The sequence below is a fragment of the Streptomyces sp. NPDC025806 genome (assembly GCF_055558275.1).
Window position 1 is genome coordinate 55,752 of record NZ_JBVHMU010000018.1, and the last position, 55,023, is coordinate 110,774.

The 55,023-nt window shown below is 72.7% G+C and carries 49 protein-coding genes (2 of these 49 running past the window's edge); 18 read left to right on the forward strand and 31 right to left on the reverse strand.

Annotated elements, in window-relative coordinates; genetic code table 11:
- A protein-coding gene (locus ACZ4E1_RS32235; RefSeq protein WP_467546178.1) for a right-handed parallel beta-helix repeat-containing protein crosses the window boundary here: on the reverse strand, positions 1 to 108 show its 5' portion. 1,932 nt of this gene lie to the left of the window's left edge; only the first 108 of its 2,040 coding nucleotides appear in the window; it begins with the start codon at positions 106 to 108; its stop codon lies off the left edge, out of view.
- A gap of 148 nt (positions 109 to 256) precedes the next feature.
- On the opposite strand from ACZ4E1_RS32235, the gene hmgA reads away from it, so the two are divergent.
- From hmgA to ACZ4E1_RS32250, 3 genes are all read left to right on the forward strand, one after another.
- On the forward strand, positions 257 to 1,576 hold the full coding sequence (hmgA, locus tag ACZ4E1_RS32240; RefSeq protein WP_467546180.1) for a homogentisate 1,2-dioxygenase: 1,320 nt from the start codon (positions 257 to 259) through the stop codon (positions 1,574 to 1,576).
- 163 nt (positions 1,577 to 1,739) lie between these two features.
- Positions 1,740 to 2,492: a GntR family transcriptional regulator gene (locus ACZ4E1_RS32245; protein ID WP_188339794.1), complete on the forward strand. Its 753-nt coding sequence runs from the start codon at positions 1,740 to 1,742 to the stop codon at positions 2,490 to 2,492.
- A 22-nt stretch (positions 2,493 to 2,514) separates the two neighbouring features.
- Positions 2,515 to 3,729: a type ISP restriction/modification enzyme gene (locus ACZ4E1_RS32250; RefSeq protein WP_467546182.1), complete on the forward strand. Its 1,215-nt coding sequence runs from the start codon at positions 2,515 to 2,517 to the stop codon at positions 3,727 to 3,729.
- A gap of 7 nt (positions 3,730 to 3,736) precedes the next feature.
- Here ACZ4E1_RS32250 and ACZ4E1_RS32255 read toward each other — a convergent pair whose 3' ends face one another.
- The gene (locus tag ACZ4E1_RS32255; protein WP_467546184.1) at positions 3,737 to 4,453 is read right to left on the reverse strand and encodes a TetR/AcrR family transcriptional regulator; all 717 of its coding nucleotides are present in this window, start codon (positions 4,451 to 4,453) and stop codon (positions 3,737 to 3,739) included.
- A gap of 73 nt (positions 4,454 to 4,526) precedes the next feature.
- Here ACZ4E1_RS32255 and ACZ4E1_RS32260 point away from each other — a divergent pair, with 73 nt between their 5' ends.
- Both ACZ4E1_RS32260 and ACZ4E1_RS32265 read left to right on the forward strand, forming a co-directional pair.
- Positions 4,527 to 5,498 carry an ATP-binding cassette domain-containing protein gene (locus ACZ4E1_RS32260; protein WP_467546186.1) on the forward strand — a complete coding sequence of 324 codons (972 nt, stop codon included), beginning with the start codon at positions 4,527 to 4,529 and terminating at the stop codon, positions 5,496 to 5,498.
- Positions 5,495 to 6,271 carry an ABC transporter permease gene (locus tag ACZ4E1_RS32265; protein WP_467546188.1) on the forward strand — a complete coding sequence of 259 codons (777 nt, stop codon included), beginning with the start codon at positions 5,495 to 5,497 and terminating at the stop codon, positions 6,269 to 6,271. The genes ACZ4E1_RS32260 and ACZ4E1_RS32265 overlap by 4 nt, the downstream gene beginning before the upstream one ends.
- A 190-nt stretch (positions 6,272 to 6,461) precedes the next feature.
- Here ACZ4E1_RS32265 and ACZ4E1_RS32270 read toward each other — a convergent pair whose 3' ends face one another.
- Entirely contained in the window at positions 6,462 to 6,731 is a 270-nt protein-coding gene (locus tag ACZ4E1_RS32270) for a hypothetical protein (protein WP_467546190.1), read from the reverse strand.
- A gap of 405 nt (positions 6,732 to 7,136) precedes the next feature.
- Here ACZ4E1_RS32270 and ACZ4E1_RS32275 point away from each other — a divergent pair, with 405 nt between their 5' ends.
- The gene (locus ACZ4E1_RS32275) at positions 7,137 to 8,807 is read left to right on the forward strand and encodes a serine/threonine-protein kinase (protein ID WP_467546192.1); all 1,671 of its coding nucleotides are present in this window, start codon (positions 7,137 to 7,139) and stop codon (positions 8,805 to 8,807) included.
- Between the two features lie 39 nt (positions 8,808 to 8,846).
- On the opposite strand, the gene ACZ4E1_RS32280 is transcribed toward ACZ4E1_RS32275, so the two are convergent.
- Together ACZ4E1_RS32280 and ACZ4E1_RS32285 are read right to left on the reverse strand one after the other, a co-directional pair.
- Entirely contained in the window at positions 8,847 to 9,644 is a 798-nt protein-coding gene (locus ACZ4E1_RS32280) for an SGNH/GDSL hydrolase family protein (RefSeq protein WP_467546194.1), read from the reverse strand.
- 292 nt (positions 9,645 to 9,936) lie between these two features.
- Complete coding sequence (locus tag ACZ4E1_RS32285; RefSeq protein WP_467546196.1) at positions 9,937 to 14,169, reverse strand: S8 family serine peptidase; 4,233 nt, start codon at positions 14,167 to 14,169, stop codon at positions 9,937 to 9,939.
- Positions 14,170 to 14,260: 91 nt separating this feature from the next.
- Here ACZ4E1_RS32285 and ACZ4E1_RS32290 point away from each other — a divergent pair, with 91 nt between their 5' ends.
- Both ACZ4E1_RS32290 and ACZ4E1_RS32295 read left to right on the forward strand, forming a co-directional pair.
- On the forward strand, positions 14,261 to 15,235 hold the full coding sequence (locus ACZ4E1_RS32290; protein WP_467546198.1) for a LuxR C-terminal-related transcriptional regulator: 975 nt from the start codon (positions 14,261 to 14,263) through the stop codon (positions 15,233 to 15,235).
- A gap of 82 nt (positions 15,236 to 15,317) precedes the next feature.
- Positions 15,318 to 16,412 (forward strand): DUF5925 domain-containing protein, encoded by a 1,095-nt coding sequence (locus ACZ4E1_RS32295; RefSeq protein WP_467546200.1) that lies wholly within the window; start codon positions 15,318 to 15,320, stop codon positions 16,410 to 16,412.
- 223 nt (positions 16,413 to 16,635) lie between these two features.
- Here ACZ4E1_RS32295 and ACZ4E1_RS32300 read toward each other — a convergent pair whose 3' ends face one another.
- Entirely contained in the window at positions 16,636 to 17,010 is a 375-nt protein-coding gene (locus tag ACZ4E1_RS32300) for a GntR family transcriptional regulator (RefSeq protein WP_467546202.1), read from the reverse strand.
- 70 nt (positions 17,011 to 17,080) lie between these two features.
- On the opposite strand from ACZ4E1_RS32300, the gene ACZ4E1_RS32305 reads away from it, so the two are divergent.
- From ACZ4E1_RS32305 to ACZ4E1_RS32315, 3 genes are all read left to right on the forward strand, one after another.
- The gene (locus tag ACZ4E1_RS32305) at positions 17,081 to 18,013 is read left to right on the forward strand and encodes a GNAT family N-acetyltransferase (RefSeq protein ID WP_467546204.1); all 933 of its coding nucleotides are present in this window, start codon (positions 17,081 to 17,083) and stop codon (positions 18,011 to 18,013) included.
- The gene (locus tag ACZ4E1_RS32310) at positions 17,991 to 18,491 is read left to right on the forward strand and encodes a ribonuclease FAU-1 family protein (protein ID WP_467546205.1); all 501 of its coding nucleotides are present in this window, start codon (positions 17,991 to 17,993) and stop codon (positions 18,489 to 18,491) included. Before ACZ4E1_RS32305 ends, ACZ4E1_RS32310 begins: the two co-directional genes overlap by 23 nt.
- Before the next feature lie 252 nt (positions 18,492 to 18,743).
- Positions 18,744 to 18,881 (forward strand): hypothetical protein, encoded by a 138-nt coding sequence (locus ACZ4E1_RS32315; protein WP_399129977.1) that lies wholly within the window; start codon positions 18,744 to 18,746, stop codon positions 18,879 to 18,881.
- A gap of 9 nt (positions 18,882 to 18,890) precedes the next feature.
- Here ACZ4E1_RS32315 and ACZ4E1_RS32320 read toward each other — a convergent pair whose 3' ends face one another.
- Positions 18,891 to 19,355, reverse strand: a complete 465-nt coding sequence (locus tag ACZ4E1_RS32320) for a GNAT family N-acetyltransferase (RefSeq protein ID WP_467546207.1) — start codon at positions 19,353 to 19,355, stop codon at positions 18,891 to 18,893.
- 185 nt (positions 19,356 to 19,540) lie between these two features.
- Here ACZ4E1_RS32320 and ACZ4E1_RS32325 point away from each other — a divergent pair, with 185 nt between their 5' ends.
- Positions 19,541 to 20,533, forward strand: coding sequence for a lytic polysaccharide monooxygenase auxiliary activity family 9 protein (locus tag ACZ4E1_RS32325; RefSeq protein ID WP_467546209.1), 993 nt, complete (start codon positions 19,541 to 19,543; stop codon positions 20,531 to 20,533).
- A gap of 83 nt (positions 20,534 to 20,616) precedes the next feature.
- On the opposite strand, the gene ACZ4E1_RS32330 is transcribed toward ACZ4E1_RS32325, so the two are convergent.
- Both ACZ4E1_RS32330 and ACZ4E1_RS32335 read right to left on the reverse strand, forming a co-directional pair.
- Positions 20,617 to 21,498 carry an esterase/lipase family protein gene (locus ACZ4E1_RS32330; RefSeq protein ID WP_467546211.1) on the reverse strand — a complete coding sequence of 294 codons (882 nt, stop codon included), beginning with the start codon at positions 21,496 to 21,498 and terminating at the stop codon, positions 20,617 to 20,619.
- 141 nt (positions 21,499 to 21,639) lie between these two features.
- Entirely contained in the window at positions 21,640 to 22,086 is a 447-nt protein-coding gene (locus ACZ4E1_RS32335) for a MarR family winged helix-turn-helix transcriptional regulator (protein WP_467546213.1), read from the reverse strand.
- Positions 22,087 to 22,205: 119 nt separating this feature from the next.
- Between ACZ4E1_RS32335 and ACZ4E1_RS32340 the strand changes: the two genes are divergently transcribed.
- Positions 22,206 to 22,580: a cupin domain-containing protein gene (locus ACZ4E1_RS32340; RefSeq protein WP_467546215.1), complete on the forward strand. Its 375-nt coding sequence runs from the start codon at positions 22,206 to 22,208 to the stop codon at positions 22,578 to 22,580.
- 16 nt (positions 22,581 to 22,596) lie between these two features.
- On the opposite strand, the gene ACZ4E1_RS32345 is transcribed toward ACZ4E1_RS32340, so the two are convergent.
- Positions 22,597 to 23,628: a DNA polymerase Y family protein gene (locus tag ACZ4E1_RS32345; protein ID WP_467546217.1), complete on the reverse strand. Its 1,032-nt coding sequence runs from the start codon at positions 23,626 to 23,628 to the stop codon at positions 22,597 to 22,599.
- Positions 23,625 to 27,089 carry a DNA polymerase III subunit alpha gene (locus ACZ4E1_RS32350; protein ID WP_467546219.1) on the reverse strand — a complete coding sequence of 1,155 codons (3,465 nt, stop codon included), beginning with the start codon at positions 27,087 to 27,089 and terminating at the stop codon, positions 23,625 to 23,627. The genes ACZ4E1_RS32345 and ACZ4E1_RS32350 overlap by 4 nt, the downstream gene beginning before the upstream one ends.
- Before the next feature lie 184 nt (positions 27,090 to 27,273).
- Here ACZ4E1_RS32350 and ACZ4E1_RS32355 point away from each other — a divergent pair, with 184 nt between their 5' ends.
- Positions 27,274 to 28,290, forward strand: coding sequence for a DUF3533 domain-containing protein (locus ACZ4E1_RS32355; RefSeq protein ID WP_467546221.1), 1,017 nt, complete (start codon positions 27,274 to 27,276; stop codon positions 28,288 to 28,290).
- A gap of 67 nt (positions 28,291 to 28,357) precedes the next feature.
- Here ACZ4E1_RS32355 and ACZ4E1_RS32360 read toward each other — a convergent pair whose 3' ends face one another.
- The 10 genes from ACZ4E1_RS32360 to ACZ4E1_RS32405 form a co-directional block, all read right to left on the reverse strand.
- Positions 28,358 to 29,440: a S1 family peptidase gene (locus tag ACZ4E1_RS32360; RefSeq protein WP_467546222.1), complete on the reverse strand. Its 1,083-nt coding sequence runs from the start codon at positions 29,438 to 29,440 to the stop codon at positions 28,358 to 28,360.
- 504 nt (positions 29,441 to 29,944) lie between these two features.
- Positions 29,945 to 30,850, reverse strand: a complete 906-nt coding sequence (locus ACZ4E1_RS32365) for a S1 family peptidase (protein WP_467546224.1) — start codon at positions 30,848 to 30,850, stop codon at positions 29,945 to 29,947.
- Positions 30,851 to 31,091: 241 nt separating this feature from the next.
- Complete coding sequence (locus ACZ4E1_RS32370; RefSeq protein ID WP_467546226.1) at positions 31,092 to 31,853, reverse strand: DUF1684 domain-containing protein; 762 nt, start codon at positions 31,851 to 31,853, stop codon at positions 31,092 to 31,094.
- A complete protein-coding gene (locus tag ACZ4E1_RS32375) occupies positions 31,850 to 33,175 on the reverse strand; it encodes an LLM class flavin-dependent oxidoreductase (RefSeq protein ID WP_467546228.1) in 1,326 nt (441 codons plus the stop codon). The genes ACZ4E1_RS32370 and ACZ4E1_RS32375 overlap by 4 nt, the downstream gene beginning before the upstream one ends.
- Positions 33,172 to 34,251, reverse strand: a complete 1,080-nt coding sequence (locus ACZ4E1_RS32380; RefSeq protein WP_467546230.1) for an LLM class flavin-dependent oxidoreductase — start codon at positions 34,249 to 34,251, stop codon at positions 33,172 to 33,174. The genes ACZ4E1_RS32375 and ACZ4E1_RS32380 overlap by 4 nt, the downstream gene beginning before the upstream one ends.
- A gap of 40 nt (positions 34,252 to 34,291) precedes the next feature.
- On the reverse strand, positions 34,292 to 35,272 hold the full coding sequence (locus ACZ4E1_RS32385; RefSeq protein WP_467546232.1) for an ABC transporter substrate-binding protein: 981 nt from the start codon (positions 35,270 to 35,272) through the stop codon (positions 34,292 to 34,294).
- 74 nt (positions 35,273 to 35,346) lie between these two features.
- A complete protein-coding gene (locus tag ACZ4E1_RS32390) occupies positions 35,347 to 36,135 on the reverse strand; it encodes an amino acid ABC transporter ATP-binding protein (protein WP_467546234.1) in 789 nt (262 codons plus the stop codon).
- Positions 36,132 to 37,043 (reverse strand): amino acid ABC transporter permease, encoded by a 912-nt coding sequence (locus ACZ4E1_RS32395; RefSeq protein WP_467546236.1) that lies wholly within the window; start codon positions 37,041 to 37,043, stop codon positions 36,132 to 36,134. The genes ACZ4E1_RS32390 and ACZ4E1_RS32395 overlap by 4 nt, the downstream gene beginning before the upstream one ends.
- Before the next feature lie 37 nt (positions 37,044 to 37,080).
- Positions 37,081 to 38,871, reverse strand: coding sequence for an FAD/NAD(P)-binding protein (locus ACZ4E1_RS32400; RefSeq protein WP_467546237.1), 1,791 nt, complete (start codon positions 38,869 to 38,871; stop codon positions 37,081 to 37,083).
- The gene (locus tag ACZ4E1_RS32405; RefSeq protein WP_467546239.1) at positions 38,868 to 39,716 is read right to left on the reverse strand and encodes an amino acid ABC transporter permease; all 849 of its coding nucleotides are present in this window, start codon (positions 39,714 to 39,716) and stop codon (positions 38,868 to 38,870) included. Before ACZ4E1_RS32405 ends, ACZ4E1_RS32400 begins: the two co-directional genes overlap by 4 nt.
- 510 nt (positions 39,717 to 40,226) lie before the next feature.
- Between ACZ4E1_RS32405 and ACZ4E1_RS32410 the strand changes: the two genes are divergently transcribed.
- Positions 40,227 to 41,168 carry an ABC transporter substrate-binding protein gene (locus ACZ4E1_RS32410; protein ID WP_467546241.1) on the forward strand — a complete coding sequence of 314 codons (942 nt, stop codon included), beginning with the start codon at positions 40,227 to 40,229 and terminating at the stop codon, positions 41,166 to 41,168.
- A 26-nt stretch (positions 41,169 to 41,194) separates the two neighbouring features.
- Here the strand turns inward: ACZ4E1_RS32410 and ACZ4E1_RS32415 are convergent, their stop codons facing one another.
- The 5 genes from ACZ4E1_RS32415 to ACZ4E1_RS32435 form a co-directional block, all read right to left on the reverse strand.
- Entirely contained in the window at positions 41,195 to 41,785 is a 591-nt protein-coding gene (locus ACZ4E1_RS32415) for a GTP-binding protein (protein ID WP_467546243.1), read from the reverse strand.
- A complete protein-coding gene (locus tag ACZ4E1_RS32420) occupies positions 41,769 to 42,137 on the reverse strand; it encodes a DUF742 domain-containing protein (RefSeq protein WP_467546244.1) in 369 nt (122 codons plus the stop codon). The genes ACZ4E1_RS32415 and ACZ4E1_RS32420 overlap by 17 nt, the downstream gene beginning before the upstream one ends.
- Positions 42,134 to 42,562 carry a roadblock/LC7 domain-containing protein gene (locus ACZ4E1_RS32425; protein WP_467546246.1) on the reverse strand — a complete coding sequence of 143 codons (429 nt, stop codon included), beginning with the start codon at positions 42,560 to 42,562 and terminating at the stop codon, positions 42,134 to 42,136. The genes ACZ4E1_RS32420 and ACZ4E1_RS32425 overlap by 4 nt, the downstream gene beginning before the upstream one ends.
- Positions 42,559 to 44,973 carry a sensor histidine kinase gene (locus ACZ4E1_RS32430; RefSeq protein ID WP_467546248.1) on the reverse strand — a complete coding sequence of 805 codons (2,415 nt, stop codon included), beginning with the start codon at positions 44,971 to 44,973 and terminating at the stop codon, positions 42,559 to 42,561. Before ACZ4E1_RS32430 ends, ACZ4E1_RS32425 begins: the two co-directional genes overlap by 4 nt.
- A 246-nt stretch (positions 44,974 to 45,219) precedes the next feature.
- Positions 45,220 to 46,488: a DUF5685 family protein gene (locus ACZ4E1_RS32435; RefSeq protein ID WP_467546250.1), complete on the reverse strand. Its 1,269-nt coding sequence runs from the start codon at positions 46,486 to 46,488 to the stop codon at positions 45,220 to 45,222.
- A 367-nt stretch (positions 46,489 to 46,855) separates the two neighbouring features.
- On the opposite strand from ACZ4E1_RS32435, the gene ACZ4E1_RS32440 reads away from it, so the two are divergent.
- The gene (locus tag ACZ4E1_RS32440) at positions 46,856 to 47,296 is read left to right on the forward strand and encodes a cell division protein SepF (protein ID WP_399130001.1); all 441 of its coding nucleotides are present in this window, start codon (positions 46,856 to 46,858) and stop codon (positions 47,294 to 47,296) included.
- Positions 47,297 to 47,376: 80 nt separating this feature from the next.
- Here ACZ4E1_RS32440 and ACZ4E1_RS32445 read toward each other — a convergent pair whose 3' ends face one another.
- Positions 47,377 to 49,035, reverse strand: a complete 1,659-nt coding sequence (locus ACZ4E1_RS32445) for an MFS transporter (protein ID WP_467546252.1) — start codon at positions 49,033 to 49,035, stop codon at positions 47,377 to 47,379.
- A gap of 256 nt (positions 49,036 to 49,291) precedes the next feature.
- On the opposite strand from ACZ4E1_RS32445, the gene ACZ4E1_RS32450 reads away from it, so the two are divergent.
- Both ACZ4E1_RS32450 and ACZ4E1_RS32455 read left to right on the forward strand, forming a co-directional pair.
- Positions 49,292 to 50,425, forward strand: a complete 1,134-nt coding sequence (locus ACZ4E1_RS32450; protein WP_467546254.1) for a hypothetical protein — start codon at positions 49,292 to 49,294, stop codon at positions 50,423 to 50,425.
- 259 nt (positions 50,426 to 50,684) lie between these two features.
- Positions 50,685 to 51,719 (forward strand): phosphatase PAP2 family protein, encoded by a 1,035-nt coding sequence (locus ACZ4E1_RS32455; RefSeq protein WP_467546256.1) that lies wholly within the window; start codon positions 50,685 to 50,687, stop codon positions 51,717 to 51,719.
- 96 nt (positions 51,720 to 51,815) lie between these two features.
- On the opposite strand, the gene ACZ4E1_RS32460 is transcribed toward ACZ4E1_RS32455, so the two are convergent.
- The 4 genes from ACZ4E1_RS32460 to ACZ4E1_RS32475 all read right to left on the reverse strand — a co-directional run.
- Complete coding sequence (locus ACZ4E1_RS32460; RefSeq protein WP_467546258.1) at positions 51,816 to 52,031, reverse strand: I78 family peptidase inhibitor; 216 nt, start codon at positions 52,029 to 52,031, stop codon at positions 51,816 to 51,818.
- A gap of 359 nt (positions 52,032 to 52,390) precedes the next feature.
- Positions 52,391 to 53,221: a hypothetical protein gene (locus tag ACZ4E1_RS32465; RefSeq protein ID WP_467546260.1), complete on the reverse strand. Its 831-nt coding sequence runs from the start codon at positions 53,219 to 53,221 to the stop codon at positions 52,391 to 52,393.
- Positions 53,218 to 54,465 carry a glycosyltransferase family 4 protein gene (locus ACZ4E1_RS32470; protein ID WP_467546262.1) on the reverse strand — a complete coding sequence of 416 codons (1,248 nt, stop codon included), beginning with the start codon at positions 54,463 to 54,465 and terminating at the stop codon, positions 53,218 to 53,220. The genes ACZ4E1_RS32465 and ACZ4E1_RS32470 overlap by 4 nt, the downstream gene beginning before the upstream one ends.
- 211 nt (positions 54,466 to 54,676) lie before the next feature.
- Positions 54,677 to 55,023, reverse strand: the 3' portion of a protein-coding gene (locus tag ACZ4E1_RS32475) for an ABC transporter substrate-binding protein (RefSeq protein WP_467546264.1). 952 nt of this gene lie beyond the right edge of the window; the window shows 347 of its 1,299 coding nt (coding positions 953–1,299); the start codon falls outside the window, past its right edge; it ends in the stop codon at positions 54,677 to 54,679.

The window sequence follows — 55,023 nt, forward strand, 5'->3', positions numbered from 1 at the left end:
GTCGGGCAGCTTCACCGGCCGTTCCTCGTGCGCCTGGGCGACGGGGGTTGCGGCGAGTGCCGCGCAGAGCGCGACCAGGACGACAAGGAGCCTTCGGATCCACGGCATGGGCGCGAGAGTAGAGCACTGCTCATGTTTTGGGACCCCCTGCGGCAGGGCTTTCTCCCGTCCGCACGGAACGGCACCGTTGACGCGCCAGGGCCCGGAATCCTACGGTGATGCATAGGATTCCTTCAGGCACCGGGAGCGCCCACCTATGAACGGCATCGAGCAGGCGAGGAAGACGGCCCAGGAGCTCACGTATCTCACCGGCTTCGGCAACGAGCACGGCTCGGAGGCGGTGCCGGGAGCCCTGCCCGTCGGGCGCAACGCACCGCAGCGCGCCCCGCTCGGCCTGTACGCGGAGCAGTTGAGCGGCACGGCCTTCACCGAGCCCCGCGCGCACAACCGCCGCTCGTGGCTGTACCGGATCCGCCCCTCGGCGGCCCACCCCGAGTTCACGCGGACGGACAACGGGGCGGTGCGCACGGCCCCCTTCACCGAGACGGTCCCCGACCCCAACCGCCGCCGCTGGAACCCGCTCCCGGAGCCCGCCCCCGGCACGGACTGGCTCGCCGGCCTGTGGACCCTCGGCGGCAACGGCGACGCGACGCAGCGCACCGGCATGGCCGTGCACCTGTACCACGCGAACGCGCCGATGGATCGCGTGTTCAGCGACGCGGACGGCGAGCTGCTGATCGTGCCGGAGCACGGCGGACTGCTGCTGCGCACGGAGTTCGGGCTGCTCGCCGCCCGTCCCGGCGAGGTCGCGCTGATCCCGCGCGGGGTCCGCTTCCGCGTGGAGCTGCTCGACGAGAGGGCCCGCGGGTACGTCTGCGAGAACTACGGCGCGGCGTTCCAGCTCCCCGACCTCGGCCCGATCGGAGCCAACGGCCTCGCGAACGCACGGGACTTCAGGGCGCCGGTCGCCGCGTACGAGGAGGTCGCGGGCCCGGTCGAGGTGGTCAACAAGTTCTGCGGCAACCTCTGGACGGCCACGTACGACCACTCCCCCCTGGACGTCGTCGCCTGGCACGGCAACCACGTCCCGTACGTGTACGACCTGCGGCACTTCAACGTCATCGGGACGATCTCCTACGACCACCCGGACCCGTCGATCTTCACGGTGCTGACCTCGCCGTCGGACACCCCGGGGCTCGCGGGCGTCGACTTCGTGGTGTTCGCGCCGCGCTGGCTGGTGGGCGAGGACACGTTCCGCCCGCCGTACTTCCACCGGAACGTGATGAGCGAGTACATGGGGCTCATCGAGGGGGCGTACGACGCGAAGGCCGAAGGGTTCGTGCCCGGGGGCGGCTCGCTGCACAACATGATGTCGGCGCACGGCCCCGACCGGGAGACCTTCGACCGCGCCAGCGCCGCCGAGCTGAAGCCGCAGAAGATCGACGACGGCCTGGCCTTCATGTTCGAGACCCGCTGGCCGCTCACGGTCGCCGCGCAGGCGGCGGACGCGGCGCATCTGCAGCGCGGGTACGACGAGGTGTGGGCCGGGCTGGAGTCGAACTTCGGCCGCGGCTGAGTGGGGGGGGCTGCGCCCCCTCCATAGGGGAAGGCTGCGCGCAGCGCATGCCTTCAGGGGCGCGGGGAACTGCGCGACCAGCCACGACGGCGGGAGAGCCGAAGACCAGGCCACCAGGGGACCGACATTGCAAGACGGGCCCGCGACAGATACGGATAGCCCCGTGACGTCATTCGCCCCGGACTCGATCGTCCTGAACCGCAAGCTGCCGCTCTGGTATCAGGTGTCGCAGTCCTTGCGCGCCTCCATACTCGGCAGATCCCCCCAGGACCCGCTCCGCCTGCCCACCGAGGAACAGCTCGCGGCCCACTACGGAGTCTCCGTGCTCACGATGCGCCAGGCGCTGAAGGAGCTGGAGGACGAGGGCCTGATCACCCGGCACCGCCGCCGCGGCACGTTCATCGAACCGGCGGCGCGCCGCGGCGCCCCGGTCCGGCTGCTGGGCTCGGTGGACGCGATCGTGGCCCAGCAGTCGGGCATGACGACCCGCCTGCTCGACCACGACCGCTCCGCCCCGGTGCCCACCGCCCTCGCCGAGCACTTCCCCGGCGCCGAGCACGTGGCCGCGTACCACCGGCTGCGCTGCGACGAGAAGACGGGCGAGCCGACCAACCACGCCCGCAACTACCTGCGCCCCGACCTCGGCCCCCTGGTCGACCCGGCCGATCTGGAGCGCTGGCCGATGACGAAGGTGCTGCGGGACGTCGTGGGCGTGCGCATCAGCCGGATCACGGACTCGGTGGAGGCCCGCCTCGCCGACCCGGAGACGGCCCGGCTGCTGGAAGTGCCGCTGCTGAGCCCGATCCTGCACTACACGGGCATCACCTACGACGAAGCGGGAAGGGTCCTGGACGTCGCGGTGATCCATTACCGCGGCGACCGCTTCTCGTTCACGGTGACGCTGGACGCCGACTGAACGGCCATCGGGGGGACGTACCATGCCGGGCGTGACGAACGACGGGCTCTCGTACGCGATGCCGCTGGCGGACCTCATGCCGTGGTCCGTCGCGCCCCTGCGCCTGGGCCGCGGTTGGCCGGTCGCGCCGGACGCCGCGTCGCTGCGGGCCCGCTGGGAGCGGTTCGTCGGGGCCGGGGCGCAGGAGCGCGCGGCCCTGCTCGAACCGTCCCGGGCCCGGACCCTGCACTCCCCCGCCGCCCAACTGCCCGGTCAGCGCACGGGCACCGAGCCGCTGGCCCGCGCGGAGGGCCCGTGCCCGGAGCCGGTGCGGCTGCTGCACGGCCCGTTCGACGAGCAGTGGCTCATCCCCGACCAGCGGCTCCTGGACGCGGCGCGCCCCGAGTTGTGGCGCGTGGCCGGCGAGCGCCAGCTGTACCTCGTGGAGCAGGGCCACGTGCCGGACGCCGCCGGGCCCGCCGTGCTGGCGTCGGCCGTGCTGCCGGAGGGCCGCTCCCCGGCGGGCCGCCCGGGCCGCATCCGCCCGCTGTACCGCAGGCCCGACGGCACCGAGCCGAACGTGACGCCGGGCCTGCTCACGCATCTGTCCGGCACCTACGACCAGGAGGTGGGCGCCGAGGACCTGCTGGCCTGGGTGCTCGCCGTCGCGGTGCGGGAGGCGCGCGGGTGCCGGGTGCCGCTGACCACCGATCCTCAGCTGTGGGAACGCGGGGTCGTTCTGGGCCGGCGGCTGCTGTGGCTGGCCCGGCGCGGCGGCGGCGCCGAGCGGCCCAAGCTGCCCGGCGGGCGCCGCCCCTACGTCCGTTCCGCGCTGCCCGCCCGTCCCGGGGAGCTGGTGTACGAGCGCGAGGAGGAGGCCCTGGTCGTGGGCGCCGGGCGGATCTCGCCGGTGCCCGCCGCGGCCTGGGACTTCACGGTGGGCGGAGTGCGGGTGATCGAGCAGTGGTTCGCCCGGCGCACGGCCGCGGCCGAGCCGGGCACGCTCGCCGCGGTGCGCCCCTCGGCATGGCCGCAGGCGTGGACGTCCGAGCTGCTCGAACTCGTCACGGTGCTCACGCTTCAGGCCGAACTGGAGCCGCAGTGCGAGGAGTTGCGCGCGGAACTGGGCACCGAGCCGCTCACCGCGGACGAGCTGGTGCGGGCCCGCGTGCTGCCGGTGCCGGACGGTGCCCGCCGCCCCGCCTCGGTCCTGGACCATCAGGAAGAGGGCCCCGGCGGCCAGTTCGCCCTGCTGTGACCACGCGTCAGGACGGTGCGGCCACGAACCCCTCGACCGTGCGGCGCAGCGCCCGGTCGAACACGGCCTCCATGTCGATCGGCCCGGAGTCCTCGGTGAAGGCGGCGGCGAGCCGGGGGTAGCGCCCGGAGGCCACCTGCGTGCCGAGGTAGCCGATCCGCACGGCCTGCTCCTGCTCGGCGCTCCAGGGCAGGGACCGGGTGCGTTCCGCGGTGGCGATCTCGTTGGCCACGTAGGTCGTGACGACGCCGTTGAGGGACGCGATCAGCTCCATCTTGGTGCCGTAGGGCAGCTCCAGCGGGTCGAGGCAGCGCAGGCTGTACTCCAGGTACGTCAGCGCGTTCGGACTGAAGCCGTAGACCGGTGACATCAGCCGGGGCAGCCAGGGGTGGCGGAGCATCATCGCGCGCATCTGGTGGGCGAGTCCGAGGACGTCGGCCCGCCAGTCCCCGCTGGGCTCGGGATAGTCGTACTCCGCGCTGACGGCGTCGACCATCAGCTCGTACAGGTCCTCCTTGCGGGGGACGTAGTTGTAGAGCGACATCGTGCCCATGCCGAGGGCGGCGGCGACGTGCCGCATGGACACCTGGTCGATGCCCTCGGCGTCGGCGACCCGCACGGCCGCCGCCGCGATGTCGGCCCTGCTGTGCGCGGGCCGCGGGCCACGCCCGGCACGCTCGGGGCGCGCCCAGATCACTTCGGGTTCGGCCGCTCGGCCCGCCATCGATCATCACCTCTCGAACCTTCTCGCACCATCGTAGTTACGTACGGCGTACGTAGTGCGCTACGGTGGGGGCATGACTTCTACGTACGCTGTACTTAGTGAAGGTCTGGAGAAGCGCTTCGGCTCCGGCGCGAAGGCCGTCCACGCCGTACGGGGCCTCGACCTGGCGGTGCGCGAAGGCTCCGTCTGCGGTCTGCTCGGTCCGAACGGGGCGGGCAAGACGACGGCGGTCCGGCTGTTGACGACGCTGCTGCGACCGGACGCGGGCTCCGCGCGTGTCGCGGGGTACGACATCGCGACCGAGGCACAGGCGGTGCGCCGCAGCATCGGCGTGACGGGCCAGTACGCCTCGGTCGACGGCGACCTGTCCGGCCGGGAGAACCTGCGGCTGTTCGCCAGGCTGCTGCGCACGCCCCGCTCCCGCGCCGACGAGCTGCTCGACCGGTTCGACCTGGCGGACGCCGCGGACCGGCCGGCCCGCACGTACTCGGGCGGCATGCGGCGCCGCCTCGACCTCGCGGCGAGCCTGCTCACCCGGCCCGCCGTGCTGTTCCTGGACGAGCCGACGACGGGCCTCGACCCGCACAGCCGGAACGGGATCTGGGAGGCGGTGCGCGAGCTGGCCGCCGCCGGCACGACCGTCCTGCTGACCACCCAGTACCTGGAGGAGGCCGATCTGCTCGCGGACGAGATCGTCCTGATCGACGAGGGTCGCGCCGCCCACACCGGCACGCCCGCCGAGCTGAAGGCCCGGATCGGGTCCTACGCGGAGGTCGTCCTCGCGGAGGACGCCGGCGCGCAGGCCCTGCACGCGGCGGCGGTCGTCCTGGACCAGCTGACGGGATCGCGGCCCGAGCTGGACGCGGAGCGGCGCACCGCCGGCGCGCTCGTCCTGGACCCGGCCGTGACCCTGCCCCGCGTGGTGCGCGAGCTGGACGCGGCCGGGGTCCCGCTGGTCGACGCGAGTCTGCGCCCGCCCACCCTCGACGAAGTGTTCCTGCGGCTGACGGCCGCCCGACCGACCCTGACGGAGGCCGCGGCATGAGCGCGATCCTGTACGACGGCACGGCGGTGCTGGGCCGCCATCTCCAGCGGATCCGGCGGGCGCCGGCCCTGCTGATCCTGACCCAGACGATGCCGATCACCCTGCTGCTGTTCTTCGGGTACGTGTTCGGCAGCGCCATGGCGATGCCGGGCGCGGACTACCGGGCCTTCCTGGTGCCGGGGATGCTCGTGGCGACGGCGGCCAACGGGATCATGACCGGCATGTTCGCGGCCGCGCAGGACGCGCACCGGGGCGTCATGGACCGCTTCCGCACCCTGCCGATGAGCCGGGCCGCCGTACCGCTCGGGCAGGCCGTGGCGGATCTGCTGACGACGGCGGCGGGCCTGGTGCCGATGGTGCTCGTGGGGTTCGCGATGGGCTGGCGGATCGAGGCCGGGCTGCCGTCCGCGCTCGGCGCGTTCGGACTGCTTCTGCTGTTCCGGTTCGCCACGACGTGGCTGGGGATCCTGCTCGGTCTCGCCTCCAAGAGCGAGGAGGCGGCAGGGCAGTTGGGCAGCGCCACGTTCATGCTGCCGATGCTGTCGAACGCGTACCTGCCGACCGCCGGGATGCCCGGCTGGCTGCGCACGGTCGCGGAGTGGAACCCGGTCAGCGCGGTGTGCACGGCGCTGCGCGACCTGTTCGGGAACGCACCGGTGCCGCACGGGGCGAGCTGGCCGGTGGCCCACCCGGTGGTTGGAACGCTCATGTGGTGCGGGGTGCTGCTCGTGGTGTGCGTGCCGCTCGCGGTCCGGCGCTACACACGGGGCTGACAGGCTCTCAGGCCTGGAAGAGAGACCGAAAGAAGGACCGGGCGAAGGACCCGGAAAAAGACAGGGCCCGCAACCGACTCCCCCGCCGGGGCGCCCGCCGCATGCCGTGGGGATGACGGTCGCGGAGATGCGCAGCGGTACGCCGTACGGCGCGGAGGTCGGATGCGGGCCCGAGCCCTGCGGCAGCCGGTCAGTGGCCGCCGAACAGCGAGCGGCTCAGCCGTCGCAGCGGTGCGAAGAGCGAGACCCGCCGCATCCGTGCAACCCTGCCGCTGCGCTCGTGCGCTCGGTCACGCGCGGTCAGTTCACGCATCAGCAAGGTCGCCTCGACCGTCTCGCGCTGCGGGACGGCGGGGCCGCCGAGCACCGAGAGATGGCGGTCGAGACGCGAACTGGTCGCGCTGCTCCCGCAGGTGATCGCAGGCACTCGAGGCCTGCTGCGCACTGTTATCTGTTCCATGTCACTCCCCACCCGTACGAGGGCACCCGGCCCGGGCAGGTTAACCCTATCGCCCCAGCGGGACACTCGTGTATCCCGCCGGAGGGATTCACCTCCCTCGTACGGAGGTTGACGCCTCGTCGGCGACTACGCTCCGAATCCGACTTAATCCAGGGCGAGTTGGACAAGCTGGGCACTCGACGGTCGATTCCGGTCCGCTTTCGAACCCCTTCGTCACAGGGAGTGAAGGAGTGGTCGCGGTCAAGTCGGAGGGCCGACCGGCGTGTCGGGGTCCGGCGACGGGCCGATGCCGGAGGTCCGGAAGGGACCCCGGGCGCAACGTGGGCCATCTCACTCCGGCCGCTTCCGAGGGTGCCGCGATCAGGTCAGGTTGAGCTACTTTTGTTCAGACTTGTCTCGCCGGGGATGGGGGCGCCCGTGAGCTCGGAGCCGGGCAGGGACAGAACGCGGACGATCGCGGGCCGGTACCGGCTGATCGATCCGATCGGCGAGGGCGGCATGGGCACCGTCTGGCGCGCCCGGGACGAGGTGCTCGGGCGCGAGGTCGCCGTGAAGGAGGTCCAGCCCCCGGCCGGGCTGCCGGGGGCCGAGCTGGACCGGATGTACGCGCGGCTGGAGCGGGAGGCCTGGGCCGCCGCCCGCGTCTCGCACCGCAACGTGATCACGCTGTACGACGTGGCGACCGACGACGGCCGGCCCTGGATCGTGATGGAGCTGGTGCGCGGCGTCTCGCTCGCCGACCAGCTGGACGCGGAGGGCCCGATGCCGCCGCAGCGCGCGGCGCACATCGGCGCGGAGGTCCTGTCGGCGCTGCGGGCCGCGCACGAGGCCGGGGTGCTGCACCGGGACGTCAAGCCGGGGAACGTGCTGCTGGCGAACGACGGCCGGGTCGTGCTGACCGACTTCGGCATTGCGCGGGTCGAGGGGACACAGGCGCTGACGATGACCGGCGAGGTCGTCGGCTCGCCCGAGTTCCTCGCGCCGGAGCGGGCGCTGGGCCGCACGCCGGGTCCCGAGTCCGATCTGTGGTCGCTCGGCGTGCTGCTGTACGCGGCCGTCGAGGGGCATTCGCCGTTCCGTCAGGACACCCCGCTGAGCACGCTGCGGGCCGTCGTGGACGAGGAACTGCCGCCGCCGCACCGGGCGGGCCCGCTCACCCCGGTCCTGGAGGGCCTGCTGCGCAAGGAGCCGGCCGAGCGGACCGGCGCGGCGCAGGCCGAGCACGACCTGCGGATCGTCGGGGCGGGCGGCACGCTGAGCTCGGGCCCCGCGCACTCCGCTCCCACGGCGTCCGCCACGCGCCTCGGCACGCACCGGGATCCGCCCGGCCCGCCGACCCCGCCGACCGGCACCGCCCCCATGGCCTCGGCGACGACTCCGCCCACCGGCTCCTTCGGCCCCTCGCGCACCCGTCGCGCCTCGCTCGCCCTCACGGCGGGCCTCGTGGTGCTGCTGGTCGCGGTGGGCACCCTCACGTACGCGCTGATGAACCGCGGCGACGGGGGCGGCTCGGGAGGGGCGTCCGGCGGCGGGAGTTCGGCTTCGGGCGTGCGGGGCGACGACGCCACGGCCGGCGAGAAGAGCCCTACGAGCAGCGTCAGTCGCAGCAGCGCGGCGGGAGGCGGTGGTTCGGCCGGCGGCGGGGCCACGACGCGTCCGGCGCAGTCCGTGCGGGTCAGCGTGCACGCGGTGCGCGGGAGTTACTCGGGTCCGTGCCCGCCGCCCGCGGCGGAGGCGCCCGCGGCGGAGGCGCCCGCGGCGGAGGCGCCCGCGTTCTCGGCGACGATCACGGTGGGGCGGACGCCGGCCGAGGTGCGCTTCCGCTGGGTCACGCGGGACGGGGAGCCCTCGGAGCCCGGCTGGCAGACTCTCAGCTTCCCGGCGGGCAGCTCCCTGAGTCGCACCGTGGAGACGACGGAGACCGCCTACGAGGAGGGCGGGACGCTGCACAACGAGATCTCGGTGCGGGTCGACCGGCCGGTCGCGGCGACCTCGAACGCTGTGGCGTACTCCGTGACGTGCGACGTGGTGACCCCCACGTCGAGCGGGGCCACCACGGCTTCACCTACGTACTGACGCGCTGTCGTGCACTAGGGGCCACCGGATTCCCGGAGCTCAGGCCTTGGACGCGAAGACGGGCAGGTAGCCGCTCGACTGCCCGGTGGCGGTCGGGTGGTAGGACTCGCCGATGTTGGTCCAGTTCACGCTGTGCAGCCAGGACGAGCCGGAGCAGATCTCGTGGCCGGTGAACGTGGTCCGTACGTCGCCGAAGGTGAGGCCCGCGGCGGAGACGCGGCCGGCGATCGTGGTGTCGAGCAGGTCGGCGGCGCCGTTGATGGCCGACCGCTCCGTCTCGGAGAGGCCCGCGATGCAGGAGCCGCCGAGCTGGTAGAAGCGGGGGTAGCCCAGGACCACGACGCGGGCCGAGGGAGCCTTGGCCTTGATCGCCGCGTACACCGCGTCGAGCTTGGCGGGCAGGGTCGAGGTCACGTACGCACGCGCCTGGTTGACGCGGTCGACGCAGGTGGACTCGGAGTAGAGCACACAGGTCGTCATGACGTCGGCGAAGCCGGCGTCGTTGCCTCCGATGCTGATGGAGACGAGGCCGGTGCTCGAACTGAGCGGACCCAGCTGGTTGTTCAGCACGTCGCCCGTGACCGCGCCGGAGCAGGCCACGAAGTTGAAGCTGGCGGGTGCGTGCGACGCCGCCCACAGGGCCGGGTAGGCCTTGGTGGAGCGCTTGCACGAACCGCTGGCACTGTCGTAACTGCCGGCGCCCACCCCCGAGGAGTAGGAGTCGCCGAGCGCCACGTAACCGGTGCCCGCGGCCTGTGCGGTGGCCGCCCCGGTGAGGACGGCGGTCGCGGCGAAGAGGAGCGATGTAACGTAAGCCGCAATACGGGTACGTCTCATGAAAACCTCCCTGAGCAGGATCTCTGCGACAACTGTCGTACCACGCCACTTAGTTACCGGGAAGTACTGACGCGAACATTCACCCCGAGTTACGGCAGGTTCATGTCAGGTGTGCGCCCGTAACCTCAATACCCTCCGCACCACCGCGCTACGCCCGTAGACCCTTGCGATTACTGGCCATCCGTCAGAACTGATTCAGCCTCAGACATGCCTCCCCCAGGCTCTTTTCGACGCACGAGCCCCCGCCCGGACGGTCCCGGACGGGGGCTCACCTGCACAGCGGTCGCGGTGGTCAGTCGGACAGGTCCAGGCGGTGCACACCGCCCAGGGTGGTGCCGGCGTACAGGTCCTCGCCGTCGGTCGCGAGCTGGGTGACGTCGAGGTTCTGCAACCCGGTGGAGACGTTGTGCCAGGTGCGCCCGCCGTCCGTGGACCGCAGCACGCCCCGGCCGCCGCGCGGCAGCGCCGTCTCCCAGAAGGCGCCGGATCCCGCGTACAGGGTGTCGCCGATCTGCTCGAAGTCCGTGATCCGGACGGGCAGTCCGCCGGTGTCGCCGGTGCGGAAGGTGCTGCCGCCGTCGGTCGACGTGCGGATGCCGTCACCGCCGAGCAGCAGGCGCGGACCCGCGAACCGGATCGCGGTGACCTGGCCGTCGGCCCGCTTCGTCATCCGCTCGCCCCGGTCGTCGGAGCGGTAGAGGCCGTCGGGGGCGCCCAGCCACAGGATGTCCGGATCGGACGGGTCACCGGCCAGCGCCGTGAGGTGGGTGTCCTGGCGCAGGTTCTTCCAGTGCTCGCCGCCGTCCGCGGTGGCGTAGAGGCCCTGGCTGCGGATGTTGCCGTAGGCCACGTACACCTGGTCGGGGTCGGCCGGGTGCACTTCGAGGGCGAAGACGGTGCCCTCGCCGTGGCCCTTCTCCTCCCAGGAGCGGCCTCCGTCGGTGCTGCGCTCGACGGCGAAGTCGCCCCACGGGCCCTTGCGGACCCGCCACACGACGTTGTCGTCCTGCGCGGACACCTTGAGCAGGGCGGTCTCGTTGCCGAGCGTGCCCTCACCGCCGGTGGTGCCCCAGTCGGGGTCGCGCGCCGGCAGCGCGGTGCGGTGGGTGCCCACCGGGCCCGCCGCGAGCAGCGTCTTTCCGCTCACCTCCAGGCCGTTGACGGTGCCGCCCTGGACGCCGAGACGCTCGTAGTGCGCGCCGTCGTCGCGGGTGCGGTAGAGGCCCGCGCCGGACGCGGAGACGGTCAGGGAGCCGTCGGCCCAGCGGTCGAAGTCGAGGGCCACGAAGTCGCCGGGGGCCTTGATCAGGGACCAGTCGCGGCCGAGGTCCCGGCCGACCTGGATGCCGTCCCGGGTGGCGACGTAGAGGTCGCCGCCGGTGATCGTGAGGCCGGAGACGCCGAGCCAGGTGTCGAGCAGTGTCGACCAGGTCGTGCCGCCGTCGCGGGAGCCGACGACGCCGGTGCCGTTCTCGTACCCCCCGACGAAGTCGCCCTGGGCGACGACGCGGGTGACGGTCCGGCCGCCCTTCGGCTCGTACACCTTGCGCGGTGTGCCGAGGGTGCCCGAGGCGAGGCCGTCGCGCTTCCAGACGGCGTGGCCGGTGGCGTAGTAGAGGCTGTCGCCGGCGGCCTTCACGTCGTAGACGTCGCCGGGGACGTCGAGCGGCGCCGTGGTCCAGTGCGTGCCGCCGTCGCGGCTGAGCAGGAGGCCCGCGCCGGTCCACGCGATCAGGGTGCCGGTCCGGTCGTCGGAGAGGAGGCCGGAGACCGGGTCGCCGGGGGTGTCCAGGCGTTGCCAGGTGCGGCCGGCGTCCTCGGTGCGCAGGATCTGCCCGGTCTGCGGGAAGTGGGAGGCGCTGTTGACGGCGTACCACCAGCGGTTCTCGTCCTCGGGGTCGATGACGAGGTGGCCGTCGCCGGCGACGTCCGTGACGGGGAGCCGGGCGGTCTGGCGCCAGGTCCTGCCGTTGTCGTCGGTGGCCCACAGGCCCGGGCTGTCGGCGCGGTCGAGCACCGCGTGCCCGGGGGCGCCGGGCGCGAGCGTGAGGTCACCGGCCTCGCCGGACGGACCGACCGGCTGCCACCGGTCGCCGCGCGAGGACTTCGGGGTGACCTCGAAGCCGTCGCTGTTGCTGGTGAGCGTCTTGCCGTCGGCGGTCTCGGCGCGGGCCGAGATCCGGTACGCGCCCTCGTCCTCGACGGAGAGCTGGACCTCGTACACGTTGCCGCCCCGGTGCTTCGTCCCGGCGGTGAAGGGCGGGCCGTGCGGGGGCCGCACGGTGACGGTCGGGGCGCCCTTGAGGTCGACGGGGGCGAACACGGCGACGCCGGACTTCCCGTCGCTGGGGTCGGGTCCGGCCTGCGCGAAGAGGGTGCGTACGGAGAGGAGGTAGGGCACGTGGAGCGTGGGGGCGCCCTCGGGGGCCAGGGTGACCCGGCCGCTGATCTCGGTGTCGGCGGCGGGCCGTTCGGCGCGCAGGGTGACGGTCGCGCGGGCGCTGCCGCCCGCCGGGACGGTCAGGGTGCCCGGGCTGACGCGGGCGTCTCCGCTCGCGGTGAGGCGCACGGTGCGGGCCTTGTCGCCGTCGTTGTGCACGGTCAGGGCGCGGCTGCCGCCGATGTACCGGTCCTTCAGGTCGGCGAGGCCGTACGAGAGGGTCGCGGGGGTCGTGGTGATCCCGGCGTCGGCCGCGTCCGCGGCGGCGGCCACGTCGAGGCGTCCGGCGCCGACGGTCGCCGTGTCGAAGTCCGGCAGTTCCTTGCTGGAGCCGGTGAGTTCGGAGGTGACGCGCGCCGGGCTGTGGTCGGGGTGCAGCTGGCGCAGCAGGGCGGCGGCGCCCGCGACGTGCGGGGCGGCCATCGACGTGCCGGACATGCGGTACTGGCCCGGCGCGTACAGGGACTTCGGCACGGTGGAGCGGATGTCGTAGCCGGGGGCGACGAGGTCGGGCTTGAGGTCCCAGCCGGCGTCGGGGCCGCGGGAGGAGAAGCCGGCCATGCGGTCGGTGGCGTCCTCGCCGGTGACGGTGATCTCGACCTTGCCGTCCGCGAGGCGGCGGCCGAGTTCGTCGTACTGGGTGTCGTCGACGCCCATCACGATGACGTGGTCCATGCGCAGGGAGTCGCCCGAGGCGTCGATCGCGTTGCGCGGGGCGGCCTCGACGAAGCCGCGGCGCTCCCCCGCCAGGACGGGGCCGCTGTTCGTGGTCCCGCCGAGGATCGCGACGGCGCCGCGCTTCTCGGCCTCGCGGGCCAGGTCCAGCTCCTGGATCGACACGTCGCCGACGTCGGAGGAGATCGGGTACTGGACGCGTACCGCCTTGCCCTCGACGTCACCGGCGGCGTCCCACTCCTCGGGGGATCCGTAGCCGACGTCGGCGAGTTCGAGGGTGACGGGCTGCGCCGGCGGGTTCGCGGAGACGTAGCCACGGAAGGTCTGGATCTTGCCGCCGTCCTTGTAGGCGGCGCCCGGGATCCGCAGTCCGCTGACGGAGGCGCCGACCGCGAGGACGCCGTCGGCGGCGGCCGGGGAGCCGACGGTGTTGTGGCCCGGGCCCTCGTTGCCTGCCGAGGCGACCACCACGACGCCGGCCTGCGTGGCGGCCGTGGCGGCGAGGCCGATCGGGTCGCTGCCGTCGCCGGGGCCGCCGATGCTCAGGTTGACGACGTCGGCGCGGTGCGGGTTCGCCGGATCGACGGCCGCCTCCAGGCCCGCCACGATGTCGGAGGTCTCGCCGTAGCCGTCGGCGCCCATGACCTTGTACGCCATGAGCGAGGCGCCCGGGGCGACCCCGGTGACACCGCCGGGTTCCGCCGCCTCGCCGGCGATGATGCCCGCGACGTGGGTGCCGTGGCCGTTGTCGTCCATCGGGTCGGCGTCGTCGTCGGCGAAGTCGTACCCGCCGACGACCTTGTGGCCGGCGCCGAACCCGCCGCCGAGGTCGGGGTGGGTGTAGTCGATGCCGCTGTCGAGCACGGCGACGGTCACGCCGTCGCCGCGGACCTTCGTGCCGTTCGGGTCCTCGCGCTTCCACACCTGGGGCGCGCCGATGGTGGGCACGCTGTCGTCGGTCTGGATCCGGAGCTTCTTGTCCTCGACGACGCCGGTGACGCCGGGTTGCCGCCTCAGGTCCGCCACCTGGGAGGACTTGACGGTGACGGCGACGGCGTCGAGCAGCAGGTTCAGCCGGCGCGGCGCGCGGACCTCGATGCCCGCCGCGTCCAGCGCGTCGAGGAACCTGCCCTGTGCGGCCTTGAGTTGCTTGCGCTCGCCGAGCACGTCCGCCTTCTCGGCGCGGTCGAGCCTGCCCTTTCCGGCCACGGGCGCGGCCCCGTCGAGGGTGACGATCACCCGCCGGTCCGGGTCCTTTCCGGGCGCGGCGGTCGCGGCCGGTCCGGCGAGCAGACCGCCGAGCACGGTGGCGGCGACCAGGGAGGTCACCGTGCGGCCGGTGGCGGGCCGGGCGGATCTTCGGCCGGCCGGGGGCGAAGTCCTGCTCCGCGTGGCTGATATCGGGTCCATGCCCTCAGGTCCTACGTCCGCGCCGGTGGCCGGGACAACGATTCGGCCTGGCCCATTGCGGCCCCTGGCACATACGGGCCACGATCCCCGCATGCCCCACGAGTCGCCCGACACCCTCCGCAGGCAGCTGACCGCGGCCGGTGTCGACCCCTTCGACGAGCGCGTCTACCGCGAGATCCTGGTCCGCCACACCGCGGCGCCGGCCGAACTCGCCGGTCCCCTCGACTGTTCCACGGACCGTGCGGCCCGCGCCCTGGACCGGCTGCGTGAACTCGGCCTGGTGGGGCGGCTCTCGGGTCAGCGCCGCCGGTACGCGGCGATCGAGCCCGGCGCGGCGATCGAGGCGCTGGTGCGCGCCCGCACCGCCGAACTCGCCACCGTGCGGGACGCGGCGGGCGAACTGTCCCGGCTCTTCGACGCGGCCCAGGCGGGCGGCACGGAGGAGGTCGAGGTCGTCGTGGGCAGCGAGGCACTGGGCCGCTGGTTCGTGCGGCTCCAGCAGGAGGCCCGCGAGGAGGTCATCACGCTCGACCGGCCGCCGTACGCCCTGACGACCTCCAATCCGGTGGAGGCGACGGCCCTCACCCGCGGCGTCGGGTACCGCGCGGTCTACGCGCCCGAGGCGCTGGAGTGGCCCGGCGTGCTCGGCGACATCCGCGAACTGGTGGCGCGCGGCGAGGAGGCCCGCGTCCTGCCGGGCCTGCGCGTGAAGCTGGCGATAGCGGACCGGCGGCTCGCGCTGCTGCCGCTGTCCCTGGACTTCGCCGGGGAGGTGCGGGCGGCGGTGCTGCGCCCGTCGGCACTCCTGGACGGCCTGGTCGACTACTGGGAGATGTGCTGGCGTGCGGCGACCCCGCTGGGCGCGCCGGCCGACGATCCGCTGACGGAGGACGACCGCCGCATGCTGACGCTGCTCGTCGCGGGCCTCAAGGACGAGGCGATCGCCCGGCAGCTCGGCTGGTCGGTGCGCACGATGCGGCGCCGGATCAGCGCCCTCAACGAGAAGCTGGGGGCGGCCAATCGCTTCCAGGCCGGGGTGATCGCGGTCCGGCGCGGCTGGATCTGACCCGTGACACCCCGTCAAGCCGTACGGGGACGCGCTGCGGAAATCCCGTGCGGGCGGCGCATTCGTGCCGGATCATGGCGGCATGTCTGAGAACCCGTTCGACGCGCTGCCGGTCCGGCTGGGGGTCGACGACAGCGACTCGCCCGCCGATGTCGTCGACGCGCTGTTCCTCGGCCGCTTCGCCAAGGGCGAGCAGCCGCACTCGCACGCGGTGAACATCGACCGGGTCCGCTCCGCTGCCACACTGCTGCCGCCCGGCGCCCGGGTGCTGCGCTCGGCGCGCGACGACGACCGCAGCGCCACGCTCGCCGAGGGCGACGGCTGGACGCTGCTGGTCTCGCGGTGGAACAGGGGCGCGGACGTCACGGTGACGGCGACGACGGCGGAGCTCGCCGAGACGGTGCTGAAACAGGCCACGGACGGGGCGGCCGACGAGCCCGAACCCCAGCCGGAGAACGTGACGATGGGCTTCTGGTACGTGTCGCCCCGGCGCGGCCCGCACCGCACCACGCGGCAGATCTCGGCCGGTACGTGGGACGAGGTGCGGCCCAACTACACGGCGCCGGTCGCGGAGGCGATGGACCGGCTGATGACGACGCGGCCCGAGGACATCGCGGGCCGGCTGCTCCTGCTGCACGGGCCGCCCGGCACCGGCAAGACGTCGGCGCTGCGCACGCTCGCGCGCTCCTGGCGGGACTGGTGCCAGGTGGACTGCGTCCTGGACCCCGAGCGCCTCTTCACCGACGTCGGCTACCTGATGGACATCGCGATCGGCGAGGAGGACGGCACGGCGAAGGGCCGCTGGCGGCTGCTGCTCCTGGAGGACTGCGACGAGCTGATCCGCGGGGAGGCCAAGCACACGGCGGGGCAGGCGTTGTCGCGGCTGCTCAACCTGACGGACGGGCTGCTCGGCCAGGGCCGCAACGTCCTCGTCGGCGTCACCACCAACGAGGACCTGGAGCGGTTGCACCCGGCTGTCGTCCGGCCCGGGCGGTGCCTCGCCCGCATCGAGGTCGGGCCCCTCACGCGGTCGGAGTCCGTGGGCTGGCTGGGCACCGACGAGGGCGTCGGCCACGGGGGCGCGACGCTGGCCGAGCTGTACGCCTTGCGCCGCGGGGTGTCTCCGACATCGGTACCGGACCCTCGTGGCTCCGCCGACGCGGGTTTGTATCTGTAACCCGAGCCGAAGTCCCGGTTGGTCGGCTGACGGCCGGTGGGGGCTGGTCGCGCAGTTCCCCGCGCCCCTGAGATGCACACCCTTCGGGTGGCATCTCCTCGATCAAGGCGCCGGGCGCCTGTGGTCGGGGGAAGGCGCGGCGAAGCCGCATGCCTTCCAGGGGCGCGGGGAACTGCGCGACCAGCCACGACGCACCCGCAGCCGCGATCGAACCGGTCAACCCCTATTCGTAGGCGGCCCGCAGTGCATCACGGGCTGCCGAAAGCGCCGCCTCATGCGACAACCCGAGCCGATGAACCCGCTCGGCGAAGCCACTCGCCGCGATCGCCGCCTCCCGAGAAGCCGCGTCCCGAGCGGCAGCGACAAACGTTCCGTTGCGCCCCCGCGTCTCGATCACCCCGTCCGCCTCCAGCGCCCGGTACGCCTTGGCCACGGTGTTCGCGGCGAGCCCGAGCTGCTCGGCGAGCCCGCGCACGGTGGGGAGTTTGTGGCCCACGGGCAGGGCCCCGGAACGGGCCTGTTCGGAGATCTGGGCGCGCACCTGCTCGTAGGGCGCGGCGCTGTCGGCGGTGTCTTGGACACGGATCTTCAAGGTCACCGGCCGATTGTCCCGCAGGCCCGGAAAATGGGAGGCACCCGCGTACGGACGGCGCGTAGCGTGCGCGTTCATGACCGTGATCGTCCGTGCCACCAGCCCTGACCGTCCGTCGGACACGGAGGGCTTCGCCCGGGTCCGCCGCGCCTGCGTGCCGGCGATGCTGGCGACGCCCGCCTCTGTCGCGTTCGACGCCGCGCGGGCGCATCCCGACGCCCACTACCGCCAGCTCGTCGCGGTGGCGGACGACGGCGAGGTGATCGGCACGGCCCAGGTCGGCATCGCGGACGACAGCCCGGTGCCGGGCCAGGGCTTCGCCAACGTGTACGTGCATCCGGAGCGGCGCGGGCGCGGCGCGGGCACCCTGCTGCTGCGCACCGCCGAGGAGCATCTGGCCCGGCACGGTGCACAGAGGGTGTTCTGCTGGGCACTGGACGGCGCGGAGAACCTGGCGTGGGCCGCGGCCCGGGGCTACCGGCGCAGCCGCAGCGCCCATTTCCTGCGCCTGGACCTCACACCGAACGCGCTGCCGCCGTTGCGGACGCCGCCGCCGGGTGTGGAGTTGCGGACGGCGGCGGACTTCGCGGACGATCCGCGCCCGGTGTTCGAGCTGGACGCGGCGACGGTCGCGGACGAGCCGGGCGACATCTCCGCGGAGATGGAGTACGGACAGTGGCTGCGCGACACCTGGGAGCATCCGCTGGTGAACCACGCGCTGACGACGATCGCGCTGGTGGACGGCCGTCCGGCCGCGTTCTCGGCGGCCCGTACGGACGGCGAGGGCCGCTACTCGACGGGGATGACGGGGACACTGCGCGCGTTCCGGGGCCGGGGCCTGGCCAAGCTCGCCAAGAACGACTCGCTGCACCGGGCCCGCGCGGCGGGGATCACGGTGGCGTACACGGGCAACGACGCGGAGAACGGTCCGATGCTCGCGATCAACCAATGGTTCGGTTACGTGGTGGACACGACGGAGGTACGGCATGTCCGGGAGCTCGGCGCCTGAGGCGGTGCGGGTCCGGCTGGTGAAGGGCGGGCGCGAGAAGATCTCGTACCCTGCGCAGCTGCTCGGGGACGACGGGACGCGGGTCGTGGTGCGGGCCGCGTGGGCGGGGTCCGGGGTGCGGGACTTCGGGTTCGTGCGGTTCGAGCCCGGTGACGTGTTCACCGAGCACTACTGGCGGGACCGTTGGTTCTCCGTGAAGGAGGTGCGGGCGGGTGACGGGGTGCTGAAGGGCTGGTACTGCGATGTCACCCGGCCGGTGGTCCGGGACGCGCAGGGGCTCGTCTCGGAGGATCTCGACCTGGATCTGTGGGTCTCGGGGGACGGGTCGGAGGTGATCCGGCTGGACGAGGACGAGTTCGCGGCGAGTGGCCTGCGCGAGCGGGACCCGGGTGCGGCGGGGGCCGCGGTGCGGGCCCTGGACGAGCTGGAGGTTCTGGCCCGCGGGGGCGGTCTGGCGGGGCTGTTGAGAGGCGTCTGACCGTGTGGGCCTCTGTTTCGTAGGCCTCTGCGGGCCGGTGGGGCTTCTCGCGCAGTTCCCCGCGCCCCTGGAAGGCATGCGCTGCGCGCAGCCTTCAGGGGCGACCGGCCCCACCAGGGCCGCAGGCGAACGCATTCACGACTCGGGGTACGTGACAACCGCCACTGACATTTGCGCTTCGATGCGTCACCCTCCGGGAACAGGACTACAACGGCACCACGTTGGAACCCGTGTAGGTACAGGAGGCCCGAGATGCGCCGAGTGACCATGCACAAGCCGGCCCGCACGAGCGGCATCACGCGCCGGCTGCAGGAAGAGGCCGCCGAGCCCCGGCGCGAGCGACCCGAAGTGCGCAAGGACGTGCGCAGGACGTGGTGGCCGGACGAGTAGGGCGGCCGGTCAGATGACGTCCAGACGCCTGCGGTAGTGGATGCGGTCGTAGGGCCCGTCGACCCGGCGCTCCACGACCTCGTATCCGTACCGCGGATAGATCTTCTGGTTCTCCCACATCAGCGCGTTGGTGTAGAGCCGCACCTCGGGCAGCCCGAGGGCGCGCGCGTGGGCGTCGACGAAGTGGAGCAGGGCGCGGCCCACGCCGCGTCCGTGCGCGTCGGGGTGGACCGCGACGCTGTCGAGGAAGAGGTGGTCGGGGCGGGCCTCCACCACCACGAGGCCGACGACCTCCGGTTCCCCCGTGACGTACACGCGGCCCGCCGCCACGTTCGCGGCGTGGTCGGCCTCCATGGGCTGGGGGACGACGCCGATGCGGGCGATGTAGGGGTGGTAGGCGGCGTCGGTGACGGCGCGCACGGCCTCCACGTCGGCGTCGGTGGCCGGGCGGACCCGCGGGTTCTCGGTGTTCATGCGGCCATGTCTATGTCACTCCCGCGCCTTCGCGCCACCAGCATTCTGATCACAGTCTGAGCCGCGCCTTAAGTGCGCCATAAAGATCGTCGCGGGGAGCTCCCAGGGGCTTTCGGGGGCCGTTTCGCGGGCTAACTTCCTTGCCACCACCCCCCGTTCGCAGGAAGCAAGCCCGAGGAGCATCCATGTCCGCACGCCGTCGCAGGCTCGTCGCCGTCTCCGCCACCGCCGCCGTCCCGCTCGCCCTGTGGGCGGCGCCCGCCTCGGCGCACGGCACGCTGGGCGACCCGGTCAGCCGGGTCGCGGCCTGTTACGCCGAGGGCGCCGAGAACCCGACGTCCGCGGCGTGCAAGGCGGCGGTCGCGGCGGGCGGCACCCAGGCCCTGTACGACTGGAACGGCATCCGGGACGGCGACGCGGCGGGCCGGCACCAGGAGCGGATCCCGGACGGCAAGCTGTGTTCGGCGAACGCGGCGGAGTTCAAGGGGCTCGACCTGGCCCGCGACGACTGGCCCGCGACGAAGGTCTCGGCGGGTTCCTACACGTTCAAGTACAAGGTGACGGCCCCGCACAAGGGCACCTTCAAGCTGTACATGACGAAGCAGGGGTACGACGCGTCGAAGCCGCTGGCCTGGTCCGACCTGGACCTGGAGCACCCGGTGGCGACGAAGACGGACCCGGTGGCCGAGGGCGGCTACTACACCTTCTCCGGCACGCTGCCCGAGCGCACGGGCCGTCAGCTGGTCTACGGGATCTGGCAGCGCTCGGACAGCCCGGAGGCGTTCTACTCCTGCTCGGACGTGACGTACGGGGGCGGTGCGGCGGCCGGCGGTGCGGCGGCCCCGAAGACCTCGGAGCCCGCGGAGCCCTCGGCGCCTTCGGACGAGCAGATCGCGAAGGACGCCGACAAGTCGACGATCGACCACGGCGGCATGGACATGAGCGACGGCGCCGGGCACGAGGATCACCCGGGTGCCACGGAGTCCCCCGCCCCGGCGGCCGCTCCCGCCAATGCGCCGAAGACCGACGGGAGTTCCGAGGGCCTCGCCGAGACCGGTGGCGACTCGACCACCCCCTACCTCGCGATGGGCGGTGCGGCGGCGCTGGCGCTCGGTGCGGCGGGGCTGTTCGCCTCGGCGCGGCGCCGCGCGACGGCGGGCGGGCGCCACGGCCGCTGACCCGTACCCGCACGAAGCGGCCCGGTCGTCGTCCTTCTCCGGAGCGGGGAGGCGACGACCGGGCCGTTCGCGTGGGGGGTGGGTCAGTTGAAGCAGTCGGTCGGGGTGGCGTGGGCGGGGTCGAGGGCGTTGGCGACCTCGTGGTACGCGACGAGGTCGACGGTGCCGATCGTCACGTGCTCGGAGAGGTCGACGGGGCACAGGTCCTGGAGGAGCACGTTGTGCACGTCGGGGCCGTCGAGGAACTGGCTGCGGTACGGGGTCACGACCTCGTCGTACTTGGTCGCGATGACGGTGTAGTGGACGCCGGGCACGGTGTCGCCGCCCGCGTTGAGTTTGGTGACGAAGTCCGAGCCCGCGACCTGGTCGGCGAGGCCGGGGGTGGCGAGGGTGAGCAGGTCCTCGGCGCCGGGGAAGTAGGGCAGCAGCTTGGTGAGCCCGTCGAGCGTGGTGCCGTGGTTGTCGGGGGCGAGTCCGACGAGGGCGTTCACCTCGGCGGCGCCGCCGAGGAACTTCAGGTAGTAGCGCGGCATCATGCCGCCCTGCGAGTGGCCGACGAGGTCGACCTTCGCGGTGCCGGTGGCGCCGCGCACCTTGTCGACGAAGGCGTCGAGCTGTTCGGCGGACTTGGCGATCGGGCCGAGGCCGTTGAAGAGCGGGACGCCGGGCAGTTGTCCGTAGTCGAGGGAGAAGACGCAGTAGCCGCGCTTCACCAGGTACGGCGCGAGGACGAGCCAGTTGTCCACGGAGTTGCCGAAGGTGCCGTGGACGAGGACGACGGGGCGGGGGTGGGCGGCCGAGGGACGGCAGGACCAGTCGTTCCAGCCGCGGTCGGGCGCGGTGCTCGCGTGGGCGGCGCCGAGGGGGGTGACCGTGGCGGCGAGGAGTGCGGCGGTGACGGTCACGGCGCGCAGGGTCCGCCGCCATGCGGACCGTGGGGGCCGGGGGCTTCTGGGCAGCTTCATGGATCTCCTTGCGGCTCAAGGGAGTTGCAGGAGTGAGCTGTGCGGTTACCCAGACAAGTTACGCGCGGGTAGTGCAGACCTGAAGTTACGCGTCGGTAAAGGATTCCCGATGTCCTTGCGGATCACTCCGCCGACAGGGTGTCACCAGGTGGGCCGAATCGGGCCGTTCGGCGCGATGGCCAGCAATTGTCGTACCAGCGCGGCGGACTGCCGCTCCCCCAGGCGCTCCACCCAGGGCCGTACGGCGTCGGCGGCGGCTTCGTCGGCGGCGCGGGTGCAGGCGCGGCCTCGTTCGGTGAGCACGACGAGCCGGGCGCGCGCGTCTCTCGGGTGCGGGCGGCGCTCCACGTACCCCTTGCGCTCCAGCTCGTCGACGAGCTGACTGGCCGCCTGCTTGGTGACGCCGAGGTGCGCGGCGACATCGGTGACCGTGGCGTCCCCGGCGGAGATCCGTACGAACGCGAAGCCGTGCGCGGGCCGCACCCCCTCGAAACCCCTGGCCACGACGCCCTCATGGATGCGCTGGGTCAGCTCCCCGGCCGCGGCGAGCAGGGCGGTGGACAGGGCGAGGGCGTCGGAGTTCTGCACGGCCTCATTGAAACACCCTTGACTATTCGGTCAAGCTCCTTGACCATCCAGTCAAGGAGCTTGACCAATCTCCCCTCGGATCGGGGAGATCCGAGGGGAACCGACCGGAGGGACCAGACATGCCCGTAGTCCGCGCGTCAGAGGCCGTCGTCCACGAGATGCACGGCGTCCGCTTCGTCTCGCACGCCTCCACCGGCAGCGGCAGCAAGGAGCTGGCGGCCTGGCGGGGCGAGATCCCGGCCGGCACGAAGGCGACCCCGCACACCGTGACGCGGGAGGAGATCCTGCACGTCCTGTCGGGCTCGCTGCGCCTGACGCTCGACGGCACGGCGCACGCGCTGGCCGCGGGTGACACGGCGATCGTGAACGCGGGCTCGGAGCTCGCGCTGGAGAACCCGACGGACTCCCCCGCGTCGGTGTGGGTGACGACGTCGGTGGGCCTGGAGGCGACCCTGCGGGACGGGACGCGGATCACGCCGCCCTGGGCGGGCTGATCCGCCCGCACCCGGTTCAGCCCGCCGCCCCCGCCGGGCGCACCGCGTCGGGGCCGTACTTGCGGCGGGCCCGGTCGACGACGGCCTCGATGCGGCGGGCCCGCTCGTCGACGGGGTCGAACAGGAGCTGGCGCGGGGCCTGTTCGGCCGGGATCAGGTCCTCCGCGCGCAGGGCGAGGGAGCGGACCCGGGCCCGCTGCAGTGCGAGCCGGTCGTGCAGCTCGCGGGCCAGCGCGGTCAGCGGCGGGGTGTGGGACGTGGCCTCGCGCAGGGTGCGGCTGCGGGTGATCGTCGTGTACCCGGTGCGGTCGGCGTAGCGGACGGTGAGGGCGAGGGAGCGGGTGGCCTGCCGCTCGGCGCGCAGCCGCAGGCCGAGCCGGTCGGTGAGGGCGAGCAGGGCGGCGCGCCGCACGTCCGCGTCCAGCTCGTCCTGCGGGAAGCGATGTTCGACGCGCAGGGAGCGGGCCGGGGCCGCGGGGACCACCCGGGTCGGGTCCAGACCGTGCGCCGCGTCGTGCAGCCGCCGCCCCGCACCGGCGCCGAGGATCCGCTGGAGGGTGCCGAGCGGCGCGGCGGCGATCTTTCCGACGCTGTCCAGGCCGTACGAGGACAGGGTGCGGGCGGTCGCGGGGCCGACCCCGTGCAGGGCGGCGGCGGGCTTGTGCGCGAGGAAGGCGGCGACGGCGTCCACGTCGTCGGGCAGCGCGCGCACCGCGGAGGGCGGCCCGTCGGCGGCGACCATGCGGGCCAGCATGGGGTTCGCGGCGACACCGACGGTCGAGCGCAGCCCGTAGAGGCCGCCGGTGCGGGCGCGGACGCGTTCGGCGAGGGCGAGGGCGTCGGTGCCGAAGTAGCGCAGGCTGCCGGAGACGTCGGCGAGCGCGGCGTCCGGCGGCAGGGCCTGCACCTGCGGGGTGAACTCGGCGAGGAGGTCGAGCAGCCGGTGGTAGAGCGGCTCGTCCGTCAGCTCGTGGAAGTGGATGTACAGGACGTGCATCCCGTTCTCGGTCGCCCCGTTCTCGGTCGCCCCGTTCCCGGTCTCGGTCATCCCGCGCTCCCCGGGCTCTGGTGCCACAGCTTGCGGCTCTGCTTGACGGATTCACCGGGCGGCTGGAGGTCCGCCCACGGGTGCAGGTCGTAACCGGTCTCCAGGTGGATGGTGCGGCCGGTCCCGGAATCACCGTCGCCCGTCGGCAGCCCGCGTTCGGTGAGCCGCTCGGTGACCGCGGACAGGCCGCCGGTGCGGCGCAGTTCGGCCAGTTCGGTCAGGTCCCAGGCGGCGGACCCGGTGACCGAGAGGGCCTTGCCGCTGCCGCCGCCGCGGCGCTGCACCACGCCGCGCACGAGCAGCAGCCAGGAGTGGAAGACGGTGTGCGCGCTGGCGTCGTGGCTGTCCTCGAAGAACGCGCAGTCGACCAGGCCCGTCGTGTCGTCGAGCGTGGCGAAGATGACGCGTTTGCCGGAGCGGACCGGCGGGGTCTGCACGGCGCCCTTGGCGCCGGCGACGAGCACGACCTGTCCGTGCGGCAGGTCCCGCAGCCGCTGCGCGGACACCACACCGAGCTCGTCGAGCAACTCCCGCTGGTCGCCGAGGAGATGCCGGGAGGTGTCCATGCCGAGCACGCCGAGCTCGGCGCCGAGCCGTTCGGCGTCGTCGAGGTCGGGCAGATGGGCGGGGGCGACCGTGTCGGGGGTGTCACCGGTCTCGCCCAGCGCCAACTGGCCGCTGCCCGACCGGAGTCGGGAGCGGTGCAGTTCGGCGATGTGCAGCATCAGGTCGCGCCGGTTGCGCCCGAAGGCGTCGAGCGCGCCGACCTGGGCGAGCCGTTCGGCGACGGGGCGGGAGGGGTGGGCCCGGGAGAGGAAGTCCTGGAGGGAGACGTAGGGGCGGCCCTCGACGATCCGCGCGGCCTCGCCCTCGCTCATGCCGCGCACATCGCCGAGCGCGAGCCGGAGCCCGTACTCCGGAACCCCTCGCTCAGACACCAGTTCGATTCGATAGGCCGCATCCGACGCGTTGACGTCCAGCGGAAGCAGCGGCACCCCCCGCCGCCGCGCGTCCGCGAGCAGCAGCCGCTTCGGGTACATGCCGGGATCGTGCATGAGCAGTCCCGCGTAGAAGGCGGCGGGCCGGTGCGCCTTGAGCCAGGCCGACTGGTACGAGGGCACGGCGAACGCGACGGCGTGCGCCTTGCAGAACCCGTACGCGCCGAACGCCTCGATGATCTCCCAGGTCCGCTCGACGACCTCCTCCGCGTAGCCGCGCCCGCGCGCCCGCTCGGCGAACCAGGCCTTCACCCGGCCGACCTGGTCGGGATTCGACAGGGCCCGCCGCGTGTAGTCACCGAAGGCGAGACCGCAGCCGGTCATCACGTCCAGGATGCGGATGATCTGCTCGTGGAAGACGACCACCCCGTACGTGTCCTCCAGCACGGGCTTCAGGTCCTCGTGCGGGTACCGGGGCGCCTGCCGGCCGTGCCGCGCCTTGATGAACGGGTCGACCATGTTCGCCGCGACCGGGCCGGGGCGGAACAGCGAGATGTCCACGACGAGGTCGTGGAAGGTCTCGGGCTGCAGCCGCGCGATGAGGTCCCGCTGACCGGGCGACTCGGTCTGGAAGCAGCCGAGCGTCTGGGAGCTCTTGATGAGCGCGTACGTCTTCGGGTCGCCCGGCGGCACCTGCGCGGGGTCGTCGAGGTCGATGCGCCGCCCGGTGGTCCGTTCGATCTCGGCGACGGCGTGCGCCATCGCGGACTGCATGCGCACCCCGAGCACGTCGAGCTTGAGCAGCCCGAGGTCCTCCACGTCCTCCTTGTCGAACTGGGACATGGGGAAGCCCTCGGTGCTGGTCGGCACGACGGGGGTGCGGCGCAGCAGCGCGGTGTCGGAGAGCAGCACCCCGCACGGATGCATGGCGATGCCGCGCGGCAGGCCGTCGAGCGCCTCGACCAGGTCCCACAGCCGCGGCCCGTACGCCTGCGGGTCGATGCCGCGCAGTTCCGGCAGCTCCTGGAGGGCGGCGCGGGCGTCGCGGGCACGGATGTGCGGGAAGGACTTGGCGAGCCGGTCGACCTCGCCCGGGTTCAGGCCGAGGGCGAGGCCCACGTCGCGCACGGCGTGCCGCACCCGGTAGGTCTCGGGCATGGAGACGGTGGCCACCCGCTCGGGGCCGAAGCGCTCCAGGATCGCGCGGTAGACCTCGAGGCGGCGGGCGGACTCCACGTCGATGTCGATGTCGGGCAGCTCGGTGCGCCGCTCGGACAGGAACCGCTCCATGAGCAGCCCGTGTTCGACCGGGTCGGCGGTGGCGATGCCGAGCAGGTGGCTGACCAGGGATCCGGCGCCGGAGCCGCGGGCGGCCACCCGGATGCCGAGGTCCCGGGTGTCGGCGACCACCTGGGCGACGGTGAGGAAGTAGGCGGCGTAGCCGAGCCGTTCGATCAGGCCGAGCTCCTCCTCCAGACGGTCCCAGTACTTCCGCCGCCGGTCGTAGCCGCGGGCGAGCATCGCGGCGGCGCAGCGCGAGCGCAGCACCCGCTCGGGGGTGCGCCGGGCGGCGCCGACGAGGTTCGGTTCGGGGAAGTGGACGCGGCCGAGGCCCAGGTCGTCCTCGGGGTCGACGCGGCAGGCGACGGCGGTCTGCTCGGTGACGTCGAGGAGGCGGCGGGCGGTGTTCGCGCGGTAGCCGGCGGCCTCGGCGACGCGCAGGGCGAGGTCCGCCATGTCGTCTCCGGGCTTGAGCCAGCGCTCGCCGCCGTCGAGCCCGGCGCGCGGGTCGATCGGGACGAGCCGGCGCGCCGAGTCGAGGACGTCGGCGACCTCGCCCTGTCCGGGGTCGGCGTAGCGCACGGCGTTGGTCAGGACCGGCAGGATCTTCTGTTCGACGGCGAAGCCGAGGGCGCGGGCGGCGAGCCGCAGCGAGCCGGGTCCGGTGCCGCCGCGTCCGTGGTGGACCGCCTCGATGCGCAGGGCCGCGTCCCCGTACCGCTCCCGCCAGGGGGCGAGCAGCCGGGCCGCGCGGTCGGGGCGTCCGGCGGCCAGGGCGCGGCCGACGTCGGAGTCGGGGCCGAGCAGCACGGTGATGTGGTCGCCGACGGTGGTGTCCCAGGGCAGCAGGGGGCGGGCGCCGTCGGGGAGGTCCCGGTGGGCGGCGGTGACGAGGTCGCACAGGGCGGCCCAGCCGGCCGCGCCGTCACGGGCGAGGAACACGGCGCGCTGGGCCGACTCGTCGACGAAGGCGCCGCCGCGGACCGGGGTGCGCCGACGCTCGGTGCGGCCCGCGGCCTCCTGCGGTGCGGCGACCGCGAGGTCGACGCCGAACAGGGGGCGGATGCCGGCCCGGCTCGCCGCCTTGGCGAAGCGGACGGCGCCGCCGAGGGTGTCCCGGTCGGTCAGCGCGAGCGCGTCCATCTCCCGCTCGGCGGCCCGCTCGGCGAGCGCGTCGGGGTGCGAGGCGCCGTACCGCAGGGAGAACCCCGAGGCGGTGTGGAGATGCGTGAAGCCCCGCATCCGAACCACCTCGCTACCCTGCCCCCTCCTGCCTGACCTGCCACGCTCGCCCCATCGGGCCCGCTCTCCTCACCATAGACCATGTTCGAATATCTGTGCGAATACCTGTGTGCCCCCGCTCCTCCAGGCACCCGTTCGGCCCTCCCCGACTGCACGCGGGCGGGGCCCGCCGGACCGTGGGGACATGAAGTTCGCCGACGAGTTCAAGGCCGCCGTCACCCCACGAGCCGCGCTGCTCGTCATCGGGGTGCTCGCCCTGCAGCTCCTGTTCATCACCTCCTACGTGGGAGCGCTGCACAGCCCCAAGCCGAAGGACGTGCCGTTCGGCGTCGTGGCCCCCGTGCCGGCCGTCGCCCAGCAGGCCGAGCAGCGGCTCGACCAGCTGCCCGGGTCGCCGCTCGATCCACGGGTGGTCGCCGACCGGGAGACGGCGCGGCAGCAGATCATGGACCGGAAGATCGACGGCGCCCTGATCATCGACCCCCGGGGCACCACCGACACCCTGCTCGTCGCGTCCGGGGGCGGCGCGTCCCTCTCGAACGTCCTGCAGGTCCTGACCGTCCGGATCGAGGCCGCCGAGCAGCGCACCGTGCGGACGATCGACGTGGCCCCCGCCTCGTCCGAGGACTTCAACGGGCTGTCGTCGTTCTACCTCGTCATCGGCTGGTGCGTCGGCGGCTACCTGTGCGCCTCGATCATGTCGATCAGCGCCGGGGCGCTGCGCGCGAGCCCGCAGCGCGCGGGCATCCGGATCGGGGCCATGGCGCTCGTCTCGATCGTCGGCGGCATCGGCGGCGCGCTCATCGTCGGCGACACGATCCTGGGCGCGCTGCCGGGCTCCTTCTGGGGGCTCACCGGGCTCGGCGCCCTGGTCACCTTCGCGGTCGGCGCGATCACCCTGGCCCTCCAGGAACTGACCGGCGTCGTCGGCATCGGCCTCGCCGTGCTGCTCGTCGTCGTGGCCGGCAACCCGAGCGCGGGCGGCGCCTACCCGCTGCCGCTGCTGCCCCCGTTCTGGAAGGCGATCGGCCCGTGGCTGCCACCGGGCGCCGGCACCTGGGCGGCCCGCTCGATCGCCTACTTCGAGGGCAACGCCCTGACGAAGTCCCTCCTGGTCCTCTCCGCCTGGGCGGTCCTGGGCGTCGTGGTCACCCTGCTGGTGGCGGCCCTGCGCGAGCGCAAGCACCCCGCGCGGGCCTGAGGAACCGACAGATGGGGCACCCCGCGGCGCGGGGTGCCCCATCTTCGTACGGACGCGCCCTGCGGACTCAGCCGATCTGCGTGCCCGTGGCGGAGAGCGCCTCGGTCACCGGCTGGAAGAACGTCTCGCCGCCCGACGTGCAGTCGCCGCTGCCGCCGGAGGTGAGGCCGATCGCCTTGTCGCCGGAGAACAGCGAGCCGCCGCTGTCACCGGGCTCGGCGCACACGTCGGTCTGGATCAGACCGTTGACGATGTCGCCGTTGCCGTAGTTCACGGTGGCGTCGAGGCCGGTCACCGAGCCGTCGTGGACCTGGGTGGTGGAACCGGAGCGGGTGACCTTCATGCCGACGGTCGCGTCGGCGGCCCCGGTGATCTGCTGCGCGGAACCGTTGTAGAGGTTCACCTCACTGGGGTGCGGCACGTCCGCGGTGTACTTCACGAGCCCGAAGTCGTTGTCCGGGAAGCTGGACTGCGCGTTCGTACCGATCTCCTGGCCGCTGGAGTCCGACCAGGTGGAGATCGCCTCGGTGCAGTGGCCCGCGGTGATGAAGTACGGCTCACCGCCCTTGACCACGTTGAACCCGAGGGAACAGCGGCCGCCGCCCCCGGTGATGGCGTCGCCGCCCGCGACGAAGGGCTTGAACTCGCCCTGGGTGCGCTTGAGTTCGGCCTTGCCGCCGAGCCCGTCGACGACCTTGCTCAGCTTGCCCCAGGCGGCACCCTCGACCGTGCGGTCGGCGGTGACGACGACCTTGTTGGTGGCCGGGTCGGTGGCCCAGGAGGTGCCCGGGATGGTCGCGTCGTTCTTCAGGGTGGTGCGGGCGCTCTTCAGCGCGGCGAGCGAGTTCTGCACGATTCTGGCCTTGGCGCCGACCGCCTCGACGGTCTTGGCGGCGTCCTCGCTCAGCACGTTCATCACGAGCTGCTTGCTGCGGGCGTCGTAGTAGCTGCCCGCCGAGTCGGCGCCCAGATCCTTCGTCAGGGCCGAGGCGAGGTCCCCGGCCTTGGCGACGGAGAGCGTACGGGGCGTCTGGACCGGGGTGTCGGTGCTGGCGTTCGCGGTCTGGAAGGTGATGCCCGCGGCGGCCAGGGCGAGTATTCCGCCTCCGGCGATCGCGGCACGCCGCTTGGACATGCGTCGGTGCTTCAACTCTCGTCCTCCTGTGGGGGGTCGGGAACCGGCCCGATGTGGGGGTGGACCGGCTCCGTGAGGCTGACGCGCCCCACTATTCCCACGGACCCCACTCGCACACAACCCCGATTTCAAGACCCACCAAGAAGCCCCACCAGGCACACGACAAACCACACGAGAAGCCCCGAAAGGGGCGCGCGGAACTGCGCGAGAACCCCCACCGGGCGCGCGGGGAACCGCACGAGAAGCCCGGTCAGGGGCGCGGGGAACTGCGCGAGAAGCCCCACCGGACGCGCGGCCGCACACGACCGATCCCTCAACGGCGAGTGGGCAGACACAGGAAGCCCCGTCAGGGGCGCGAGGAACTGCGCGAGAAGCCCCACCGGGCGCGCGGCCGCACACGACCGACCCCCCGACGGCGGGCAGGCGGACACAAGAAGCCCCCGCCCGGCGAACGCCGGACGGGGGCTTCCCTCTCACTGGCTGCTGCTCCGCACAAGACGCACCTGAACCGGAGTCAGGTCAGTACACGTGCACCCCGTACGCGCTGAGCGCCTCGGTGACCGGCTGGAAGAAGGTCGTACCACCGGAGGAGCAGTTCCCGCTGCCACCGGAGGTGAGCCCGTACGCCTTGGTGCCACCGTAGAGCGGACCGCCGGAGTCACCGGGCTCGGCGCAGACCGTGGTCTGGATGAGGCCGGAGACGATGTCGCCGCCGCCGTAGTTCACGGTGGCGTTGAGGGCGGTGACCTGGCCGCTGTGCGTGCCGGTGGTGGAGCCGCGCCGGTAGACCGTGGTGCCCACGGACGGCGTGGCGGCGCTCGTGATGTCCTGGCTGCCGACGGTGCCGGACTTGGCCACGGAGCTGTTCGTGTAGCGCACGATGCCGTAGTCGTTGCCCGGGAAGCTGGACCCGGCGGTGGAACCGAGGGTCGTCGAGTGCGACGAGTTCGACCACCAGGTGCCCGCGCCGTCGGTGCAGTGACCGGCGGTCAGGAAGTAGTAGTTGCCGCTGCTGTCCTGGACGTTGAAGCCGAGCGAGCACCGCCAGCTGCTCGCGTAGATGGCGTCGCCGCCGGAGATCAGCTTCTTGAAGGTGCCCGGTGTGCGCTCGATCTTGAGCGCGCCCGCGTTGGCGCCGGCCTCCTGACGGATCTTGTTGATCTCCGCCTGCGAGACCGTGCTGTCGACGGTCACGACGACCTGCTTGGTCTTCGCGTCGACAGCCCACGCGGTACCGGCGACATCGGCGCCCCGCACCGCGTCGGTGGTCTGCGCGAGTTCGGCGGCCGTGAAGGTCTGCGGGGTCTCGGCGGCGTGCGCGCTGGGTACGGCGAACGCCGCAGCGGCCAGCAGCCCGGTACCCGCGGCGATCAGCCGGGTCCGTCTCGCCGTACCGCTGAGGGGGGTGGTGCGCTTGATCCTCACTGGTCGTTCCTCCCGTAGGGAAGTCGGGGGGCCCGCGTGGGGTCGGGGCCCGGTGAGGCGCAGTCGAGGCCCCCGCCGCGGTCCGGATTCCGAACACGACGTGACCCTGACAAGCGCTGATCGGGAGTATTCGGGTTCTCAACTACCCGGCACAAGGGTGCCTTTCGGCCTTCCACCGGATCTCCGCAAGCACGACGGCATGCCCCGACGGCTTCACGCCGCCGGGGCCCGGCTCGGCCTGTCAGACGGCGACGGGGGCGGTCAGGTTCCGTTCACCCGCGTCGACGGCCACCGGCAGGGTGTTGCCCGGCGGCGGGAAGGGGCAGACGAAGTGGTCGGCGAAGGCGCAGTTGGGCAGCACCGCGCGGTTCAGGTCGACGGTCGTGCGGCCTTCGGGGCCGGGCGCGTCCGCGTACAGGAAGCGGAAGCGGTACGTGCTCTTCCCGCTGGTGGCGTCGGCGAAGACGGCCCAGAGCCGGCCGTCGGGCAGCCCCGTCACGCGCAGGGTGTGGCGGCTGCCGTCGAGCGTGAAGGACAGTTCCCCGGCGAGCCCGAGCCCGCGCTCCACACCGTCCGCGTTCCCGACGCGGATCTCACGGGTCTCCTCGTACGGTGTGAACTGTGCGGGGAGGGTCCAGCGCGGGTCGTGGGGCGCGGTGTCGATCCCGGTGAAGGCGGTGCGGGTGGGGGCCGCGGGGTCGAAGTCCCGTACCGCCCACAGGCCTTCACGGACGATGACGACGAGCCGGCGCTCGCCGAGCGGCACGGTGGTGTCCGCGGCCAGTCTGAGCTCGCCCGTCGTCGCGTATCCCTCGTCCGGGCCCGCGGTGAGGACGACGGCGTCGCCGTCGGCGCGCCACCGCCCGGGGATGGCCGGAAGTTGCCCTTCCGGATGGTCGGCGAGCCAGTGGGTGCCGGCGAGGGCGAGCGGGCCGTGCGGGGCCGAGACGGCGGCGGTCCGCTCCTCGTGCCACTGCTTCCAGAGATCGGCGGCGTCGGTCATGCGGTGGGGATCCTTTCGTGGCGCGGGGCCGGGACGGGCAGCCCGAGGTGGGAGCGCAGCGTCGTGCCGGTGTATTCCGTGCGGAAGACACCGCGTTCCTGGAGGAGGGGGACGACCTGGTCGACGAAGTCGTCGAGGCCGCCCGGGGTGAGGTGCGGGACGAGGATGAAGCCGTCGGCGGCCCCGGCCTGCACGAAGGCGTCGATCTCGGCGGCGACCGCGGCCGGGGTGCCGATGAAGGACTGGCGGCGCGTGGTCTCGATGACGGTCTGCCGGATGGACAGGCCCTTGTCGCGGGAGAGCGCCCGCCACTTCTCGGCCAGTTCGAACACGTCGCCGCGGTGGGTGCGCCCCTGGGACAGGCCGCTGTCGGGCACCGGGTCGATGTCGGGCAGCGGTCCGTCCGGGTCGTACGCGGAGAGGTCGACGCCCCAGACCTGTTCGAGGGTGAGGAGCGCGTTCTGCGGGGAGACCTGCTGCCGGCGGATCCCGGCGGCCTTCTCCTGGGCCTCCTCCGCGGTGTCGCCGAGCACGAAGGTGACACCCGGCATGATCTTGAGGTCGTCCGGGGCGCGTCCGTACCGGGCGAGGCGGCCCTTCACGTCGGCGGAGAAGGCGCGGCCCGCCTCCAGCGTCCCGTGGCGCGTGAAGATGACGTCGGCGGCGGACGCGGCGAACTCGCGGCCCTCGTCGGAGTCACCGGCCTGGATCACGACCGGGTGCCCCTGCGGCGGGCGCGCCGGACCGACGTCGCCCTCGACCGTGAAGTGCTGTCCCGCGTGGCGGAACGGGCGCTCGCTGCCCGCGTCCCACACCTGCCGGGCCACGTCCACGAACTCGGCGGCCCGGGTGTACCGGTCCGCGCGGTCGAGGAAGCCGCCGCGCCGGAAGTTCTCCCCGGTGAAGGCGTCGGAGGAGGTCACCACGTTCCACGCGGCGCGGCCCCCGCTGAGGTGGTCCAGGGTGGCGAAGCGGCGTGCGGTCTCGTACGGCTCGTTGAAGGTGGCGTTGACCGTGGCGGCGAGCCCGAGCCGGTCCGTGACGGCCGCGAGGGCGTTCAGGACGGTGATCGACTCGGGGCGGCCGACGACGTCGAGGTCGTGGATGCGCCCCTTGTGCTCGCGCAGCCGCAGCCCCTCCGCGAGGAAGAAGAAGTCGAACAGGCCGCGTTCGGCGGTGCGGGCCAGATGCTCGAAGGACGCGAAGTCGATCTGGGAGCGCGACCGGGGGTCGGCCCAGACGGTGGTGTTGTTGACGCCCGGGAAGTGCGCGGCGAGGTGCACCTGCCGGGGCCTCGTGGATGTCGTGGGTGTCGTGGTCATCGCCGCTCCCCCGCGGTGGCGTACTGGTTGACGGGCCGGGCGAGCCCCAGGTGTTCGCGCAGGGTGCTGCCCGGATAGAAGGTGCGGAACAGGCCTCGGTGCTGGAGCAGCGCCACGGTCCCGTTGACGAGGCGTTCCAGGTCGCGGCGCGGGTCGAGCGGCGTGAGGTGGAAGCCGTCGGCGGCGCCGCCCCGGTGCCAGTCGGCGATCAGGTCGGCGAGGTCGACGGGCCCGCCGCGGTACAGCGGGCCGTCCTCGGTGGGCAGCGGGCCGCCGCCGTGGCCGGGCCGCGCGGCGCGCTCCCCCGCGCCGAGGTCGATGCGCAGCGCGGCGAGGACCCGCAGGGTGTCGGGGTCGCGTCCGAGTTCGGCGGCGCGGCGGCGCAGCGCGGCCCGCGCGGCGGCGATCCGGTCCGGTTCGGCCTCGGCGACGAGGGCGACGTCGGCGTGCCGGGCCGCGGCCTCGGCGGCGTGGGGCGAACCGGCGTCGACGACGACCACGGGGTGGCCCTGCGGCGGGCGCGGCACGATGGACGGGCCGCGCACGGAGAAGGTCGGTCCCTCGTGGTCGACGTGGTGGAGCTTGTCGCGGTCGACGAAGCGGCCGGTGGCGACGTCCCGGATCTCGGCGTCGTCCTCCCAGCTGTCCCACAGCTTGCGGGCCGCGTCGACGACGTCGTCGGCCTCCGCCCACAGGGCGGCGGGCGGGGCCGGGTCCCGGCGGCCGAAGAGCCGGGACTCGGCGGCGCCGGTGGAGACGTCGGGCCGCCAGCCGGCCCGGCCGCGGCTCACCCAGTCGAGGGTGGCGACCGCGGCCTGTACGTGGAACGGCTCGGTGTGCGTGGTGGTGACGGTCGGCACGAGTCCGATCCGGGTGGTGCGGGGTGCGAGCCGGGACAGGACGGCGAGGCCGTCGGGGCCCGGTGCGGCGAACGAGTCGTGCAGCGTCACGAAGTCGAGCGCGCCGTGCTCGGCGAGCCGGACCGCACGCTCGTACGGCTCGGCCTCGTAGGTGTCCGGGAGGTCGACGGCCGCGGCGAGGTGCAGCGACCGGCGTCCGGTGGGACGGGTGGTCATGGGTGGCGGACCTCTCTGGGAGAACCGGTGGCGGGGGCGGTCACGGCTTGGGCAGGCCCGGCGGGTTGATCTCGGACTTCGGCACGGCCTCGCTCGACAGGCCCCAGCGCTTGAGCACGCGCCCGTAGGAGCCGTCCTCGATCACGTGGTTCAGCGCGGCGGCGTAGGCGTCGACGAGGCCGCTGCCCTTCTTCGTGGTGGCGGCGATCTTGCCCTGGACGAGGTCGCCGCCGCCGGAGATGGTGCCGATGATCTGCGACTGGCCCGCGGAGGCGACGTGGTAGGCGGAGGCGGGGCTCGGGCCGAGGTAGGCGTCGATGCGGCCGGACTGGAGCGCCAGGTAGTAGTCGGTGTCCTTCTGGAAGTACTTGATGGTGACGGGCTTGCGGCCGGCCTTCTCGTTCTGCTTGCTCCAGTCGATGAGGATCTTCTCCTGGTTGGTCCCGGAGGAGACGGCGATGGTCTTCCCGGCCACGTCCTTCGGCCCCTTGACCCGCCAGCTCGTGCCCTTCTTGGCCTCGAAGGCGATGTTGTCGAGCCGGTAGGTGGCGAAGTCGTACTTCTCCTTGCGCTCCTCGGTGACCGTGACGTTGGAGAAGACGGCGTCGAACTTTCCGCTGTCGAGGCCGACGAAGAGGTTCTCCCAACTGACCAGCTCCGGCTGGAGCTTGAGACCGAGCGTGTCGGCGACGAGGGTGGCGAGGTCGATCTCGGAGCCGATCCGGGTCTTGTCGTCGGTGGCGAAGAAGCCGAGCGGTGGCGAGGCGTCGGCGCTGCCGCCGAGCCGGAGCGTCCCGCGCCCCCGCACGGACTCGGGGACCAGTGCGGCGATGGCGTCGACCTTCTTGCCGCGGATGCGGTTCTGGTCGGGTCCGATGTTGATGTTCCCGACCTTCTTGGTGCCGGCGGCGCCCGCTCCGCCCGTCCGGGCGGCGGCGTCGCTGTCACCTCCGCAGGCGGCGAGCAGAGGCGCCGCGGCGAGGGCGGCGAAGGAGGCGACGAGGGCACGGCGGTTCAGCACGGAAGTTCTCCTCAACGGTGAAACGAGCCAAAGGGAAAGGGAGTTCAGGGAAATAGGGTTCAGAGAAGGGGGGTTCAGAGGACCTTCGAGAGGAAGGCCTTGGTGCGGTCCTCGCGCGGCGCGTCCAGCACATCGACGGGGGCGCCCTGTTCGACGATGCGGCCCTCGTCCATGAAGACGACGGTGTCCGCGACCTCGCGGGCGAAGCCGATCTCGTGGGTGACGACGATCATCGTGGTGCCCTGGTGGGCCAGGTCCTTGATGACGTCGAGGACCTCGCCGACGAGCTCGGGGTCGAGCGCGGAGGTCGGCTCGTCGAACAGGAGCAGCTTGGGCTCCAGGGCCAGCGCGCGGGCGATGGCGACGCGCTGCTGCTGGCCGCCGGAGAGCTGGCGCGGGTAGGCGTCCGCCTTGTCGCCGAGCCCGACCCGGTCGAGCAGCCGGCGGGCCGTCTCGACGGCTTGGGCGCGGGGCCGCTTGAGGGCGGAGACGGGCGCCTCGATGACGTTCTCCAGGACGGTCAGGTGCGGGAACAGGTTGAAGTTCTGGAAGACGAAACCGATGTGGGTGCGCTGCTTGAGGACCTCGCGCTCGCGCAGCTCGTACAGCTTGTCGCCGGACCTGCGGTAGCCGACGAGGGCGCCGTCGACGCTGATCCAGCCGCTGTCGACCTTCTCCAGGTGGTTGATGGTGCGCAGCAGCGTCGACTTGCCGGAGCCGGACGGGCCGAGGACGACGGTGACCTCGCCGGTGCGGACCTGGAGGTCGATGCCGCGCAGCACCTCCAGGGGGCCGAAGCTCTTGTGCACGGCCTTGATGTCGACCATGGGGGCGGCTTCAGGGGTCGCGGTGGGGGCGCTCATCGGGTCGTGCCTTTCGCGTAGTGACGTTCGACGTAGTGCTGGAGTACGGAGAGCGCGCTGGTCAGGAGGATGTACCAGGCGGTGGCGACCATGAGCAGGGGGACGACGCGGCCGTTGCGGCCGTAGATGACCTGCACCTGGTAGAAGAGTTCGCCGATCGCCATGACGGAGACGATCGAGGTGCCCTTGAAGAGGGAGATGACCTCGTTGGCGGCGTTCGGCAGGATCGAGCGCATGGCCTGCGGCAGCACGATGCGGCGGATCTGGCGCAGCCGCGGGATGCCGAGCGCCGCCGCGGCCTCCAGCTGTCCGCCGTCGACGGCGAGCACGCCGCCGCGCACGATCTCGGCGGCGTACGCGGCCTGGTGCAGGGCGAGGCCGAGGACGGCGGCGCTCATCGCGCCGACCAGGCCCATGGTGTCGAAGGAGAAGAAGCCGGGCCCGAAGGGGATGCCGAACTGCAACTCCTTGTAGAGGTAGGCCAGGTTGAACCAGAAGAGCAGCTGCACGATGAGCGGGATCGAGCGGAACGCCCAGATGTAGCCGAACGCCACGGTCCGCAGAAAGCGGCTGCGGGACAGGCGCATGAAGGCGAGCACGATGCCGAGCGCGAAGCCGAGGGCCGTGCCGTAGAAGGTGAGCTGGAGCGTCGTCCAGACGGCCTTGAGGACGACGTCGGCGGTGAAGAACTCGCCGAACACCTCCCATTCCCAGCCGGGGTTGGTGACGAGCCCGTGCACGAACTGGGCGAGCAGCACGGCGGTCACGGCGATGGCGGCCCAGCGCCAGGGGTGGCGCACGGGCACGACCTTCAGACGGCCCGGGTCGTCGTCGGCGGCGGGCGCCGCGACGGCCTTCACCTCCTGGTCGGCGGAGGTCTTGAGGGGTGGATCGCTGGTCAGAGACATGGGGGTCCTAAGGGAGGGGGCGGGGGTCCTACGGGGATCAGGCCGCGGCGGCGCGACAGTCCAGGTCGCGCAGGAGGTCGAGCACGGCCCGCGCGGTGGCGTCGTTCTGCCGGAACGAGGGGCTGTTGGTGCGCGGCCGGGTGAAGGCGCCGGCGCCGCGCGCGTTCGTGTGCGGGCCGAGCGCGAAGCGGCGCGGGTGGGCGCTGCCGTCGCGGTGCAGGATCCGGCCGTCGGCAGGGTCGACGGCGAGCAGCCCGGTGGGTGTGGCGGCGGCGCCCTCGGCGTGCAGCTCGCGCAGCAGGCGGTCCCGGGTGCGGGCGAGGGTGGGCTGCGGGAGGCGGGCCTCGACGAGGGCGCGGGCCTCGACGACGGCTCCGGGGACGGTGTCGCCGGTGGCCCGGAAGACGCCGTCCTCGGCGCTCACCCGCACGCCGGCGCCGAGGAAGCGAACGACGCCCGCGCGGGACAGGGCGAGCAGTTGGCGCAGGCGCGGTCCGGGCGGCCCGGAGGCCAGGTAGCTGAAGAAGCCGTGCCACCAGGGGCCGAGGTCGCCGAGCCGGACGAGCTGCCCGTACACGGAGAGCAGGCCGAGGAAGACGGCGAGGTCCTGGTCGTGCGCGGGGTCGTGCCGGCGTTCCAGGTCGGCGGTGATGTAGCCGCGCAGGGCCTCCTGGAGCTCCTCGGGCGAGCGGTGGCGGATGCCGTCGAGGGGGTGGTCGAGGGCGGTGAGGTCGAGCCGGTCGGCGGGGTCGGGGACGGAGGCGGCGACGAGGGCCTGGAGTTCGGCGCCGAGCGGGTCGGCGGCGGCGTACTTCTCCTCGAAGTCGGTCCAGGCGACGGCGGTGCGCTCGGGGTGCGCGGTGAACAGGCGGTGGTAGTGCGCGAAGCCGAGCTCCTTGTCGATGAGCGGCCACACGTCGCGCCGGAAGTCGAACCCGCCGTCCCTGGCGAGGAGTTCGTCGATCTGCGCGGTCCCGAGGAAGCGGGGCAGCGGCGGCCGTTCGCCGAGGGTGTCGTCCCAGTCGTAGCCGATCTTGGAGTGGTAGGGCACGCCGCGCCGGGAGCCGACGTGCAGCACGGGCTCGCGGCCCGAGGGGAGGTAGCGGTCCCCTTCGAAGCGCCCGCCGCGCCCCTCGGTGAGCAGCACCATCAGGTCGACGAAGGCGAGCCCGAAGCCGCGCACGATGACGTCCTGGCCGGGCGCGAGGGCGCTCAGGTCGGAGTCGGCGGTGAAGTCCGGCGGCAGGTGGACGAGCCCGTGGCGTGCCGCGTACGCGCTCAACCCGCGCTGCTCCTCGTCGAGTTCGGCGTCGAGGTGGCCCTGGGTGAGGACGACGGCGTCGGCGAGCAGGGGGCGCGGCCGGTCCTCCAGCCACACCTGTTGGCGGCCGTGGCGGGTGCCGGCGAGGCGCAGGGCGCGCCGCGCGTGGTGGTGGACGACGACGCCTTCGGGCAGGGCGGCGACGGCCTTCTCGTACACCCAGCGCAGATAGCCGCCCTGGCGCCGGCGGTCGGGGAAGGCGCGGCCGTCGAGTCCGGCCCAGGCGTGCAGGGCGGGGCCGGGCAGCACGGGCCCGTCGAGCTCCACGGTGTCGTCGGTGAACATGGTGACGTCCTGGGCCTGCGAGTTCATCCAGAGCAGCGGGGACTGGTCCTCGCGCCAGATGCGTCCGCCGCCCGGCGGGTACGGGTCGACGAGGTGGATGTCGAGGTGCCAGGGACCGTCCTCGTCACGGGCGTTGGCGGCGATCCGCTCCAGGACACCGGTCCCCCGCGGCCCGGCGCCGACGACGACGAGCGAGCGGCGCGGCGGCCGCGCGGCGCTCATCGGCCGGCTCCGCGCGCGTAGTGCCGCTCGACGTAGTGCTGGCCGACGCTGAGCAGGGAGGTGACGACGACGTACCAGAGCGTGGCGACCAGGAGCAGCGGGATGACCTGGTAGGTGCGGTGGTAGACCAGCTGCACGGAGTACAGCAGGTCCTGCACGGCGATGACGCTGACGATGGAGGTGCCCTTGAGGGTGCCGATCAGCATGTTCCCGGCGGGCGGGACGATGGAGCGCATCGCCTGCGGCAGCACGATGCGGCGCCAGCGCCGGGAGCGGCTGAGCCCGAGCGCCTGGGCGGCCTCGATCTGGCCGCGGTCGACGGAGAGGATGCCGCCGCGCACCACTTCGGCGGCGTACGCGGCCTCGTGCAGGGTCAGTCCGACGACGGCGACGGTGACCGGGCCGAACAGGTCGACGGTCCTGATGCCGAGGATGTGCGGGTACAGGGCGCCGATGTTGAACCAGAACAGCAGCTGGACCAGGATCGGCATGGAGCGGAACAGCCACACGTAGCCCCAACTGACCGCGCGCAGCACGGGGTTGGCGGACAGGCGCAGGACGGCGAGCAGGGTGCCGAGGGCGAAGCCGAGGACCATCACGAGGGCGGTGAGCCACAGGGTGAGGCCGAGGCCGCGCAGTACGGCCGTGGTGGTGAAGTAGTCGGCGACGACGTCCCATTGGAAGGCCTCGTTGCGCAGCACCGAGTTCACGGCGAGGCCGAGCAGGGTGAGCACGAGGGCGGCGGCGAGCCACTGGCCGGTGCGGCGCCGCGCGACGATACGGGGCGGTGCGGCGCCGGAAGCGGCCCGGCGGGGCGGTGTCTTGGTGAGGGTCTGTGAGGACATGGCAGGCTCCGATGGCCGGAACTCCGGCACGGTCTTGCCTTCACGTCTGCGGTCTTGCCGGCACCGAGCCCCTCAGCAGCGGTACCGCACCGAGAGTACGGGGCTGTTCACCGCTCCTGTCAAGGGTGTCCACACTGTGAGCCGTACGTCTCAGGCGAGTTGACGCGGAAACGGATGCCTGTTCCACTTGGCCCATGCATCCGCAGCAGTGGCTGGTCACGCGCTCCCACATCGACTTCGGTCGAGTGTGGTCCGCGTCTTGTTGATGCCCTTCCGGCGTCCTCCTCGCGACGCCCGCTGACGCCCGCGTTCACTCCGCGCGCGTCACGCCCTTCTCGCTCCACCTCTTCATTCGACGGATCCCTCGGATCCGCAGCACTCACGCGTCCGTACGCGCGGCCACCGTGCCGTGCGCCCTTCGCGCCTTCACCTCGCTGCACCCTCCCCTCCCCTCGCACCACCCTGTTTCCGCCTGCTTCCGCGCCGCCGTAGAAGGGCATCCACCTCGCCATGCGCTCCTCCACCCTGACCTCCGCCTTCGCGCTGATCACCGTCGCCACCCTCGGACTGACCGCGTGCGGTTCCGGTGACGCCACGGACGCGGCGCCCGCGGGCGCCGCGAAGAGCGACAAGATCCCCACCCAGGACGTGACCTCGTCCGTACGGGAAGACCCCGCCGCCGCGAAACTTCTCCCCGCCTCCGTACGGAAGGAGGGCAGCCTGAGACTCGCGGTGACCGTGGGCGGCACCCCGCCGGGCTCGTCCTATCTGCCGGACGGGAAGACGATCGCCGGCCAGGACGTCGACTTCGCCCGCGCCGTCGCGAAGGTGCTCGGCATCGAGCTGCACCAGGAGGTCGCGAGCTTCGAGGCGATCCTGCCGGCGCTCGGCAGCGGCAAGTACGACCTGGGCACGGGCAATTTCGGCGTCACCGACGAGCGCCGCAGGACCATCGACTTCGTGACCTACATCAACGACGGCCAGGGCTTCGCCGTCCGCAAGGACAGCGACCTGAAGAAGGTCACCGACCTGAAGCAGCTGTGCGGGCTGAACGTGGCCACGGGCGCGGGCACGACGTTCGAGGCGACGCTGGAGGACAACAAGGGTGTCTGCGCCGACGCGGGCGAGAAGCCGTACAGCGTGAAGACGTACGCGGAGTCGAGCGCGATCTGGTCGTCGCTCCAGCAGGGTCGCTCGGACGTCGTGATGAGCACGATCAACGGGCTGCGCTACGCGGTGGAGCACCAGGAGGGGCTGCGGTTCCTCAACGAGTTCCACCGGCTCGACGTCGGCTTCGCGTTCAAGAAGGGCACCCCGCTCGCGCCGGCCTTCCAGGCGGCGGTGAACAAGCTGATCGCGGACGGCACGTACACCCGCATCCTGAAGAAGTGGGGTACGGCGCCGTCCGCGATCGAGCGGTCCCGGATCTCACCGCCGGAGATCAAGGACTGAGCCGGGGCCGGACCGGGGTCGGACGGTCAGACCCCGACCGGCCGGCGTCCGCGGGTGCGGACGCCGATGATCTGGTCCATGAGCGCCCCGAGGACGTCACGGACGGAGGCGCGGGCCCGGGCGTCGCACTCGACGACCGGGACCTCGTCGCCGACGCCGAGCGCCTCGCGGATCTCGGCGAGTTCGAAGCGCTCGGCGCCGTCGAACCGGTTGACGGCGAGCACGAACGGCGTGCCCTGCGCCTCGAAGTAGTCGAGCGCGGGGAAGCAGTCCTCGATGCGCCGCGTGTCGACGAGCACGATGGTGCCGATCGCGCCCTCCACCAGGTCGTCCCAGAGGAAGGAGAACCGGTCCTGTCCCGGGGTGCCGAACAGATAGAGGGCGAGCGACGCGTCGAGGGTGATCCGGCCGAAGTCCAGGGCCACGGTCGTGGTCGTCTTGCCCTCGACGCCGTCGAGCGAGTCGACACCGAGCGACACCTGGGTGATCGCGGCCTCGGTGTCCAGGGGTTCGATCTCGGAGACCGCACCGATGAACGTGGTCTTGCCGACGCCGAGTCCACCGCTGACCACGATCTTCACGGCCAGCGGCGCGCGGCGTTCAGAGCGCCCTGACATGGTCTCTGATCCTTTCAAGGGTGTGGAGCGGAAGCTCCACGGGTTGCGAGCAGGTCAGATGACCGCTGACGACGAGGTCGGAGATGAGCACCTTGGCGACGCCGAGCGGCACCTCCACCGCCTCCGCGATCTGGGCGACGGTGGTGGCCTGCGCGCAGAGCGCCACGATCCGCCGGCGCTCGAAGGCGAGGGGCGCGGCCCCCTCCGCCGGGTCGCAGGCGACCACGAGCGTCTCCAGGCGCAGATCGGCCTGGGCGGGCAGCGCGCGGCCACCGGTGATGATGAAGGGACGGACGAACTGGGTGTCCGCGGCGTCGTCGTCCTCCGCCCCATGAGGTCGGTCGGTGCTCATCGCGGCAGCGTCTCCCGCAGATCGGCGATGAGCATCGGGTTCAGCAGGTCACCGGCCCGCTCCGCGAGGACGGCCATCTCGTAGCCGACGAGGCCGAGTTCGCCGCTGCTGTCGGCGAGCACGCCGAGGCAGGAGCCGTCCCGGATCGCCGAGACCAGCAGGAAGCCGCGGCCCATCTCGATCATGATGAGCTTGACCCCGTCGAAGCCGTAGCGCTTGGACGCGCTGCGGGCGAGGCTGGACAGGCCCGACACGATCGCGGACAGGTGGTCGGCCTCGGTGCGGCCGAGTCCGTCGGAGACGGCGATGAGCAGTCCGTCGGAGGAGACGGCCACGGCGTCCCGGACCCCGTCCGTCTTGCGGACGAAGTTGGCGAGGAGCCAGTTGAAGGTCTGCGAGTCGCCTCGCGTGTCGACGGTGCTCACTTCTCGCCCTTCCCTTCGGCTTCGGTGCCCGAGACTCCCGAGGTGCCTGCGGTGCCCGAGGCGCCCGAGGTCTTCGACTGTTCGGCGGCGGCCCGCTCCCGCTCCACACTGATGGCGCCGCGCATGTGGGCACTGCGCAGGCTGGAGAGCATGCCCGACACCTGGTCGGGGCCCCGCTCGACGGCCGGTGCCGGGGGTGCGGGACGCTCCGGCTCGCCGCTCTCCCGTACGACCTTGGCGATGGCGCTGCGCTGGGGGCGCTTGACCAGGCCGTTGCGGGTGCGGGCGGCGGAGGGAGCGTGGGCGCTCACAGCGGCGGGTTCCCTGGCCGGGCCCGGCTCCGGAGCGGTGTCCGCGGCCGTGCCGCGCGCAGGCTCGCGCTCGGCGCGCGGGGCCGGCAGGTCGACGGGGCGCCGACCGCCGTCCGCGGCCTTCCTTCCGCTCGCGGCGGCCTTGGCCGCCTTCTTCTTGTCCTTGGCGGTGGGCTCGGTGAGCAGCGTGGCCGGGATGAGGACGCGCGCGACGACACCGGCGGCGGGAGCCTCGCCGAGCCGCACCTCGATGCCGCACCTGCGGGCGAGGGCGCCGACCACGAAGTGGCCGAGGAACCGGGTGGGTTCGGCCATGAAGCCGGCCGCGCCGGACAGCCGGACGTTGGCCTCGGCGAGGGCCTTGCTGTCCATGCCGTGGCCGTGGTCGACGATGGCGACGAGGTAGCCCTCGCTGGTGCGCCGGCCCTCGATCTCGACCTCGGACTCGGGCGGCGAGAAGCTCAGCGCGTTCTCCACCAGCTCGGCGAACAGGTGGGCGACCTCGGCCACGTGCAGTCCGCTGATGTGCGCGGTGTCGACGCGGCGCAGCGTGACGCGGCGGTACTCCTCGACCTCGGAGAGCGAGGCGCGCAGGACGTCGGTCATGGAGAGCGCGGTGGACCAGGTGCGCGGGCTGGACTCGCCCGCGAGCACGAGCAGCGACTCGGCGTTGCGGCGCATGCGGGTCGCGAGGTGGTCGAGCTCGAAGAGGTTGGCGAGGGTGTCCGGGTCGGCGTCCTCGTGTTCCAGCCGGTTGATGAAGCTGATCTGACGGCGGACCAGGTTCTGGTTGCGGCGGCCGAGGCTGACCAGCGACTCGGTGGCGTTGCGGCGCAGTACGGCCTGCTCGGTGGCGAGGTCGAACGCGGCGCGCTGCACCCGGTCGAAGGCCTCGGCCACGTCGCGGACCTCGGCGCCGGCGTAGACGTCCGGGGTGAGCGGCTCGGGCGGGTCGGGCTGTTCGCCGTCCGCGGCCTGCACGGCGGCGACGGCCTGGGGCAGCCGGACCTCGGCGACGTCGCGGGCCTGGTCGGCGAGCCGGCTGAGGGGGCCGGACACGGAGCGCACGCAGTTGCGGGCGAGGGCAGCGACGGCGGCGGTCATGACGAGGGCGAACACGAGGAAGAGCAGCAGGTCGAGGCCCGCCCGGCGCTCCAGTTCGAGGGCGCGGGCCTGGATGTCCTCGCCGACGGAGACCTGGACGCCGCGCAGGCCGTCGATGGTCGCGGTGATCGACTGGTACCAGGACATGGGCGGGATGTCGCGGGCGGAGAGCTTGCCCGCCCCGCGCACGGCGTTCTCCTCGTAGTCGAAGGTGCGCTGCGCCTCGGGGGTGTCGAGGGCGTCGGCGAGGCGCCGGCGCTCGCTCGGGGTGGCGGTGCTCGGCAGGGCGTCGAGGGCGGCGAGCCGGCCGGCCCGCATCTGCATGAAGCGGCTGTAGTCGTCGCCCCTGAAGCGCCCGCCGGCGTCGAGGGAGCCGAGCACGATGGCGCGCTCCTCGCCGGTGAACTCCTTGGCGTTGCCGATGACCTGGAGGGTGCGGAACGCGTCGCGCAGCTGCTCGTCCTGGACGTCCTCGAGGCCGAGGTCGGGCCGGTCGAGGGCGATCAGGGTGCTGGTGAACCAGTTGAAGGTGGGTTCGACCTTGGCGGTGCCGTTGTCGGCGGACTGGCGGATGCCGGTGAGGGCGTCCACGCGGCCCATCGTGGCCCGCACGGTGTCCGCGTCCGCGTCCTCGTGCTCGGTGAGCGTGTTCTCCAGGGTGGTGCGCGCGGCGTCGGTGGTCTTGCGCTGCGCGGTCATCGGGCCGCGGAACGTCTTCTCGCCGCCGACGTAGGCGACGGTGAGTCCGCGTTCCTTCTGCAGCTCGTGGACGAATGCCTGGAGGGTGACCTCGAGTTCGGCGTTGGCGGCGCCGTGGGCCGCGTTGCGGTAGTCGGAGATGTGTCCGGTCGCGATGACGCCGAGGAGGGCGAGCAGCACGGCGAGACAGATGCCGAGGATGCGGAGGAGGCGGGACCTGATGGTCCGGGGTTTCACGGAGCGGGCGACGGCGTCCTTCACCGACGTCGCCGGTGCGGGAGGCGATGCAAGATCCACGTCATGGCCTTATAGAGAGGGCGAGTTGTCGAAACGTGCGGGTTTCTGTGCACGGTCAACGACCCTCGGGACCTCAGGTCACCCGTCCGGGCGGGGTTTTATATGGACACAACATGAACCGCCTTGATTCCGGGTCCATACAGGGATCCGCCCCTGTTTCGGCAGGGCCGAACACAGGGGCGGACGACCCCTCTCAGGGGTGAGGCGCCTCAGGGGTGAGTGCCTGAAAGTGGTGAGCGGCGGCGCTCAGCAGTCGCAGCAGGAGAGGCACTCGCAGCACTGGCAGCAGGAGCAGGCCTCGCAGCACGAGCCGTCGCAGTTGCTGCAGCAGCCCTCGCGCTTCTTGCGGGACCAGGCACCCTCGTACTCGTCGGCGCAGCACACCTTGCAGGTGCAGCAGAGGCCGATCGCGGCGAAGCAGCCGGCGAAGAAGCCGCGCTTCTCGGGGCGGGGCGGCTTGGCCGGGTCTCCCCCGAAGCCGCCGAATCCGTCGCCGCCGCCCCCGCCGCCGGGGCCGTACGGTCCGCCGGGCCCCTGCGGGCCGCCGCCGTAGGGGTTGTTGGAGCCGTAGGCCTGGTCCGGGGTGAAGGAGCCGTGGCCGGCCGGGCCGTAGGGGCCGGGCTGCTGCGGGTGGCCGTGGCCGGTGGAGCAGGTGGTCGTGCCGAAGGCGCGGTCGACGGAGCGGCCGAGCTCGTGCGCGAGCAGCAGGTGCGCGAGCCGGCCGTCGACGAAGTCGATCTCGCGCAGGGCGAGCCGGATGCCGTGCACGGCGTCGTCGGCGAGCCGGCGGGCCTCGGGCAGCGGGGTGCCGGTGGCGGTCAGCGGGTTCCAGGCGCCGGTCTCGGCGTCGGCGCCCTGGTCCTCGACGGCGTCGAGGAGGTGGGCGAGCCGGCCGAAGAGGCGGCCGGCCTCGGCGAGCGGCTCCGCGTTGTGCGGGCGTCCGGCGAGGACGGCGGTGTGGGCGAAGGCGGCGGCGGTCGCGGTCTCGGTCGGCTCGGTGACCGTGAGCACGGAGGTGCCGGGTCCGGCGAGGGACTCGACGCCGGCCTGCCGCTCGACGGCGTCGATCAGCACGGCGGTGTCGAACCCGACGTCAGATCCCGTGCGCGCGCCCGCCTTTCCCCAGCTCGCGGCGACCTTGCGGGCCGCGGCGGCGACGGGCCTGCGGGCGAAGACGCCGTCCCGGTCGTCGACGTGGTCGCGGACCTTGGCCGAGGCGAGGACGAGCGAGACGGCGGCGGCGAGCCGGGCGCCCTCGCCCTGGGCGACGGAGGCGGTGCGCATGCCGCGCAGGGGGCAGGGCCCGGCCTGGCGGCGCCAGCCTCCGGCCTGGGTGCGCTCGGCCTGAGCCTCCGTCAGGACCGAGACCAGCAAACCGTCATAGTTCGTGACAATGCGGGCGAACTGCCCGTGATCGCCGCGCAGCGCCAGGCAGAGCCCGCACAGATGCGCCATCCACTGCGTCTTGAGCCCCTCGCCGAGCCGATGGCTGCAGGGCCTCACGATTCCGAACAAAGCGACTCCCCCGTGCGCCGCATGACGGTGCGTCAACCGGGCAGGCGCGCACCGTCACCGCGTGATGAATCCCGGCGGTCCCGGAACGACGGCATCGTACCGAGCGGATCCGGCCCCGGGTTCGTTCACCCGTACGCACCGCAACTCACCCAAACGCCGTGAAGAATCATATTTCACTCACTGTCAGCAGCCGTACCCCGTGCACCCCTTGGGAATGCCGGGATCACGCCGGGTTGACTGTGCACCAGTACCGTCACGAAAACCCCGCGCGGCGACTATCCCCTTGGCGCCGCATCTGCATCATGGACGAACATTGGGGATGCACGACATGCGGAACACAGAGGGACCGCTGTGAGAGGAGGCGTCCATGGGATCGGTGCGCAAGGCGAGTGCCTGGCTTGGCCTCGTCGACGACAACGATGACGAGCGTTACTACGACGACGACTACGCCGAGGGGTCTTCCGAGCCCGGAGACGCCTGGGTGACGGACCCGCGGGTGAAGGTCGCCAGCGAGGAGGCCGTGGAGAAGGGCCGCCGGATCGGCACCGTGACCCCGGACAGCTTCCGGGACGCGCGCCGGATCGGCGAGATGTTCCGGGACGGCGTCCCGGTGATCATGAATCTCACCGCGATGGACCCCACCGACGCCAAGCGGGTCGTCGACTTCGCGGCCGGCCTCATCTTCGGTCTGCGCGGTTCGATCGACCGGGTCGCCACCCGGGTGTTCCTGCTGACCCCGGCGGACACGCAGATCGTCTCCGGGCGCGAGGCGGCCGTGCAGCCCGACGGGTTCTTCAACCAGAGCTGACCGGCTCCGACGGGGGCGACGGGAAGGGGTGCACCGCCCGGCCGCACGGCCGGGCGCCCGCCCTGTCCCCGCGGCGTCGGTCAGACGACGGGCGACTCGGCCCGGGAGGAGGGACGTCGCTGTGCGGCGACCTCGGCGCTCCCGGTGTCGTGCGCGTCCACCGCGTCCGGCGCGCACGCTGCCGCCGGCGCCTCGCACTCCATCCGGCGCGGCAGCTTCAGCGCGGCCAGTGCGCCGAGCATCAGCAGCACCGCGCTGACGACCAGCGTCACGTGCAGTCCGTGCACGAACGCCCCCCGCGCCGCACTGCGCAGCGAGGCCTCGGCCGCGCTCCCCAGCCGCGCGGCGATCTGGTACGCCTCGCCGAGCGAATGCCCCGCGGCCTCGCTGTCGGAGGCCGACACCCCGGTGACCCGGGCGAGCCCCGGCGCGTACGCCGCGTTCATCACCGAGCCGAGCAGCGCGATGCCCATGCCCGCGCCGAGCTGGTACGAGGTCTCGCCGATCGCGGCAGCGCCTCCGGCGTCGTCGGCCGGCGCCTCCGTGAGCATCGACTCGTAGGCCCCGAAGAGGGTGCTCTGGAAGCCGAGGCCGAGCAGGACGAAGCCGGTGCCGAGCAGCCACGGCCGGTCGTTCTCGCCCATCAGGACCAGCAGCAGCACCGCGCAGGCGGTGAGCGCGAAGCCGTACGCGACCATGCGGCGCGGGCCGAGGCGGCGCAGGTTCGCCGAGCCGAGGACGCCCGCGGTCATCGCCGCGAAGGTCAGCGGCAGCATCCGCACGCCGGTCTCCAGCGGGCTGAGGTCGAGCACCAGCTGGAGGTACTGGACGGCGATCAGCTCCAGGCCGACGAGCGCCAGCATCGCGATGACGATGCAGCCGACGGACGAGGTGAACGCGGCGTTGGAGAACAGCCGCATGTCGATCAGCGGGTGCTCGCGCCGGCGCTGGCGCCGGACGAACAGCAGGAGCAGCGCGACGCCGCCGAGGAAGGGCAGCACGGCGCCCGCGTCGAGGAGGTCCCGCTCGATGCCGAGTTCCTTGATGCCGTAGACGACGCCGAGCACGCCGAGGGCGGCGAGAAGGGCGCCGAAGAGGTCCCAGGGGCCGTCCGAGCGGCCCTTGGACTCGGGCACCAGGAGCCGGCACAGCGGGAGCATGACGGCCATCAGCGGGATGTTGATCAGGAAGACCGAGCCCCACCAGAAGTGCTCGACGAGGAAGCCGCCGAGGACCGGTCCGGTGGCGGCGCCGACGGCGGAGACCGCGGTCCACACGCCGATGGCGACGGCCCGCTCGTGCCGGTCGGGGAAGACGTCCCGCAGGATCGACAGGGTCGCGGGCATGATCATCGCGCCGCCGACGCCGAGCAGCGCCCGCGCCGCGATCAGCACCTGGGCGCTGTCGGAGACCACGGCGAGCGCGGAGGCGACGCCGAACAGGGCGTAGCCGAGCAGCAGGATGCGGCGGCGGCCGACGCGGTCGCCGAGGGTGCCGAAGAGGATCAGCAGGGAGGCGCAGACCAGTGGATAGGCGTCGCCGATCCACAGCAGTTCGACCGAGGTGGGCTTCAGGTCCTCGGTGACCGAGGGCAGGGCCACGTAGAGGATGGTCGAGTCGAGCGCGACCAGGAGCAGACTCGTGCACAGGACGACGAGGACGATCCAGCGATTGGTGCGGGCCCCGGTGGCGGTCAGCCGATGGCGCAGGCGCCCGGTGGACGTGCTCGTCCCGGACATGCGTACCTCCCAGTGGTCCTCGCGTTCGGCGGATCCGGGGGCGGGGACTGCCCACGGTCTCCGGCTCGGGAGGAGCGGTCTCCCGGCCCCGCGGCGAAAGGCGAGTGAGCCGTCAGAGTACGCGAGTTCGAGCGGGTGACACGTGGCGGACCTCTCATGGAGCCGGGGAGCGGGTGTGGCGTACGCCACTCCCGGGCGGGATGCGGACCGGGCCCGGCCTGCGGCGACCGGGGGCCGAGCGCCGATAATCGGGGCCGTGACGGACGATGATCGACGAAGCCGGCCCTCGCCGCGCCGGGCCGCCCCGGCGCTGCTCGCCTACGCGGGCGTGCGCGCGGCCGGCCTGCTGGCCCTCGCCCTGTGGAGCGCCGCGGCGGGCAAGAGCCAGCACACGCTGCTGACCGCGCGCTGGGACTCGCTCTGGTACACCCGGGTCGCCGAGCACGGCTACGGCTGGTCGGTGACGCTGCCCGACGGGAGCGTCCACTCCAATCTGGCGTTCTTCCCGCTGCTGCCCTGGCTGGAGCGGGGCGTCGCGGCGCTCTCCCCTCTGTCGTACGCGGACGCGGGCCTGCTGGTGAGCTGGCTCGCCTCGCTCGGCGCGGCCTGGGGGATCTTCGCGGTCGGTGACCGGCTGTACGGACGCCGGGCCGGAGTGTGTCTGGCGGTGCTGTGGGGGGCGCTGCCGGTCGGGATCGTGGCGTCGATGGCGTACAGCGAGGCCCTGTTCACGGCGCTCGCGGCGTGGGGACTGTACGCGGTGCTGCGGGAGCGCTGGGTGACCGCGGGCCTGCTCGCGGCGGCGGCCGGTCTGACCCGCCCGATCGGCGCGGCCGTGGTGGCGGCGGTGTGGGTGGCGGCCGCGCTGTGGGTCCGGCGGGAGCGACGGGTGTCGTGGCAGGTGGTGCTCGGGGTGCTGCTCGCACCGGCGGGCGCGGCGGCGTACGTGCTGTGGGTGGGCCGGCGCACGGGCGGCGGCCTGCTCGGCTATCTGGACGTGCAGGAGCAGTGGGGGAACGGGTTCGACGGGGGCGTGGCCTTCGCCCGCTTCGTCGCCGACAAGTTCACCTCGCCGCTCGGGGCGCTCGCCGGGATCGGGCTGATCGTCGGGGTCGCGCTGGTGATATGGCTGTACGTGGCCGGGGTGCGGCAGGGCCAGCCGGCGCCGCTGCTCGTCTACACGGGGATCGTCGTGGCGCTCGCGCTGTGCGCCTCGGGGTATTTCGGATCGAAGCCGCGACTGCTGCTGCCCGCGTTCCCGCTGCTCCTGCCCTTGGCGGTGGCCCTGTCCCGGTGGCGGGCGGGCAGGTCGGCGGTGATCCTTGGGGCACTGACCCTGGTCTCGGCGGTGTACGGGGCGTTCTGGCTGAACGGTTCCGGCCCGCCGTGACCGTCCCCGACCGTCCTCGACCGGCTCCGACCGGCCCGATGAGCGGACAGAGAATTCCGTGCCAGCAACCGGTGAACACTTTCATAATCGCCCTGGAAGGCGCCGTGGAAAACGATCATTGAATTCCGCGGGCCTTCTCTCCACGGTTACCGGAATCCGTGGAATAGACGGCATCCTGAGATCAATCCCACATCACATCGTCATCACAAAGCCACTGTTTCGCCCTGGTCCGCCGCGCGCCCGCTGTAGCGTCGATTGGGTGCGTACCGAACGAAACCTGACCCGGCGCGTCGAGCGGGTCTTCGCCCGGCTCGACCGCGAGCCCGAACGGCCGGTCATCCTGGACCCACCCAGGATGAGCCGGCACCGGGTCGTGCTCTTCGGGCTGACCCTGGCGTTCTACCTGGCCATCGTGGTCGCCGTCCTGGCCACCACCCGCCTGGTGGAGTTCGACTGGGAAGTCATGTTCTTCCGGCCGTACCAGCAGTGGCCGGAGGTGCACGCGTTCCTCGACTACTGGGTGGTCCTGGGCCAGCGCGGACCGACCGCCGTGATGGTGACGGCCTGGCTGGGCTGGCGCTCGTGGCGTCAGCACACGCTGCGCCCGCTGCTGATGTTCGGTGCCGCACTGCTGCTGCTCAACCTGACGGTGGGCGCGGCCAAGCTCGGCATGGGCCGCCTCGGCCCGCACTACGCCACCGTGATCGGCTCGAACGAGATGTGGCAGGGCGGCGATATATTTCCGTCCGGCCACACGGCGAACGCGGTGGTGACCTGGGGCATCCTGGCCTATCTGGCCTCCACGCCGTGGACCCGCCGCTGGCTGTCCGCGGTCTCCGCGGTGATCTCCCTCAGCGTCGGCCTCACGACGGTCTACCTCGGTACGCACTGGCTGAGCGACGTCCTGCTCGGCTGGGCCGCGGGCCTGCTGATCCTGCTCGCCCTCCCCTGGTGCGAGCCGCTGGTCAGCCGGGTCGAGGCGGTCGTCCTGGCCCTGCGCGACCGGCTGCGTTCGGGCCGGGGCGCCACGGCGCCGCTGCCGGTGCGCCGCCCCGTCCCGGTCGCCGCGATGGAGCCCGCCCGGGCTCCGGCGCCCGCCGACGAGGTCCGCACGCACGAGCCGGTCACCGCGCGTCCGGGCCGGCACGGCACGCTGCTGCCGCCGGGCCCGCACACCCCGCGCGGCGAGCGCACCCCGGCCGCACCGGCGGGCAGCCGCCGGCCGACCACGGAGCGGGTGCCCCGGGTCGGCGCCCTGAAGGGACGAGGAGAGCTGCGCGAGCAGCCTCAGTGACGAGACGGCGGGCCCCGGTACGCACAGCCGGCCCGCAGCCGAAGGGCCCCGGAACCTCACGGTTCCGGGGCCCTTCGCATGTCCGTGCGGTCCGGGTCAGCCCTTCCAGGAGCGCGTCACGATGCCGTCCGTGACCTCCAGATTGAGGCGTCCTGCGAGGTACTCCATGGTGATGATCGCGCCGGGCGGCAGCTGCCGGACGGTGGACCAGCCGCGGCCACGCGCCTGGCGCTCGGCCTCCTGGGCGTCGAGTCCGACGTACGCGTCGGGGCTGTCCTGCGGGTCTGCGGGCGGGGTCGGAACGGGTGCCATGCGGCCACCGTAGGCGGTTCGCCCGGGCGGCGCCAGGCCCGGCCGCCGCCCCCTCCACGGGTTCGTACGGTCACGCTTTCGTCACAAGATCACGACAGCCTCGTGCGTCGAACTTCCTCACACGATCGGGCGGTTCCGCTCGCCCGGAACGGTTCTTCCCCGGGCTCCGCAGCGGCCGGAATCAGGAATTCCGTGAGCTCCCCGAGAAATTCACAAGCGCCCGGAACCCTGAATTCACAGCAGCATCCCGGCGTACATTTCCCGCCACCCTCCCCGCATTCCCGAATTACCGAAGACACAGGCCTCCCGGGCGAGTTGGGGCCCGCGGGAATTGCCCGGGACGGAATGGGGGGGGCGGGTCAAGCCGTGGCGACGAGAACCGACAGGTCGTTGTCCACCGTGTAGTACGGGCTCGCCGTCAGCTCGCGCCCGGCCGCGCTCACCCGCGCGGCCGGATAGGTGAAGATCGGCTTCTTGTCGGCGACGTCGTCGAGCAGCCGGGCCACCCGCACCTCGGGGCCCTCGAGGCCGGCCGGCCGCAGCCACACGTCCCAGCGTCCCGCGTCCAGCTCCGCGTAGCCGATCCGCAGGGTGAAGACGGCCCCGTCCGCGGACAGCTCCGCGGTACGGATCTCCCCGGCCGCCTCCCGGGAGCGCAGCTCGGCGCGGGCCCCGGCCGCGAAGGCGGTGCCGTAGAGCCGGCCGCCCACGGTCAGCTCGCCGGCCTCGATGAGCAGCTCGCCGGCCTCGGCGTGCGGGGTGCGCAGCCAGCTGCGCACCGTGAGGTTGCCGTGCTTGGTGGCGTACGGGATGCGGGCGGCGACGTGGCCGCGCGAGCCGCTCGGCGCCCGGTCGACCAGGGAGCGCAGATCGTTCACGCCCGGCGTCAGCCGCACCGGCTGCTCGCCGGCGACCTGTGCGTACGCGTCCCAGCGGCCCTCGGGCAGCCCGACGCCTATGGGCAGCGAGGCGCGCAGCCGACCGTCCCCGGCCGGGGCTAGGGGCAGCCGCACCTCCTCGCCGCCCGCGCGGTCGATCAGCACGAGGTGCGCGGGGTCGTGCGCCCCGTGGTCCGAGACGTCGAAGGTGAGACCGCCGGCGGAGTCGGCGATGCAGTCGGCGCGGGGCAGCAGGCCCGCGGTCCGGTCGTCGGAGCCCGAGGTCGGTGCGGGTACGGCCAGCGGAGTCATGCGGTGCGCCCCTTCGCCTGTGAGGTGAACGCGTTCCGTACGGCGTAGGCGCCGTCGAGGAGGGACCCACGGGCCCGCTGGAGCGGGCCGACGCGACCGCCGCGCGCGGTGAGCGAGCCGAACAGGGTCTCGTAGCGCGCCGCGATCCGGGCGGGGTCGAAGCGCTCGGAGTCGGTGAGCGCGCGGGCCGCCATGCGGCGGCGCAGCTCGTCGTCGTTGATGAGTTCGAGCAGGCCGCGCGCGATCGCGTCGACGTTGCCGACCTCGACGAGGCGTCCGTCGACACCGTTGTCGATGATCTCGCCGGGGCCGTGCGGGCAGTCGGTGGCGACCACGGGCAGGCCGCAGCGCATGGCCTCGACGATCGTCATGCCGAAGGACTCGAAGGTCGACGTCACCGCGGCGACGGAACCTTTCGCCCACTCCGGCTCGATGGGGTTGGCGGGGCCCATGAGGAACACGTGGTTGTACAGGCCGAGTTGGTCGATGAGGCGGCGCAGCTTGTCCTTCTGCTTGCCGCCGCCGTAGATGCGCAGCCGCCAGTCGGGGCGCTCGGCGCGCACCTTGTCGAAGGCCTTGATGAGGAGGTCGTAGCGCTTGACCGGGGCGAGGCGCCCGGCCGCGACGACCCACTTGCCGTTGCCGTCGGCGGGGGCGACGCCGGGCGCGGGCACCGGGTTGGGCAGGGCCGCGATCCGGACGCCGGGCAGCCGCATCCGGTCGCGGTAGGCGCGCGCGTCGGCCTCGGTGGTGGTGGTGAGGGCGTCGAGCCGCGGGTACACGGCGCGCAACTGCCGCACGAGGGCGGGCGAGTGCGTGTCGAGGGTCAGGTGCTCCTGGCCGATGCGCAGCGGGCCGCGCCGGGTCTGCCGGGCCAGATGCACGTTCAGCCCCGGGCGGGTGCCGATGACGACGTCCGCCTCGACGCCGCCCAGGTGCTCGGCGATGCGCCGGTCGGTGAGGGCGTTGTACTGCGCGTAGCGGCCCTCGGCGCGCGGGAAGAAGCTCGCGGGGCGGTGGTACTCGGGGTCGTCGCCCTCGTAACCGGGGGTGTCCTTGCGGATGTCGACGAGGTGGCGCACCCGCACGCGCGGGTCGGTCGCGAACACCGGCTCGTCGCGATGCCGGAAGACGGACACGACCTCGACGTCGTGCTGCTCGGCCAGGGTGTTGGCGAGGTTGTACGTGGTGCGGATCGTCCCTCCGATCCCGTACGCATTGTGAATCAGGAAAGAGATCTGCATGCGTCCCCGTATCCCACCATTCCTCGCGGTCAGTCCCGGTCAGTCCGAACGGTCACATCAGTCTGAACAGCCCGGGTCCTCCGCCTACCGCATGGTTAGACAGGGATGGCCCGACGAGGGTTGTTCTTCATCATCATCTTGTTCCAGAAGAGTTGCCGGATCGGAAGCCGACATCGGGAACCTTTTCGTCAATCCATCCATTAGGAGGACGTCATGGCTGGTAGGCGAGCTGCGGGACGTCGAAGCACGTCCGCGTCATGTCACCGTTCTGGGTGACCCAGCCGCGCCCGTCGACCCAGCGGGCGACCGAAAGACACGTGCGGCGCGTCGCCGGCGGCTCCGGCAGGGGGCGGTAGGTGACCGGCAGCAGCAGTCCATGGGCGGTGTAGGGCTCGTCGCGGTTCATGAAGCCGTCGACGCACGCGCGCGTGACGCCGTCGCCGTGCGACGCGCAGGAGCGGGCGGCGTCGGTGAACCACAAAGCGGCCGCCCAGCCCTCCAGTTGCCACTGGGAGTGCGTCTTCAGGTGCTTCGTGCCGTCGCGGAAGGCGCGGACGG

Bases quoted from the DNA above. Each gene is read 5' to 3' on its own strand.
- ACZ4E1_RS32440 (WP_399130001.1), top strand. From the start codon at position 46,856: ATGGGATCGGTGCGCAAGGCGAGTGCCTGGCTTGGCCTCGTCGACGAC.
- ACZ4E1_RS32420 (WP_467546244.1), bottom strand. From the start codon at position 42,137: ATGAGCACCGACCGACCTCATGGGGCGGAGGACGACGACGCCGCGGAC.
- ACZ4E1_RS32260 (WP_467546186.1), top strand. From the start codon at position 4,527: ATGACTTCTACGTACGCTGTACTTAGTGAAGGTCTGGAGAAGCGCTTC.
- ACZ4E1_RS32305 (WP_467546204.1), top strand. From the start codon at position 17,081: ATGACCGTGATCGTCCGTGCCACCAGCCCTGACCGTCCGTCGGACACG.
- ACZ4E1_RS32350 (WP_467546219.1), bottom strand. From the start codon at position 27,089: ATGCGGGGCTTCACGCATCTCCACACCGCCTCGGGGTTCTCCCTGCGG.
- ACZ4E1_RS32375 (WP_467546228.1), bottom strand. From the start codon at position 33,175: ATGACCACGACACCCACGACATCCACGAGGCCCCGGCAGGTGCACCTC.
- ACZ4E1_RS32405 (WP_467546239.1), bottom strand. From the start codon at position 39,716: ATGTCCTCACAGACCCTCACCAAGACACCGCCCCGCCGGGCCGCTTCC.
- ACZ4E1_RS32270 (WP_467546190.1), bottom strand. From the start codon at position 6,731: ATGGAACAGATAACAGTGCGCAGCAGGCCTCGAGTGCCTGCGATCACC.
- ACZ4E1_RS32355 (WP_467546221.1), top strand. From the start codon at position 27,274: ATGAAGTTCGCCGACGAGTTCAAGGCCGCCGTCACCCCACGAGCCGCG.
- ACZ4E1_RS32320 (WP_467546207.1), bottom strand. From the start codon at position 19,355: ATGAACACCGAGAACCCGCGGGTCCGCCCGGCCACCGACGCCGACGTG.
- ACZ4E1_RS32460 (WP_467546258.1), bottom strand. From the start codon at position 52,031: ATGGCACCCGTTCCGACCCCGCCCGCAGACCCGCAGGACAGCCCCGAC.
- ACZ4E1_RS32250 (WP_467546182.1), top strand. From the start codon at position 2,515: ATGCCGGGCGTGACGAACGACGGGCTCTCGTACGCGATGCCGCTGGCG.
- ACZ4E1_RS32255 (WP_467546184.1), bottom strand. From the start codon at position 4,453: ATGGCGGGCCGAGCGGCCGAACCCGAAGTGATCTGGGCGCGCCCCGAG.
- ACZ4E1_RS32470 (WP_467546262.1), bottom strand. From the start codon at position 54,465: ATGCAGATCTCTTTCCTGATTCACAATGCGTACGGGATCGGAGGGACG.
- ACZ4E1_RS32390 (WP_467546234.1), bottom strand. From the start codon at position 36,135: ATGAGCGCCCCCACCGCGACCCCTGAAGCCGCCCCCATGGTCGACATC.
- ACZ4E1_RS32415 (WP_467546243.1), bottom strand. From the start codon at position 41,785: ATGTCAGGGCGCTCTGAACGCCGCGCGCCGCTGGCCGTGAAGATCGTG.
- ACZ4E1_RS32445 (WP_467546252.1), bottom strand. From the start codon at position 49,035: ATGTCCGGGACGAGCACGTCCACCGGGCGCCTGCGCCATCGGCTGACC.
- ACZ4E1_RS32340 (WP_467546215.1), top strand. From the start codon at position 22,206: ATGCCCGTAGTCCGCGCGTCAGAGGCCGTCGTCCACGAGATGCACGGC.
- ACZ4E1_RS32290 (WP_467546198.1), top strand. From the start codon at position 14,261: ATGCCCCACGAGTCGCCCGACACCCTCCGCAGGCAGCTGACCGCGGCC.
- ACZ4E1_RS32280 (WP_467546194.1), bottom strand. From the start codon at position 9,644: ATGAGACGTACCCGTATTGCGGCTTACGTTACATCGCTCCTCTTCGCC.
- ACZ4E1_RS32285 (WP_467546196.1), bottom strand. From the start codon at position 14,169: ATGGACCCGATATCAGCCACGCGGAGCAGGACTTCGCCCCCGGCCGGC.
- ACZ4E1_RS32295 (WP_467546200.1), top strand. From the start codon at position 15,318: ATGTCTGAGAACCCGTTCGACGCGCTGCCGGTCCGGCTGGGGGTCGAC.
- ACZ4E1_RS32410 (WP_467546241.1), top strand. From the start codon at position 40,227: ATGCGCTCCTCCACCCTGACCTCCGCCTTCGCGCTGATCACCGTCGCC.
- ACZ4E1_RS32380 (WP_467546230.1), bottom strand. From the start codon at position 34,251: ATGACCACCCGTCCCACCGGACGCCGGTCGCTGCACCTCGCCGCGGCC.
- ACZ4E1_RS32265 (WP_467546188.1), top strand. From the start codon at position 5,495: ATGAGCGCGATCCTGTACGACGGCACGGCGGTGCTGGGCCGCCATCTC.
- ACZ4E1_RS32325 (WP_467546209.1), top strand. From the start codon at position 19,541: ATGTCCGCACGCCGTCGCAGGCTCGTCGCCGTCTCCGCCACCGCCGCC.
- hmgA (WP_467546180.1), top strand. From the start codon at position 257: ATGAACGGCATCGAGCAGGCGAGGAAGACGGCCCAGGAGCTCACGTAT.
- ACZ4E1_RS32345 (WP_467546217.1), bottom strand. From the start codon at position 23,628: ATGACCGAGACCGGGAACGGGGCGACCGAGAACGGGGCGACCGAGAAC.
- ACZ4E1_RS32395 (WP_467546236.1), bottom strand. From the start codon at position 37,043: ATGTCTCTGACCAGCGATCCACCCCTCAAGACCTCCGCCGACCAGGAG.
- ACZ4E1_RS32465 (WP_467546260.1), bottom strand. From the start codon at position 53,221: ATGACTCCGCTGGCCGTACCCGCACCGACCTCGGGCTCCGACGACCGG.
- ACZ4E1_RS32330 (WP_467546211.1), bottom strand. From the start codon at position 21,498: ATGAAGCTGCCCAGAAGCCCCCGGCCCCCACGGTCCGCATGGCGGCGG.
- ACZ4E1_RS32310 (WP_467546205.1), top strand. From the start codon at position 17,991: ATGTCCGGGAGCTCGGCGCCTGAGGCGGTGCGGGTCCGGCTGGTGAAG.
- ACZ4E1_RS32275 (WP_467546192.1), top strand. From the start codon at position 7,137: ATGGGGGCGCCCGTGAGCTCGGAGCCGGGCAGGGACAGAACGCGGACG.
- ACZ4E1_RS32315 (WP_399129977.1), top strand. From the start codon at position 18,744: ATGCGCCGAGTGACCATGCACAAGCCGGCCCGCACGAGCGGCATCACG.
- ACZ4E1_RS32370 (WP_467546226.1), bottom strand. From the start codon at position 31,853: ATGACCGACGCCGCCGATCTCTGGAAGCAGTGGCACGAGGAGCGGACC.
- ACZ4E1_RS32400 (WP_467546237.1), bottom strand. From the start codon at position 38,871: ATGAGCGCCGCGCGGCCGCCGCGCCGCTCGCTCGTCGTCGTCGGCGCC.